We start from the raw sequence: 57671 nt of genomic DNA on the forward strand, positions 1-57671 counted from the left end.
TTTATGAGGGGGATGAAGATTTCCATGAACCCGAAGGAGAAGTCATTGACTTACTACCTGTAATAGAGGAAAATATTCTATTGGAGATTCCAATGCAAATATTTGCTGAGAATCCCGATAAAGAAGAAAGTGCTCCTCAATCCGGGAAAGATTGGCAAGTTATTTCAGAACTTGATAACCAAGAAAAAGTTGATCCTCGATTAGCTGGGTTAGCAAAGTATTTTGACAAAAAATGATGAATGTTATGCTTTTAAGGAGGTGGGAAGAATGGCTGTACCTTTTAGAAGAACTTCTAAAACTGCAAAGAGAAAGCGCCGTACACATTTCAAATTAGAAATTCCTGGCATGGTGGCTTGCCCTAACTGTGGTGAAATGAAATTATCACACCGTGTATGTAAAGAATGTGGAACATACAAAGGGAAAGAAATCGTAAACAAATAATGAACATCCAAGACCGTACTTATGAAGTACGGTCTTTTTATAAGTTTAAGAAAATATAAAGTTTATACAATGTTACTCCTAAATCCAGCTCCAGCGCCCAGCCAAGATGAAATGGCGACAATCTTTGTCATTTCATCCCACTCGAGGACAAACCTGTCATGAATAACAGGGAAAACCACCCTATTTTCAAGACAGAACATTTGATCTTCCTTTGGCTAAGCGGGGCGCACCGAGCCTTTTGTTATTCACACTATTTTGGAAGGGGATTATTCTTTGAGTAAAGTGCTGATTGAACGAACAGAGAAAGATATCATCTTATTCACGATTAATAGACCTGAAGTGAGAAATGCGATTGATTATGATGTGATGAAAGAGCTAGAAAAAACTATAGAGACTATTCAACAAGACCCTAATATAAAGGCTTTTGTCATTACAGGAAGCGGGAAAGACGCTTTTTGTTCAGGAGGAGATTTATCAATTTTCCATAAATTATATACAGAAGAGGAAGCCTTTAAGATGCTCTCAAGAATGGGAGGGATTTTATATAAGTTGCTAACATTGAAATGTCCAACGGTTGCTTTAATAAATGGATATGCAATAGGAGGAGGATGTGAGTTAGCGACTGCTTGTGATTACAGAATCGCTAGAAATGGAGTAAAAGTGGGTTTTGTTCAAGGTAAATTAGCGATTACGACAGGATGGGGCGGCGGCACAATGTTAGTCGAGAAGCTCTTACATCATCAAGCTTACAGGATGTTATTCTCAGCTAATACATATTCGGCACTAGAAGCAAAGGAAATAGGATTTATTCATGAGATACTATCAGATGAAAAATGGATGTATGAGGGCATGACTTTTACTGAAAAAATGATTGATAATTGTTCTGCTTCTGTATTATCAGCATATAAAGAGATTGCCATAACAAAATGGAAAAATTTTAATGTGTTGGAGAGAATGTTAGAAGAAGTTTCAAAATGCTCCTCTCTTTGGGCAAAAGAAGAACATCACGCTGCTGTTAAGGCATTTATTGAAAAAAGTAAGTGATAAAACATTAAAAAAAGTGAAATTTCATTTTCGAGTATAGCATTCTTATGTCTATCTTTTCTACTAGGTGCATATGTATGAAATAAAAAAGTGCTAGGAGGGAAAGATATGACGACAATTCGCCAAGATGCATGGACCCAAGATGAAGATTTATTATTAGCAGAGGTTGTCCTTAGATACATTCGTGAAGGTGGAACACAACTTTCTGCCTTTGAAGAAGTAGGACGAAAGTTATCTAGAACGTCCGCAGCGTGTGGTTTTCGATGGAATTCATATGTAAGAAAACAGTATAAACAAGGAATAGAATTAGCTAAAAAACAAAGAAAAGAATTAAAAAAGGAAGGCTCCTTTTCAAAATTAGCCAATCGAGAAATTTCTTTATCACAAGAACAAAATGGTGAACAACAAGGTGTAACTCTTACTTTATCTGATGTAATAGAGTATTTAAAAACCTATGAACAAACTGAAGATGAACAGGTAACATTAAAAGAGCAAAATGAACGTTTAAAAGCGAGGTTAGCTTCCCTCGAGGAGGAGAATAATAGACTGCAGAAAGAAAATAAAGAAGTTGAAAAACAACTAAGTGTTGTAAAAGAAGATTATAAGGCTCTCATTGGCATCATGGACAGAGCAAGGAAGATGATGATGCTACAGGATGAGGGAGGTCCTAATCAAGTGAAATTCCAAATGGAACGAAATGGTAATTTGGAAAGAATTGAGAAATAGGAAGCAAATGAAAAAGCTGAACTTACTGTTCAGCTTTTTCCCTGCCTATAAAGTACAAACACAAAAAGTTCTAATGTGATTGGCGTTTTAATTATGATCTTACTTGTTCTTTTACTCCTTCTGGGTACCACACAAGCGGGTTTTCACCTAAATCACGTTCCATATCATACGTCACAGGTTGGAATCCCATTTTACTCCAAAATTCTTGAGATTTTACACGTGGGTTTGTTTTTATCGGTAATTGAAACTCCTTTGCAAAATCCACAAGCGCCTTCCCAAACCCTTTTTGTTGATAATCTGATAAGACTTCAAGCTTCCAAAGCTCCAAATAATCCTGTCTGGGTTCGAAATATTTATCAAACTCCTTATCAAAACGATAAAGACTCATTCTTGCGACAAGCTTCTCGCCATAGTATATTCCGTAAAAAGGTGATTCACTATCGTTTTCCATAATATTTGCTTGAAGATCCTCTAGCATAGAAAGCTCTTGAAGACCATATTCCTTAAACCTTTTAAATTCCTCTAGCGTTTTATAGTTAATACGAAGCCTTTCTACTTTAAATGATGTCATCTAAACTCCCCCTAAGAACTTCTATAATTAAGAAATACTTACTATCTTTGATGTGGAATAAGAACGTATTACTAAGCCCTTTCCTACATTATAATATAAAAAAACGAAAAATTCTGCAAAAAAATCCGAAAGCGTTTACAATTAAAGAAGGAATTTTTATATAAACAAAGAATTTATAAAGGTAGGACTTTTTTAGGTATTAGAAATGGTACCTGTATAATAGCCTCCTAATAGTCCTATTCATATGTTAGTTGCAAACTTGACAGAGAGGAGCTTGCTACTTGAAGAAAATATTAATAGCAAACAGAGGAGAAATTGCCCTTAGAATTATTAGAACTTGCCAAAGACTAGGTATTGAAACAGTTGCTGTTTATTCAGAGGCCGATTCCCAGTTGCCATATGTGAGAGAAGCAACCACAAGTTATTGCATCGGTGAACCTCCTGTTCAAAAGTCTTATCTAAATGCAGATCTAATTCTAGATATTGCGGTAAAAGAAAAAGTAGACGGTATTCATCCAGGCTATGGATTTTTATCTGAAAATAGCATGTTTGCTAAGCAAGTCGAAGAAAAAGGAATAAAGTTCATTGGTCCTAGTTCCAACATCATATCACGTATGGGAGATAAAGTAGTAGCCCGTCAAACCATGAAAGAGGCTGGTGTACCAGTTGTACCTGGGAGTGATGGGGGATTAGGTAGCTTAGATGAAGTATGTGAAATAGCTAAGCTTATTGGATATCCAGTTATGCTCAAAGCAAGTGCTGGTGGTGGCGGAATCGGCATGCAACGATGTGATGATGAAGAATCATTGAAAAAGGCCTATCAGTCAACAAAAGGGAGAGCCAAAGCTTATTTTGGAAATGACGATGTATTTATAGAAAAGTTTATACCTAATGCACGTCATATAGAAATACAAATTTTTGGTGATTCTCATGGAAACATCGTACATATGTTTGAAAGAGATTGTTCAATCCAAAGACGGAATCAAAAAGTAATTGAAGAGTCCCCAAGTCCCTTTCTATCGGATTCAAAACGTCTTGATATGTGTCAAGCGGCAATCCTAGCTGCCAAAACAGTAGATTATGTGAATGCGGGCACAATAGAATTTGTTGTAGACGAAAAGGAGAATTTTTATTTCCTTGAAATGAATACAAGATTACAAGTTGAACATCCTGTAACGGAAATGATTACTGGACTTGACTTAGTAGAATGGCAAATACGAGTGGCAAAGGGTGAGACCTTACCTTTATCCCAAGAATCAATTCAGCAACAAGGGCATTCAATTGAATTTCGAATCTATGCTGAAGACCCTAATACATATATGCCTTCACCAGGGATAATTGAAAGGTTCTCCTATGAAGAACAAAAGGGAGTCCGAATTGATTTAGGGTATGTTGGAGGCTCAACAGTTACCCCATTTTATGACCCGATGATAGCAAAGGTAATCGTGCACGGTGATGATAGACAAGAGGCAATAAATCTAGCCACTAACTATTTTCAACATTTATTTTTAGAAGGGATTAAGCATAATGGACCATTATTCCAAGAAATCATAAGTAATGATTCATTTGTGGCCGGCAAGTATACAACCGCCTTTCTAGTGAAACATAAAGCATAAAAGATAAATCAAATACAACTGGAGGAATTTTCAATGAAAGAAATTACAGCTTCAATGGCAGGTACGGTGTTTAACATTTTAATTGAGCAAGGACAGAGCATTACGGATGGACAAGAAATCCTCATTTTGGAGTCTATGAAAATGGAAATCCCTGTTCAGAGTACATCTACAGGAGAAGTAGCTGAAATTAAAGTGAATATCGGTGATTTTGTGAATGAAGGAGATGTATTGATCGTATTAAAGTAAGCTAGCAAAGGAGAGGAAGATACAATGATTAAGACTGAGCAGCTAGAAACACAATTGGTTGAGAAGCGTAAAGAAATAGAAGCTGGAGGAGCACCAAAATATCATGAGAAACTAGCAGAACAGAATAAATTATTTGTTCGAGAAAGGCTGCAGTTGCTTTTTGATAATGGTGAATATACAGAAGATGGTATGTTTGCCAATAATATGGCAGATCAGCTACCTGCAGATGGGGTTGTAACAGCTATTGGGAAAATAAAAGGTAGAACTGTCTGTGTAATGGCAAACGATTCAACAGTTAAGGCTGGATCTTGGGGCTCAAGAACGGTTGAGAAAATTATCCGAATACAAGAGACAGCTGAGAAATTAAGAGTTCCTATGCTGTATTTAGTTGACTCTGCAGGTGCTAGAATTACGGATCAACTAGATATGTTCCCTAATAGACGTGGAGCAGGGAAAATATTTTACAATCAAGTTAAGTTATCAGGGATGATTCCACAAGTATGTTTATTATTTGGTCCCTCTGCAGCAGGCGGGGCCTATATACCGGCATTTTGTGACATTGTGATAATGGTCGATAAAAATGCTTCGATGTATTTGGGTTCACCGCGCATGGCTGAAAAGGTGATAGGTGAAAAAGTAACTCTTGAAGAAATGGGCGGTGCACGTATGCACTGTTCTGTGAGTGGCTGTGGAGATGTTCTGGCAGTAAATGAAGAAGAAGCGATCGCGATGGCTCGTGATTACCTAGAATATTTTCCGACAAACTTTAAAGAGAAGCCAAATGTAACCGAACCAATAAAACCAAAGGAAGGAAGAAATCTAACTGAGATTATTCCTGAGAATCAAAATGCACCATTTGATATGTACGAGTGTATTGATGCACTAATTGATAATGGAAGCTTTTTTGAAATTAAAAAGCTGTTTGCACCAGAAATTATTACCGGGCTTGCAAGAATTGATGGAAAACCGGTGGGTATTATTGCAAATCAGCCGAAAGTTAAAGGTGGAGTATTGTTTGTTGATTCTGCTGATAAGGCAGCTAAATTCATCACTCTTTGTGATGCATTCCATATTCCTTTACTCTTCCTTGCTGACGTTCCTGGATTTATGATTGGGACGAAGGTGGAGCGAGCGGGGATTATTAGACACGGGGCAAAATTAATTGCAGCAATGAGTTCTGCAACAGTCCCGAAAATATCTGTTATCGTAAGAAAAGCATATGGTGCAGGTTTATATGCTATGGCAGGTCCAGCGTTTGAACCAGATTGCTGCATAGCCTTGCCAACAGCTCAAATTGCAGTGATGGGTCCTGAGGCAGCTGTAAATGCAGTTTATTCAAATAAAATAAACGAAATACAAGATCCAAAAGAGCGGTTAGCTTTTGTCCAGGAGAAGCAACGTGAATATAAAGAATCGATTGATATTTATAAGCTTGCTTCAGAAATGATTATTGACGATATTGTAGCGGCTTCAGAACTACGTGATGTATTAATCAATCGATTTGAGCTTTACTCAACAAAAGAAATGATCTTTGGCGACCGCAAGCATCCAGTATACCCAGTATAAAAATCAAAAAAAGTGCCCATGATCAAATGATTATGGGCATTTTTACATGACTGTTACATACAAAAATATTCCTTTTTCTGATAGAATACTAGTAATAAACGTATTGGAGAGATACAAATGAACGTTGGAATAGTCGGTGGTGGGTCAATAGGACTGCTTTTTTGTGCTTATCTTTATGAGAAATGTGATAATCTTACGTTATATACAAGGACAATAGAGCAGGCAGATATGATCATGCAAAATGGACTTATCATGAAACGTGGCAATCTGAGTAATCATTATCCCATTCAATCTTGTAGTATTAAGGAAGGGGTAAAACAACACAACTTAGTTATTATTGCTGTGAAACAATATCACCTTGATCAAATCGAGGACATCATTCATTCCATTCCGATACAAACACCACTCATGTTTTTACAAAATGGGATGTCTCACCTTCCGTTGTTAAATAGACTGCCCCATGACCATATTTATTTAGGAATTGTTGAACATGGATCTCAAAGGATTGATCTTCATTCGGTCATGCATACTGGTAAGGGTCTCATAAAAATAAGCCACTATAAAGGAGATGAAAAAAATTTAGAAAGAATAACGAATCAGTTCTCTTCATCAAATTTTCCAATTGTTATCCAGAGAGACTGGCATGAAATGCTCCAATCAAAATTAGTGGTCAATGCGATGATCAACCCCCTAAGTGCCATTTTCAGGGTTGAAAATGGACAACTTATTGAAAATCCCCATTTTTATAAAACTCTTGAGTTACTATATCAAGAAATTATTAGGATTTTATCCCCAAAACAGCCATTAGTTTGGTGGAAATCAGTTATCGATATATGCCAAAAAACATCATCAAATCGATCTTCTATGTTAAGAGATATCGAGAATAAAAGGCAAACTGAGGTTGAGGGAATATTAGGATATCTATTACATCAATCCAAGTTAAAAAATGTGGATTCGCCATTGATTCATTTTTTATATACTGCAATAAAAGGATTAGAACAATAAAGGAGAGGACTCTTATGATATCCTTTTTCTCAAGTATTATTGCCATTCTTATAACTGTGCCGCTTATTGGTTTCATATTATTTTTTATTGTGCTACGAACGCTATTATCCAATAAAAAAAAGGCCTTTCAGTATTCAATTGATATCACTACACTACTATTAATGATCTCTGTGTACTATTTAGGTTTTGTTATTTTTAATATATCTCTTCTCTCCTCTATCATGATAATCGTCTTACTCATCGCCATTATCTTTCTATTTCTTCAACGTAAAATAAATGAAGAAATTCATTTTTCTAAGGTCTTAAAAGGAGTCTGGAGAAGTACTTTCTTACTTTTTTTTCTCATTCATATATGCTTACTAATTTATGGTCTTTCAGTTCGGATTTGGGAGATCTAAGATATATAGATGGAACCATTTATGTTAAGGAGCGTAGAAGGGGAAACTGTGAGGACAGACTTAAAAAACGAGTAATAACTGAACATTAATTTTCCATTTCAAATTTATCAAAGGTTACTTTTGTTTAGGCAGTATTTTTTTCTTTTTTTTTAACCAGTGCTATACTCAATGGGAGAATCATTTTCCATATCCAGAGAGGAAGGGCTTTCATGGAGATTCAAGATCAATCATTAGTGCTTTCTAATAAACTAACCTCCGACTACATATATAACGAACTTAACCTTCACGATTTTTTTCATTACTCTCCTTTTGAAATAGGGGATTATGAAAATAGAATGAAGGAATTGTCAGATTTACAATTTCCAAGAGAAGAACTGGTTCGGCACCTTATTTCATATAATCAAAAATTTAACCCGGATTCTAATACATTGACTAATATAAACAAGTTACTTCATCCAAAAAGTGCGGTTGTGATCGGTGGTCAGCAAGCTGGCTTATTAACGGGTCCCCTTTATACAATATATAAAATCATTACGATATTACAGCAAGCGCAAGAGTTAGAAGGAAAGCTTAATATACCCATCGTTCCTGTTTTTTGGATTGCTGGTGAGGATCATGACTTTGACGAAGTCAATCATATTTATTCATCATCACAAGAGCAGTTATCCAAAATCACAATTTCTCATAAGCATTTAGTTAAGAATTCGTTAAGTCATATTGAAGTAGACAAACGGGTTTGTGAATCTTGGTTAGATGAAGTATTTACAACATTTGGTGAGACTATTTTCACGAAGGAATTAATTAAGAGTGTAAAGGATTGCTTACATAAGTCTTTGACATATGTAGACTTCTTTGGACATCTGATTCATCTTCTGTTTAACAACTCTGGAATTGTCTTAATTGACTCTGGAAATCCTTCATTGAGAAAGGTAGAGCATAACTTTCTACAGGAGATGGTGCTCAAGAATGAGCAAATTGATCGGTCGTTAAAAAATCAACAGCAATTCATTGAAAAAATGGGATACAAAACAATCATTCAGACTGATCATGACTCAGCTCATTTGTTCTATCATTTAGATGGTAAGCGAGTTTTACTTGAAAGATCCCAAACTGGTGATAATATTTATTTTCGAGGGAAAAATAATGAATGTATCTTTTCAAAAGATGAGTTACTTCATAAGCTTGAACACGAACCAGAACGATTTAGTAATAACGTTGTCACAAGACCAGTAATGCAAGATTTTTTATTCCCGACTATCTCTTTCATCGCTGGACCAGGAGAAGTTGCTTATTGGGCTGAAGTGAAAGAGGTGTTTGAGGTATTCTCAAGAAAAATGCCACCTGTTTTTCCGCGATTAATGGCAACTCTCGTAGAAAGATCAATCGTGGGCGATCTGCATGATATCGGGATATCCATTGAACAAGTGATGAAACAAGGAGTTACGCAAGAGAGAAATCAGTATATTAGCAGTTTGGAGAATGTTGAAATTAAAAGAGAAGTATCTTTGATTAGGGAGACTCTTGAAAAACATTATGCATCCTTAAAATCTATTTCAGAACACATTCATGCAAGTATGAATCAAATTGTCATAAAGAATGAGCAAATCCATTATAAACAATTAGACTTCTTAGAGCATGAGTTCTTGAAACAATCTAAACAAAGAGAAGAGTATACAATTAGAAAGTACGACCGTGTCCAAAATGCATTACTTCCTAAAAATCAGCCACAGGAAAGACTTTGGAACATTTTTTATTTTATGAACAAATATGGTCCAGATTTTGTAGCACGGCTTTTGCTGTCAACTGGGTCTAATCAACCTTTTACACACAAAATTATTTATATTTAAATAGACAAAACAGCCTAAATAAAAAAAAGGCTGTTTTTTTATTGGGGATTTTGGTGAAATATTTACATTTAGCGAGAATATTCACGATGAAAATTTTCTGAAAAACGAAATAACCTATTGCAGGATAATCAAATATAAGCGAAAATAGTACATATAAGTGGTGATTAGTGGGGAAAAGTGGTGCATTAGGGGTAGAAAGTGGGGCAAGTGAACATGTTTATGGGTGAGTACCATCACAACATAGATACGAAAGGTCGAATCATCGTACCTTCAAAATTTAGAGATGGCCTTGGCTCTACTTTTATCCTTACGAGAGGTTTAGACAAGTGTTTATTTGGTTATCCACTTTCAGAGTGGAAAACTTTAGAGGAAAAGCTTAAGGCACTCCCACTAACAAAAAAAGATGCTCGTGCATTTACAAGATTTTTCTTTGCTGGTGCAATCGAATGTGAAGTGGACAAGCAGGGAAGAATAAATATATCCGCTCCGCTATTGCAATATGCTGGACTTGAAAAAGAGTGTGTCGTAATTGGCGTATCGAACAGAGTAGAAATATGGAGCAAGGATAATTGGGATGGTTTCTTTTCTGAATCTGAAGATTCATTTGGAGAAATAGCTGAAAATTTAATTGGATTCGATATTTAGTCTCTTAGGAATCTAAAGACAAAGAGGTGCTTCAATGTTTGATCATATAACAGTGCTATTAGATGAAGCAGTAGACGGGTTAAGTATTAAACCGGATGGTATTTATGTGGATTGTACACTTGGTGGAGCTGGTCATAGCCTTGAGATAGTCAAGAAGCTCACAAAAGGTGGAAAGCTTTATGCATTTGATCAAGATAGCTTGGCAATTGAACATGCTAAAGAAAAGTTAAAGGGTTATGAAAATCAAGTTATACTAATTAAAAGTAATTTTAGATACTTGAAAGAAAAACTTGCGGAACATGGTGTTACACAGGTGGACGGAATCGTTTTTGATTTAGGTGTATCATCCCCACAACTTGATATACCCGAAAGAGGATTTAGTTACCATCATGATGCTCCATTGGATATGAGAATGGATCAAGAGTCAGACGTTTCAGCGTATGATGTTGTTAATAACTGGCCGTATGAAAAATTAGTTAGAATTTTCTTCCATTATGGTGAAGAAAAGTTTTCTAAACAAATCGCAAGAAAAATTGAAATGCATCGTGAGAAGAAGCCGATTGAAACAACATCGGAATTAGTAGAAATAATAAAGGAAGGGATTCCTGCTCCGGCAAGGAGAACGGGTGGGCATCCTGCAAAAAGGGTATTCCAGGCAATAAGAATTGCTGTAAATGATGAACTTCAAGTATTTGAGGATACATTAGAGGATGCAATTGCAATTACTCGGCAAGGTGGGAGAATTAGTGTAATAACCTTCCATTCTTTAGAAGATAGAATTTGTAAAACGATTTTCAAAGAACATTCTAGTACTCCAAACTTACCACCAGGTATACCGATGATACCAGAAGAATATCAACCAATCTTAAAATTAATTACAAGAAAACCCATTCTTCCTTCAAATGAAGAACTTACAGAAAATAACCGTGCGAGATCAGCAAAATTAAGAATTGCAGAAAAAATAAAATAACTGTACTAAAAGGGAGAGAGAGCATTGAGTAACTTAGCCTATCAAATACAACAAAGGCAGCATCAGCAACAACATGAAGAGCATCAAACTCGAAAAAACAAGCCTAATATAAAGAAAAAAGCACAAGTTACTTTTGGGGAAAAGCTATTATTCCTTCTTTTTATTGGGATGGTACTAATTGGAAGTATCGTTGTTGTAACAAATAGTGCTAAAATATACGTTGTGAATCGAGAAATAAGTGCACTACAGGTATCGATCGACTCACAATCAAAAGTGAACTCAGATCTTGAACAGCAGGTTATGGAATTAAGTACATATGAACGGATTTGGGCTAAAGCTCATGAGCTAGGTCTACTATTGAATGAAAATAATGTAAAAGTCGTCCAAGATTAATTAAGTAGTGAGTGTGGTCTAAAATGCATGTAAAAAATAAGAATATTAATAAAGGAGCAGCATTTTTCTCAATTGTTTTTGGCTTGCTCTTTTTTCTTTTATTCGCTCGCTTTTTATTTATTCAGGTTACAGGTGTGGTTGATGGACAAGAGCTTCCTGTGTTAGCAGAACAGAAATATTCTAAATCTAAAATTATTGAGGCAAGTAGAGGTAGTATTTTAGATCGAAATGGGATTCCCATTGCACAAGACACCCCAGCATATACAGTGATTGCTATACTAGATGAGAGTAAAACCAAAAACATAAGTGAACCGAATCATGTTGTAGACCCGGCTCAAACAGCAAGTAAACTGTCTCCCATCATAAACATGAGTGTCGAACGTCTTCAAGAATTGCTAACTAGAGACAAAGATCAAGTTGAGTTAGGTCCAGGTGGTCGAGGAATTAGTTATAAACAAATGAAAGAAATCCAGGACATGGAACTACCAGGGATTACGTTTATTAGAGATACTAAGAGGTATTATCCTAACGGAAAATTTGCCACACATGTTATTGGCTTTGCCCAAAAAGATGAATCAGGTAAAGTGATTGGAAGACAAGGACTTGAAAGTACGTTAGATGAATTACTTCAAGAAGAAGATGGCGTAATGAATTACAAATCAGATGGGTATGGGATTAAGCTTCCATTTCAAAATGAAGAGATAATCCCTCCGCAAAATGGCCAAAATGTGTTTTTAACGATAGATCATAAAATACAAGCGTTTTTAGAAGATGCAATGAACCGTGTTGAAACGGATTACTCTCCTGAGAACATTATTGGGATTGTGGCTGATCCCAAAACTGGTGCAATCTTGGCGATGAGTTCGAGGCCTAGTTATGATCCTAATAACATTCCTCCTGATTCCTATATGCTAAATGATGCCATCTCTTTACGTTTCGAACCAGGTTCAACGATGAAGATATTTACTCTTGCTGCAGCAATCGAAGAAGGAGTGTTTGATCCAAACGAGGAATATCAGTCTGGTTCTTACACAGTTGGTCCAAATAGAGTGAGAGACCATAATAATGGTCAAGGATGGGGTAAGATAACATACTTAGAAGGGTTTCAGCGCTCATCAAACGTCGCGATGGCAAAGCTTGTCAATGAGAAAATGAATGCAGATGATCGGCTATTAAACTATCTACAAGCATTTGGATTTAATCAACCAACCGGAATTGATTTACCAGGAGAGGTCAATGGTAAATTACTTTACCGTTATCCAATCGAGAAGGTAACGACAGCATTTGGACAGGGAACCTCTGTTACACCAATTCAACAAATACAAGCAGCCACCGCTATTGTAAATGGTGGAAAAATGTTAAGACCTTATATTGTCAATAAAATTGTCGATCCTGTAACGAATGAAATAATTAAAGAACAAAAACCGGAAATAGTCGGAACGCCCATTTCTGAGCAAACTGCAAAGCAAGTAATGGATATATTGGAAAGTGCGGTTTCCTCTGAAAATGGTACTGGAAAACCATATCGAATAGAAGGATACCAGGTAGCAGGGAAAACAGGTACTGCGCAAATCCCGGACCCAGTTGATGGGTATATGCGTGGGCATGGAAACAATATCTTTTCATTTTTAGGGTTTGCACCAAAGGATGACCCAAAGCTACTTGTGTATATAGCAGTAAAAAAACCAAAGCTTACAATCCATCAATCTGGTTCACAGCCGGTTTCAGCTATCTTTAACAGCGTCGTTAAAAATAGTTTGCACTATTTAAATATTAAACCAACGACTATTAGTGATGAGAAAGAGGCTAAGGTGGAGAAGTCTAGAGGTATTGAACTGGATTCTGTAGTAGGTAAACAAGCTGACCGCGTAGCTGAAGAACTAAAATCGAAAGGAATAGATGTATTCGTTCTTGGCTCTGGAGAAGAAATTTTCGAACAAATTCCATTTCCATCAAGTGTTATGATGCCGGGAGAAAAGGTTCTACTTAGAACAGAAGGTCCGTATTTGGCACCAAATCTGTCTGGCTGGTCTTTAAGAGATGTACTTAAACTTACAGAGATTTTAGATTTAAAGCCTAATTTTATGGGTAATGGCTTTGTGCATAAACAAAATATTAGTCCTGAATCTCCAATTAAACAGGGAGATTACCTTGTTATAGAATTTATAGAACCCAATCCAACTATCAATAGATATAAAGAAGGAGAATCAGACTTAGAAGATACGAAGGACGATGAAGGAATGGAAGTTGAAAGTGCTACCGAAGTTGAAAAGCCTCTAGATTAGGGGGCTTTCTTTTTCTGCGGTAGTAAGGGACGTAGCATTCCAATTGTTCTATTCATACCGGTACAAGCATATGATGAAACGAGCCTAGAAGGATTGTACAATATCATTTTGTACTTCTCTACAAAAGGGAGGATATCATATGCGTGTATCAAATGTTACCGTTCGGAGAAGATTGATTATTGTCTTAACTGTTGGGGTACTTCTCTTTGCCATTATTGATATAAGACTTGGGATAGTTCAGTTTGTACTAGGAGATATGCTAACGGAACGGGCGAAGGATTCTTGGAGCAGAAATATTCCGTTTGAACCAGAACGAGGTGAAATTCTAGATCGAAATGGAATACCATTAGCTACTAATATAAGTGCCCCAACCGTTTTTGTCATGCCTAGGCAGATTAAGAATCCCGCCGAAGCAGCTGAAAAACTGGCGGCTGCTTTAAATATATCGAAGGAAAAAGCTTATGGTTATGTTTCCCAGAAAAGTTTCCTTGTTCGTATAAATGAAGGGCGAAAAATATCTCATGAAAAGGCTAGAGAAATCCAAAACCTGCGTTTAGATGGGGTATATATAGCAGAGGATTCAAAAAGACACTACCCTTATGGTAGCTATTTATCACATGTATTAGGATTTGCTGGAATAGACAACCAAGGATTAATGGGTCTTGAATTGTATTATGATGACCAATTAAGTGGAGATAAAGGGAGTATCAAGCCTTACTTAACGGCAAAAAGTCAACCTATGCCTAATTTATCGGCTGATTATGCGCCTCCAGTAGATGGCTTAAATCTAAAGCTAACGATTGATTCAAAAGTACAAACCATTATTGACCGTGAACTTGATATTGCTGAAGCAAAGTATAATCCAGATGGCATCATTGCGATTGCGATGGATCCTAATACTGGTGAAATTCTTGGGATGGATAGTCGACCGAACTTTGACCCAGCAAACTTTAGGGATGTACCACAAGAAGTTTATAATCGTAATCTACCCGTATGGAGTACATACGAACCTGGATCAACGTTTAAGATTATCACGCTTGCAGCAGCTTTAGAAGAAAAAGAGGTAGATTTACAAAAGGAAAGCTTTAACGATAGTGGAGCGGTAAAAGTGGCGGGAGCGACCTTACACTGCTGGAAACGAGGTGGGCATGGCCATCAATCATTTTTAGAGGTCGTGCAAAACTCATGTAACCCAGGATTTGTGGAGCTAGGTGAGAGATTAGGGAAAGAGAGATTATTTAAATATATTAAGGACTTTGGCTTTGGACAAAAAACAGGTATCGATTTACAAGGTGAAGGAAAAGGGATTTTATTTAATATGGATCGAGTTGGTCCAGTTGAACAAGCAACGACAGCCTTTGGTCAAGGTGTTTCAGTGACACCGATTCAGCAAGTTGCAGCTGTATCGGCAGCCGTTAATGGTGGTTATTTATATACACCATATGTAGCAAAAGAATTCATTGATCCAGTAACAGGTAAGGTAGTTAGTCGAAATACTCCACAGTTAAAAAGAAGGGTCATATCAGAAGAAACATCAAAGCAAGTTCGTTATGCGCTAGAAAGTGTAGTTGCACAAGGAACTGGTAAAAATGCTTTTGTGGAAGGATATCGTGTTGGAGGAAAGACAGGTACAGCTCAAAAAGTTAAAGATGGCAGGTATATGGAAAACAACCACATTGTATCTTTTATAGGCTTTGCACCTGCTGATGATCCAGAAATTGTGATTTATGTTGCTGTTGATAATCCTAAAGGGACCGTTCAGTTTGGTGGCGTCGTTGTTGCGCCAATTGTAGGGAATATCATGGAAGATAGCTTACGAGCACTTGGGGTTAAACCACGAAAAGAACAAATCGAAAAGGAATATAAATGGCCAGATCCAATTTTAGTAGAGGTTCCAAATGTCCTTGGACTGACAAAACAAGAATTACGAAATCAGCTCTATACCCTACAACTAGATATTAGTGGAGAAGGAGATTCTGTCATTCAACAAGCTCCTGCTCCTGGAGTAAAAGTAGAAGAAGGCTCCACCATTCGAGTTTACCTCGGGAACTCAGAAAAAACAAAGAAAGACTAAGCCTTGGATCTATTCCTTGGCTTTCTTTTAGCTTACTTGGAAGTTTCAAGTTCATTCATGTAAAATAAAGAATAAATGTTTTTTTAGGAGGATTTTAATGCTATTACATACTTTGCTTTCATATATACAAACACCTATTACGTTACCAACAGAAAATCCTCTTATTACTACTATCGAAATGGATTCGAGAGAAGTAAAGAATGGTAGTCTATTTATTTGTATAAAAGGGTATACGGTAGATGGACATGATTTTGCGAATCAGGCACTAGAAAAAGGTGCTGTTGCAGTTATTTCTGAAAAGCCTTTAAAATTGTCAGTTCCAGTTATTGTTGTTAAAGATACGAAACGTGTGATGGCAATTTTATCTGACGCTTTCTTTGGGCAACCTACTCAGAAATTGCAATTGATCGGAGTTACGGGGACGAATGGAAAAACCTCTACAACCCATATTTTAGAGAAAATGATAGCAGCACATGGTAAAAAAACAGGATTGATTGGAACTTTACATATAAAAATAGGAAATGAGAAGTTTGAGGTGAAGAATACAACCCCAGAATCTCTCACTCTTCAAAAAACATTTGCAAAGATGGTTAAGGAAAAGGTGGATACAGCCATCATGGAGGTATCATCACATGCTCTAGATTTAGGAAGGGTACATGGCTGTGATTATGATATCGCGGTGTTTACAAATTTAACACAAGACCATCTAGATTACCATGGAAGTATGGAAGAATACAAACGAGCAAAAGGCCTTCTATTTGCTCAGCTAGGTAATAAATTTGACCATACGAGACCCAAATTTGCAATTATAAACGCAGATGACTTAGCGGCAGCAGATTATATAAAAAGTACAGCGGCACACGTTATTACGTATGGAATCAAAAGTCCAAGTGACATTTATGCATCAAATATACAAATGAAAAACCAAGGAACGAGTTTTGATGTAAGCATTTTTGGTAAAAGCTATCGAGTTCGAATGAATTTAGTCGGGTTGTTTAGTGTATATAATGTTTTGGCAGCAATGGGCGCAGCTTTGGCAGCTCATATTCCTGTCCAAAAAATTCTTGATGCAATCAAAGAAATAACAGGGGTACAAGGTAGATTTGAATTGGTGCAAGGTGGACAAGATTTTGCAGTTGTCGTTGATTATGCACATACACCTGATAGCTTAGAAAATGCAATTAGAACAATAAAAGAATTTGTGAAAGGTAAAGTATTTGTCGTCGTCGGCTGTGGAGGGGATCGAGATAGAACGAAACGACCGCTAATGGCAAAAATTGCAACTGATTTAGCAGATTATTCTATTTTCACATCAGATAATCCAAGGTCAGAAGATCCTCTAACCATTTTAAAGGATATGGAAGAAGGGGTCTCTCGTCATACCTACAAAACAATCGTTGATCGTGAATCAGCCATTCGATATGCAGTGGGGCATGCGAAGAAAGATGATGCTGTTCTGATAGCAGGTAAAGGACATGAAACTTATCAAATCATAGGCGCGCAAGTTTTTGATTTTGACGATCGTGAAGTTGCAAAAAAGGTAATAAAGGAGAGATTGAGTGAATGTTAACCTTGGCTAATCTGCAAAAGGTTTGCACAGACCAAAGAGGAATCCAATTTGGTGATATTGAAATCCATACTGTTTTTACAAATGAAGAATCCAAGGTTAATAAAGGATTGTTTGTTCCGTTATTTAATGGTGAAGAAGTCCATGAGGATTTGAAAGAGGCAATAAATAACGGTGCTATTACTGCTTTATGGTGGAAGGATGTTTCAATCCCAAAGTTCTTACCAAATGATTTTCCATTATTTTTAGTGGAACATCCTTTAGATTCCCTGGAAATGGTCGTAAAAGAGTACTTTGATACGAAAGATTTGAAGGGAAATGGGGGATTGGATACGAATCTTATCTTTTCAATATCAAATAAACATATTCAAAAAAAAGATTCATATGCTAATGCTGTAAAAGAAGAATTAGAAAAACTACGTGATTTTGTTCATAAATCATGTTCTATGACACTTATAATAAAGGAAGGAGGGGAATATGAATGCTAGAACAAGTGATATTATTTACGATAATGATGGGGTTTCTTGTGACAGTCTTATTATCCCCTATATTTATCCCCTTTCTTCGTCGTTTAAAGTTTGGTCAAAGTATAAGAGCAGAAGGACCTAAGTCTCATCAAAAGAAATCCGGTACACCAACAATGGGTGGGATTGTCATTTTAATTTCTGTTGTTCTTACGACTCTTGTAATGACCGGAAAATTTTCGAATCCAACAGTCGAAACATTTTTACTCCTTTTTGTCACAATCGGTTACGGGTTACTAGGCTTTTTGGATGATTTCATAAAAGTCGTAATGAAACGAAATTTAGGTTTAACCTCTAAACAGAAATTAGTAGGTCAAATCATCATTGCTATCATCTTCTTCATTATCTTTATTCAATATGAATTTTCAACAATCGTGTCCATTCCAGGCACTGAATATTCTTTTGATTTAGGGTGGTTCTACTTTATATTCCTCCTATTTATGTTAGTGGGAGGTTCTAATGCAGTAAACATAACAGATGGACTAGATGGTCTATTAGCGGGAACAGCAGCAATTTCTTTTGGTGGCTTTGCGGTGCTTGCATGGAATCAATCTCAATACGATGTAGCGATTTTCTCGGTTGCCATTGTTGGAGCAGTATTAGGTTTTCTAGTATTCAATGCACATCCAGCGAAAGTGTTTATGGGAGATACCGGTTCTTTAGCCCTTGGTGGTGCGATTGCAACAGTTGCCATCCTAACTAAATTAGAGATTTTACTCGTCGTTATTGGTGGAGTTTTTGTATTAGAAACATTATCTGTTATTATTCAAGTTATTTCATATAAAACAACCGGCAAGAGAGTATTTAAAATGAGTCCGCTTCACCATCACTATGAATTAGTAGGTTGGTCAGAATGGAGAGTCGTTGTTACCTTTTGGACGGTCGGGCTTTTATTTGCAGTGATAGGAATCTATATTGAGGTGTGGATGTAAATTGAAGAATGTTAAACTATACGAAAATAAACAGGTTTTAGTTTTAGGCTTAGCTAAAAGCGGATATGCCGCAGCTAAGCTTCTTTACAGCTTAGGAGCAAATGTCGTTGTCAATGACATGAAACCGTTAGAAGAAAATGAAACTGCTCAAAGCCTTCAAAAACTTGGAATTGAAGTCATTTGTGGAGAGCATCCATTAACCCTTGTCCATGACTCTTTATTTATGATTGTAAAAAATCCAGGAATTCCGTACACAAATCCGATCCTTCAAAAAGCAGTGCAGATGAAGATTCCGATTATCACAGAAATTGAATTAGCTTATCAAATATCAGATGCTCCATTTATAGGTATAACAGGGTCAAATGGGAAAACAACGACAACCACTTTAATTTATGAAATGTTAGATATGGGGCATAAAAAACCTTTGATTGCAGGGAATATCGGAACGGTTGCATGTGAAGTGGCTCAAATGGCAAAAGAGGAAAATTATATTGTTACCGAACTCTCCTCCTTTCAGTTAATGGGAGTTTCAAGCTTTAGGCCAAAGATCTCAATTTTTTTAAACTTGTTTGAAGCTCATCTCGATTATCATGGAACGAAAAAAGAGTATGGATTAGCTAAAGCAAACATTTTCATGCAACAAACAGAAAATGAATATGCCATTATTAATGCCGAGGATAAAGACGTTGTTGATTTATCAAAACAAAGTTCAGCAACAAAAGTATATTTTTCTACAAAACAAAAGCTGGTAAATGGAGCTAGTATAATCGATGGTTACTTATGTTACTTTGGTGAAAAGATCATTCATACGAAGGACATTGTATTACCAGGTGAGCACAACCTTGAAAATATTTTGGCTGCTATTTGTGCAGCCAAACTTGTTCATACAGATAATGAAGCAATTCGAACAGTATTAACAACCTTTACTGGTGTTAGACATAGACTTCAATATGTAGGGAATATAAATGACCGACTTTTTTATAATGATTCGAAAGCGACAAATATTCTCGCCACAACTGCGGCTTTAAATGCATTTTCAGGTCCGATTGTTTTATTAGCCGGAGGACTAGATCGGGGTAATGGATTCGAAGAGTTAAAGCCATATTTAACAAATGTCACGGCATTAGTTACATTTGGTCAAACTGCTGAAAAATTGATAGCTACCGCGAAAGAAGTAGGGATTAAAACGATTGAACATGTCGATAATGTTGAACATGCGGTACCTGTCGCTTATCGTCTCTCAAACCCGGGTGATGTGATTTTACTATCTCCTGCATGTGCAAGTTGGGATCAATATAAAACATTTGAGGTTAGAGGAGACATTTTTATGGATGCCGTGCATAAACTGAAGTAAGAGCTTGGGCTTGGCCGTTTATTAATGATTGTCAGTATCAGAAAATGTACCTAGCCAGCCTTAGGACGAATGTTCGTTTTTGTTGAAAAAGGACAACTTTTCTCAATTCGAGATACATTCCTAAGGCAAATAGGGTCAATTCTGCTTTGAGCTCTTAATTCACGAAATTGAGGTGTTCAACATTGCCGACAAAGAAATCCACACCTGATTTTTTATTAGTCCTTATTACTTTATTATTACTAGCAGTTGGCATGATAATGGTCTATAGTGCTAGTGCAGCATGGGCTACCTATAAATTTGAAGATTCCTTTTTCTTTGCCAAAAGACAACTACTGTTTGCTGGATTAGGTGTCATTGCTATGTTCTTTATTATGAACGTGGACTACTGGACATGGAGAACGTGGGCTAAAATCATTCTAATCACTTGCTTTATCATGTTAATTTTAGTTTTGATTCCAGGTATAGGCCTTGTAAGAGGTGGAGCACGAAGTTGGATAGGAGTTGGAGCCTTTTCAATTCAACCATCAGAGTTTATGAAGCTAGCAATGATAGCATTTTTAGCAAAATACTTATCTGAAAATCAAAAGAAAATAACAAGCCTGCGTCAAGGACTTGTTCCTTCGTTATCGCTCGTATTTCTAGCATTTGGTATGATCATGCTACAACCAGATTTAGGGACAGGAACTGTAATGGTCGGAACTTGTATGGTTATGATTTTTGTTGCTGGAGGACGGATTAGTCATTTTGTCGGTTTAGGTCTTATTGGTGTAGCTGGATTCGTTGGCCTAATCTTATCAGCTCCATATCGGATAAAGCGAATAACTTCATTTCTTGATCCTTGGCAAGACCCTTTAGGAAGCGGATTTCAAATTATTCAATCGTTATATGCGATTGGGCCGGGTGGACTTCTAGGCCTTGGATTAGGAAAAAGTCGTCAGAAATTTTTTTACCTGCCTGAACCACAGACAGATTTCATTTTTGCTATTTTAGCCGAGGAATTAGGATTTATTGGTGGTTCCCTTATTATACTTTTGTTTGCACTTCTTTTATGGAGGGGTGTTAGAATTGCTTTAGGAGCACCGGACTTGTTTGGTAGTTTCTTAGCTATAGGTATTATATCAATGATCGCTATTCAAGTTATTATCAACATTGGTGTAGTAATAGGCTTAATGCCGGTTACAGGGATCACACTTCCATTCTTAAGCTATGGGGGTTCATCGTTAACGTTAATGCTAATGGCAGTTGGAGTACTATTAAATATTAGCCGGTATGCCCGATATTAAAGGAATCTTACATAAATGATTGGACGATGTAAACCCTGTTAACACAGGGTTTACTCTATTTTGAGATATTGATTTGTATTTCATTTTGGGTTATCTGTAAGTGTTTAAGTGTGGTAAAGTAAAACTACAATAATTCCAAGCTGTTAAATCGCATAGGTTGTAAAAGAACCTGTTATATAATGTACATTCGCCTACTACGTGCATAGTATACTAATAAGGGTGTAGGGCGAATCTGTTTAGGAGGTCATTATGGAAAAGTTAGCAAACAGACTTCGTGAATTACAAGTTGGAAAGGTTCTACAGAATGAACGGTTATCAAATCATACAACAATGAAAATAGGTGGACCAGCGGATATCTTTGTTGAACCCGATTCTATTAAAGGATTGGAAAAAACAATGGAGGTAATTCGGGATGCTGGTGTAAAGTGGAGAGCTATCGGTAGAGGCTCAAACCTTTTAGTTTCAGACGAAGGAATTGACGGAGTTGTCATAAAGATGGGGGACGGATTAGATTCCCTAGAAATCGATGGAACGATTATTAAGGTTGGTGGAGGGTATCCTATCGTAAAATTGGCAACGATATTATCTAGAAAAGGATTATCTGGTCTAGAGTTTGCTGCAGGTATTCCAGGGTCTATTGGTGGTGCCGTTTATATGAATGCAGGTGCCCATCGTTCTGATATGTCTGAAATTGTTAAAGAGGCCTATGTGTTGTTTGAGGATGGTTCGACTGAATGGTTATCAAAAGATCAGCTTCATTTTTCTTATAGAACATCTATACTACAAAAAGAACGACCTGGAATTTGTGTAGAGGCTATCTTACAATTAAAAGAGGGAAGTCCTGAGGAAATTAAGGCAGCATTACAAAAAAATAAGGACTATAGACGTAATACTCAGCCTTGGAATTTCCCATGTGCAGGTAGTATATTTCGAAATCCACTTCCAAACTATGCTGGCCAATTAATTGAAGAGGCAGGATTAAAAGGCCATCAAATTGGAGGAGCACAAGTATCTGAGATGCATGCCAATTTTATTGTTAATAAAGGACATGCAACGGCAAAAGATGTTCATTCATTAATAGCTCATATTCAAGAGCAAATCAAACATAAATATAATATTGATCTTCACACAGAAGTTGAAATTGTTGGGAGAAAATAATCACATAATTATAGAGTAATATGCTATAATTTAGAAACAATGCTTCGTGTATTTTATATAAACGGTATGCAACATTGCCGTTTATATTTTTTTGATAAAAGGAACGTTTATTCGATTTGCATTGTGTGATTAATCTCCCCTATTATTAAGTATTAAAACAACCCAAACATAAGAAAAACGATGCAATTAACCCATCCATAGGGTATGGTTTTAGTGAAATTGTCTAAAGATATCAAAATTTATTTACTTTCATATTTACTAGTAGAATCTATTTAGGTGGTAATAATGATGAATAGGAGTAAAGTTGTTACGCTTGAGGATCGAATTCCAAAGCTTAAAACGCAACGTAGACAGAAAGCCAATCGTCGATTAATTCTATATGTCTCTATGTTTTTTCTTTTAATTATTGGCATTTTATATTTTCAATCTCCTTTAAGTCATGTTAAAACAATTGAAGTTATTGGCAATCGCCACATTTCAAGTGAAGAAATTATTAATTTAAGTGGTATATCAAGTGAGACGAGCTTTTGGAATATACAAAAACATAAAATAATTAGCCATATTAAAAAGAAAAATGTGCAAATTAAAGACGTTTCAATAACAAAAGAGTTTCCAAATAAAATCGTCATCTCTGTTACTGAACTTATCAGAGTAGGCTATTGCATACAGGACGGACACTATGATCCAATATTAGAGGATGGTACGATTCTTTCATCGAGTGAAGGATCTACCGTTCCATCGGATGCACCGATCCTGATGAATTGGAAATCAGGTGCAGAATTGCAAGAAATGGCCTTTGAGCTTTCGTTATTATCAAAAGAAATATCAGGCTTAATCTCTGAAATTCACCATACACCATCTGACACGGACGATTTACATATCACGTTGTTTATGAATGACGGACGAGAAGTAAGTTCAACAATACGGGATTTTGCAAAAAAAATGAGTGCATACCCATCAATTGCTAGTCAGTTAGATAAGGATTTAAAAGGGATTATTCATTTAGAAGTTGCCTATTATTTTGAAGCTTACGAGACAGAAGCAGCAGAACAAACTGAAATGGAAGAAGTGAAAGAAAATGAAAGTGAAGGGTAAGCATGTAATCCTTTCATTTGTATGTATTGTGCTAGGATTTATGATTTCCTTTTCCTATCAGTTTACGAAAAGTGAAAATGCAAATGGTAATGTAACTGACCGACAATGGGAAAGGGAATATGAATATCGAAATATTTTAATTGCGCAAGAAGAGAAAAACAGAAACCTTCAGCAGGAACTCTTCGAAGTACAAGAGCAGGTACGGAAAGTCGAGGAAAGTTTAGGAACTCAGGAGCAAGTACTTTTTAATTTAGTAGAAGATGTTGAAAAGCTTAGAATGTATGTGGGAGAGGTTCGTGTCCAAGGTAAAGGTATCGAAGTTACGTTGGAGGACGCATCTTACATTCCTTCAGAAGCAAATATTAACAATTACATTGTTCATGAAAGTCATATACATAAGGTTATTAATGAATTGCTTATTTCTGGTGCTGATGCTATTGCAATTAATGGCCAACGTATTTTTCATGATTCATTTATCCTTTGTATTGGACCTGTCATAAGTGTAGATGGTACCCAATACCCTGCCCCTTTTACTATAAGTGCAATTGGTGATCCAGATATTTTAAATGCTGCATTAAATATGACAGGGGGAGTCGTGGACCACCTAGTTAGTGAAAATATTAATGTGAAAGTAGAGAAAAAACAAACACTGGCATTGGAAGCCGTTCTAAGTAAAGGAAATGAATAATTGAAGGTGGTTTTTTGTGGGTTCTAAGAACATTTATATTTTTACTTCTATTGCAGTCCTTATCGGTTTCATGTTGGCAATTCAATTTTCAACAACAAAGGAACCTTTTGTACGTGATACAAGGGATGCTTGGGAATTAAGAGAAGCAATTAAAAAAGAGCTAGAAGTACAGACTGAACTAATAAAGGAAATAAGGAAATATGAACAAGCATTAACGAAGTATGAGTCTGAGCGACAACAAAGCAAGGAGTTAGCATTAAAAGAGACTCTTCAAGAATTAAAAGAGGAAGCTGGTCTGACTGATGTTTCTGGAGAAGGGATTATTATTACAATAAAGGATATTTTTGAGGAGCCAATGCTAGGACAGGTCTCTCCGACAGTATCTGCAGAATTGTTAAGAAGATTAATCAATGAATTAAATATAAATGGTGCAGATGAGATTTCTATTCATGGACAAAGGATTACCAACACAACACCAATTCGAGAGGTAAATCGGTTTACGACCGTTAACAATGTAAGGCTCCCAAGTGTTCCTATTGAAGTAAGAGTTATATCAAAAAATGCAGAAAAACTATATAATCGAATGATTGTATCAGAGTCTATAGAATTTGAATTTGAACTAGAGCGGTTGAAACTTGATATATCGGCTCCGACAAGCCAAGTAACTATTCCGGCCTACGATGAAACAATCCGCATTAAATTTATGGAACCTGTTAAAAGCGAGAAGGGGGGATCTTAATTATGTGGCTTCCACTCGTAGGGTTAATTATTGGCGTCATATTAGGCTTACTTTCTGAAATTAGAATTCCAGATGAGTATTCCAATTATTTATCAATTGCAGTACTTGCTTCACTAGACACATTGTTTGGAGGCATAAGAGCACATTTGCAAAACTTATATGATGAAAAAGTGTTTGTATCGGGTTTCTTTTTTAATATTGTATTGGCAGCAAGTTTAGCTTTTCTTGGTGTACATATTGGTGTAGACTTGTATTTGGCTGCTGTTTTTGCATTTGGTGTGAGACTTTTCCAAAACATAGCAGTCATTAGGCGGATACTTATTTCTAAATGGTCCGTATCTCGAGAAAAAATAGAAAAAAATTGAATTATTATAGAGGGAAAATCTAGTGTATGTTGAATATTTTCCTTATGTGATAAATTTATTATTAGAATGTAAAAAAATTGTTGTTCTTTAACGATATAGGGAGCAGGAGATTAAGGGGAGGTGCCATAGAATGAACAGCAATGAAATTTTCGTAAGTCTTGACATCGGTACATCCAATGTGAAAGTTATTATAGGGGAAATGCTACATGATAGCTTAAACATTATTGGTGTAGGGAATGTAAAATCCGAAGGATTACGTAAAGGTACGATTGTTGATATAGATGAAACGGTTCATTCTATTAAACGAGCAGTAGAGCAGGCAGAACGAATGGTAGGAATTGCAATTAACAGGGTAGTAGTTGGTGTCTCAGGAAATCATGTTCATCTGCAACCTTGTCATGGAGTAGTAGCAGTTTCTAGTGAGAATAGAGAAATTACAAACGAAGATATTATTCGTGTAAAAGAAGCTGCTCAAGTTGTATCAATTCCCCCTGAAAGAGAGATAATTGATGTCATTCCCGTTCAATACATTGTAGATGGGTTGGATGAAATCAATGACCCAAGAGGTATGATTGGTGTTCGTCTTGAAATGGAAGGAATGATCATTACAGGTTCAAAAACAATCTTACATAATCTATTACGCTGTGTAGAACGTGCTGGATTAGAAATAACTGATATATGTTTACAGCCTTTGGCATCAGCATCTATTGCTCTTTCAAAAGATGAGAAAAATCTAGGTGTTGCCCTTGTAGATATTGGGGGCGGATGTACAAATATCTCAATTTTTGATCATGGCGTTCTTCAAGCTACCACTGTTGTTCCAGTTGGTGGTGAACACATTACGAAAGATTTATCAATTGGACTTAGAACTTCGACAGAAGACGCTGAAAAAATCAAAGTAAAATATGGACATGCATTCTACGATTTAGCATCAGATGAGGAAGTGTTCAGTGTCCCAACTATTGGTAGTGATCAACATCAACAATACAGCCAATTAGAAATTTCTGATATTATTGAAGCAAGACTAGAAGAAATACTCGAGCTTGTTCAACAAGAAATTAGAAAACTTGGTGTCAAGGAACTTCCAGGGGGCTTTGTTTTAACTGGTGGCGTTGTCACAATGCCGGGTGTATTAGAATTATCACAACTAGTTTTTAATAATAATGTTAGAATAGCATTACCTGACTATATTGGTGTTCGTGAACCACAATATACAACTGGTGTAGGATTAATCCACTTTGCACATAAAAATGCAAAACTACAAGGTAGAAAGATCGGAGCTTCTGTATCGGTTGATCCTATGGAAAAAAGAGTACCAAAGAATCAACCTGTTAAAAAAGCTAAATCACAAGATGACAACATACAAAATAAAGTGAAGAAATTCTTTGGCTACTTCTTTGAGTAACGGAATTTGGTAAAATAGGAGGATCTACAATGTTGGAGTTCGATACAAATTTAGATCAATTAGCTACAATAAAAGTAATAGGTGTTGGTGGCGGTGGAAACAACGCGGTTAATAGAATGATCGAGCATGGTGTACAAGGTGTTGATTTTATTGCAGTTAATACAGATGCTCAAGCACTTAACTTATCAAAAGCAGAAGTGAAAATGCAAATCGGTGGTAAACTAACAAGAGGTTTAGGGGCAGGGGCGAATCCTGAAGTCGGAAAAAAGGCTGCAGAAGAGAGTCGTGAGCAACTTGAAGAGGTTTTGAAAGGTGCAGACATGGTATTTGTAACTGCCGGAATGGGAGGGGGCACTGGAACAGGTGCTGCTCCTGTAATTGCTCAAATAGCAAGAGACTTAGGTGCTTTAACAGTTGGTGTTGTTACAAGACCATTTACATTTGAAGGTAGAAAACGTTCTGGACAAGCAGCTGGTGGTATCAGTGCAATGAAAGAAGCAGTTGACACATTAATTGTCATTCCTAATGATCGTCTTCTTGAAATTGTTGATAAAAATACTCCGATGTTAGAGGCTTTCCGTGAAGCCGATAATGTACTAAGACAAGGGGTACAAGGTATTTCGGATTTAATTGCTGTCCCAGGGTTAATTAACTTAGACTTTGCGGATGTAAAAACCATTATGTCAAATAAAGGTTCTGCCTTAATGGGAATAGGAGTATCCACTGGTGAAAATCGTGCTGCTGAGGCTGCAAAGAGAGCAATTTCAAGCCCATTATTAGAAACTTCTATTGATGGAGCACAAGGTGTACTAATGAATATTACAGGTGGTTCGAACCTAAGCTTATATGAAGTCCAAGAAGCTGCGGACATTGTTGCATCAGCTTCAGATCATGATGTAAATATGATATTTGGATCTGTAATAAACGATAATTTGAAGGATGAAATTGTGGTTACAGTTATCGCGACAGGGTTTGATGACAATGTTTCTGAACCAAAACCAAGACCTTCACTGCAAGGAACAAAACAATCTGCAAATCCTTCATTAAAACGTGAAATAAAGCGTGAAGACACAGCTACAAACCATAGTCATCAACAAGCAGAAGACACGCTTGATATACCGACATTTTTGCGAAATAGAAATCGTCGTAGATAGAAAGAAAAATCAGTAGAGAAAACTCTACTGATTTTTTTTTGTAAGCTAAGAAAGTATAAGTTTCTCGTGTTAGTTTATACAAAGTTACTGTTAAATCTAGCTTCAGCGCCCAGCCAAGATGAAATAGCGACGATCTTTGCCATTTCATCCTACTCGAGGTCAAAAACATGTCATGAATAAAAGGGAAAACCACCCTTTTTTTCATGCCAGAACATTTGTTCTGCTTTAGGTGAACGGGGCGCACTGAGACGTTTGTTCCAAATATAGGAAAGTATAAGTGCTTTTATACTATCCTATTACTTTTGCATTCATAATCTAGTCCCGTCGCCAAGTCATATGATTGCGCAATTTTTGTTCGAACGTAACACAATTAATATACTCGTATAAGCTTAAAAGCGGATTTTGACAAAAAAGGAATAAATCTCCCAAAATTTCTACTTCATTGTCGGCATAAACTGACAGACTTCCAACTAGAATGTACTATATACTAGTTTTTACAAGGAGTAGGAATATTATTTCTATTCATAGTTTACCAGTAAAGGGTGTTTTAGTTTGACAGTATACTTAGATGCGATCTGGTTATTAAACCTCTGTATTGACGCATCGCTGCTACTCTTGACAGCTGTTATTCTTAAGCGACAAGTATCAAAATGGCGTTTATTTTTAAGTGCATTTATCGGTTCGACGGTCGTATTATTTATAGTGACTCCTTACTTTACAATCGTAAATCACCCTAGTATGAAACTAATGTATTCAATCATCATGATCTTAACAGCATTTGGATTCAAACGTTTCCGATATTTTATGCAAGCGTTGTTAACGTTCTATTTTTCTACATTCTTATTGGGAGGAGGTATGGTAGGCGTTCACTTTTTCTTAAACTCCGAATTTGAGGTGCTAAATGGAGTGATGGCAACAAAAAGCTCTGGGCTTGGCAGCCCTATTAGCTGGGGGTTTGTGTTAATTGGTTTCCCTATATTATGGTATTTTTCTAAAAGTAGAATAGAAGATATTGAGATTAGACAAGTTCATATTGATCAACTAGTTGATGTCTCTGTTAGCATAGAAACAAGTACTATATCTTTGAAAGGACTGGTTGATACAGGTAATCAGTTGTATGATCCTATTACAAAAACACCTGTCATGATTTTAGATATAAATCGAGCAAAGGGATTTCTACCAGTTGAAATTATTGAAAAATCAGACAACTTAGACTCTATGACAACGGTACAAACAAATCATCCTTGGGAATCTCGTCTTCGAATCATTCCATATAGAGGTGTTGGACAAAATCATGAATTTTTAATTGCCCTTAAGCCAGATATGGTTCAGATAAGAAAGGGTCATGAGGTAATTGATATTCATAAGGTCCTTATCGGATTAAGTCAAATATCCCTTTCATCTGACGATGAATTCGACTGTATTATACATCCTAAAATGCTTTTGCAATCATCTATACAATCTGCATAAGGAGGAGACATTATAATGAAACATTGGAAAATCAGGGTAACGGTTTGGTGGTATAAACTTCTAATTAAACTTGGATTAAAAACAGATGAGATATTTTACATTGGTGGGAGCGAAGCTTTACCGCCTCCTTTAACAAAAGAGGAAGAAGAAATATTATTACGAAAACTCCCAAATGGTGATAAGGCTACTAGATCTATTCTAATTGAGAGAAATTTACGACTTGTTGTATACATTGCCAGAAAATTTGAAAATACAGGAATTAATATTGAAGACCTCATCAGCATTGGAACCATTGGTCTTATTAAGGCAGTCAATACCTTTAACCCTGAAAAGAAAATTAAATTAGCTACATATGCTTCTAGATGTATTGAGAATGAGATATTAATGTACTTACGTCGAAACAATAAGATTCGTTCTGAGGTTTCTTTTGATGAACCGTTAAATATTGATTGGGATGGAAATGAACTTCTTTTATCAGATGTACTAGGAACTGAAGATGATATCATTACCAAGGATTTAGAAGCAAATGTTGAGAAGAAACTATTGATTAAAGCTCTTCATCAGTTAAATGACCGGGAGAAGCAAATAATGGAGCTTAGATTTGGATTAATTGGAGGAGAAGAGAAGACGCAAAAAGACGTTGCGGATATGCTAGGTATCTCACAGTCATATATCTCTCGTCTAGAGAAGCGAATCATTAAGCGGTTAAGAAAAGAATTTAATAAAATGGTCTGAGATAAAAAAATAAGAAAAAATTTTTATGGGACAAAGAGTGAGTATTCTCAAGCACTGAACTCACCTTTATTTTAACAGGAGCATCATGCTCCTTTTTTCTATGTGCATAAATTTCCCTTCAAAGGAGATACTTTACTTTGTACAGCAACTCCTGTTAGGAGGGAAAGAATTGACTAGAAATAAAGTAGAGATATGTGGTGTAGACACTTCTAAACTTCCAGTACTTAAGAATGATGAGATGAGAAAGCTTTTCACAGAAATGCAAAACGGCGATATTTCAGCAAGAGAGAAATTAGTAAACGGGAACTTGCGTCTTGTTCTAAGCGTCATCCAACGATTCAATAATAGAGGAGAATATGTTGATGATTTATTTCAAGTCGGTTGTATCGGATTGATGAAATCGATTGATAATTTTGACTTAAGTCAAAATGTTAAGTTCTCAACATATGCTGTACCGATGATTATTGGAGAAATTCGAAGGTACCTAAGGGATAATAATCCAATTCGGGTTTCCAGATCTTTAAGAGATATCGCATATAAGGCGTTGCAGGTTCGGGAACGCCTAATGAGTCAAGCATCTAGAGAACCAACCGCAGAAGAAATTGCTAAGGAATTAGACGTACCACATGAAGAAATTGTATTTGCATTGGATGCAATCCAAGACCCTGTATCATTATTTGAACCAATTTATAATGATGGTGGAGACCCGATTTTTGTCATGGACCAATTAAGTGATGATAAAAACAAGGATATTCAATGGATTGAAGAAATAGCTTTAAAAGAAGGAATGAGACGATTAAACGAACGTGAAAAACTGATTCTTCGTAAAAGATTTTTCCAAGGGAAAACTCAAATGGAAGTTGCTGAAGAGATTGGAATTTCACAGGCACAAGTTTCTAGGCTAGAAAAAGCAGCGATTAAACAAATGAATAAAAATATTCAATCATAAGAACTGTCAATTAGAGGCAGTTCTTTTTATTTGTACAAGTTTCTACCTATAGTACTTAATATAGTCTTCGTTGTTGTCTAGATTTTCTAAGAATGAATACGTTCACTCTTATCATATAGATGTAATATATAGATTATGAATATCTTATATCGGGTATGAGATGGATCTTTGAAAGGGTGAAGGTAAAATGGTCAGAATTTCAGAATTTCAAATAAAGGATGTTGTAAATGTAGCTGATGGGAGAAAGCTTGGGAATATTGGTGATTTAGAAATTAATACAACAACAGGTAAAATAGACTCTATCATTATTTCAACAGGTGGAAAAATGTTTGGTATCTTTGGTAAAGATGAAGAGGTCGTCATTCCATGGAGAAACATCGTAAAGATTGGAACAGATGTTATCCTTGTTCGTTTTTACCAATCGACCGAAGAGTATCAAGAAGGTCAAAAACAAATATACTAAATGAATTTCCCCAATAATAGACATTTATGATAAAATAGTGTCGAAGGGATATAATCCCTTATATGGATATTATTTTTGCTGATGTTCAGGCAGCTAAAGGAGCTATCATATGAATATCAAAGAACCCTTTCAACCTATTACACCTGAAGTACTTACAATTGATCAATGGCAACAGCTAAACTCTTTATTAGTTGCTGGATTTACAACTAAAATAGGTGGATTTAGTGAAAGGCCCTTTACTGGTCTTAATTTGGGCCTACATGTCCATGATAAGATTGATCATGTTCATCAAAATAGAAGAAGAATAGGAGAGATTCTTGATTTTCCTCTATCTACTTGGGTATGTGCAGACCAAGTACATGATGCTAAAATAGTAAAAGTAGAATCAAAGGATATAGGTAAAGGTGTGTATGATTACGAAAACAGCATCGAAAGTACTGATGGATTTTACACATTAGAAAGAGGCTGTTTATTAACCTCCTGTTATGCTGATTGTGTACCGTTATTTTTCTTTGCACCAAAACACAATGTAATCGGTTTAGCGCATGCTGGTTGGAAAGGCACCGTAAAAAAAATAGCCGAAAATATGATTAAGACCTTGCAGAAAAATGAACATATTGATTCTACAGACATTTTAGTAGCTATAGGTCCTTCCATTCAAAATTGTTGTTATACTGTTGATGACATTGTGATTCAAGCAGTTCGAAATATGGGGCTAGGTGGAGAACATTATTATTATCAAACGTCCCCAGGTCAATACCAATTAAATTTAGCAAGACTAAATAAAGACGTACTACTAAAATCTGGTGTTATAGAAGAAAATATACTCACCACATCCTATTGTACTTCTTGTGCCGAACAATTATTTTTTTCACATCGTCGCGATAAAGGAACAACTGGTAGGATGATGAGTTTTATTGGGATAAGGGAGGCTTGATGTTAGCTTGTCTGTTCAAGAAAAATTTGCTGAAATTCAAAAAAGAATAGTCGATGCTTGTAGGAAGGCTAATAGGAGCCCCGATGAAATAAATGTGATTGCAGTTACAAAGTATGTCAGCTTGGAAACGGCGAAGGAAGCAATTCAAGCTGGAATTTCTCATATTGGGGAAAATCGTGAAGAAGGCTTTCTTTCAAAATATAATGAAATTGATGCAAACGTGACGTGGCATTTTATTGGAACGCTTCAAAGTAAAAAAGTGAAGAATATCATTCATAAAATTGATTACTTGCATTCTTTAGATCGTCTTTCCCTTGCAGAAGAAATCCAAAAACGATCAGAACATATCGTGAATTGTTTTGTTCAGGTAAATACTTCTGGAGAAGATTCAAAGCACGGTCTGCCTGATAAAGACTTAATACCATTTATTAATACCATCCAAAATTACGATCGAATTCGAGTTGTCGGTTTGATGACAATGGCACCCTTTACAGAGGATGAAGTCATTCTAAGAAATTGCTTTAAAAGGCTGAAAGAATTGCAGAAAAGTGTACAAGCACTACAAATCATAAATGTCCCTTGCACTGAATTATCAATGGGAATGTCCAATGATTTTGACATTGCCATTGAAGAAGGCTCGACGTTTATACGTATTGGAACTTCTCTTGTAGGTAAGGAATTTTAGGAGGAAAAAGCAATGAGCATGAAAACTAAATTTAAAAGTTTTTTCGCATTAGATGATGAATATGATTATAATGAAGAACATAATCATGATAGACTAGAGGTAGAGGACCTACCTATATCTCGTTCAGCCAAACATCAACCAACAAAGCAAAATATTGTCAATTTACAAAGTGTACCAAAATCATCTGCAAAAATGGTATTATTTGAACCAAGTACATACTCAGAAGCTCAGGATATAGCAGATCATTTAAAGAATCGTCGTTCTGTTGTAATTAATTTACAAAGGATATCACATGACCAAGCGATGAGAATTGTTGACTTTCTAAGTGGAACTGTTTATGCAATAGGTGGAGATATTCAAAAAATTGGAAGTAATATCTTCTTATGTACTCCAGATAACGTTGATGTTGCAGGAAGTATATCAGACTATGTGCCTGAAGAAGACTATTCTGAGAAGAGGTGGTAAACAGCGTGAGTATGGTATTAAATATACTTTTGCAAATTATTCAAATTTATTCTTATGCACTAATTATCTACATTCTCCTTTCCTGGTTTCCAAATGCACGTGAATCAGGTTTTGGACAGCTATTAGCTAAAATTTGTGAACCGTACTTAGAGCCATTTAGAAAAATCATTCCACCACTTGGAATGATTGATATTTCACCAATTGTTGCGATTTTTTTATTGAATTTTGCAAGTCGAGGATTAATCTCTCTATTTGATATGCTTGGCTTAATTTAAACGGAAATGGGGATCTTATAGGTCCTCTTTTTATTTGTTAAATTCTAGGGTAATAAGAATCGTTAACACAATATAATTAGGAGCAAATCGATGAATATATATCAACACTTTCGGGTAGAAGAACACTCCTTTATTGATCATGTAATGGAATGGAAGGATGGGGTAATCGCTCAATATAGTCCGAAGTTAACTGACTTTCTTGATCCTAGAGAGCAACAAATATTGAGTAGTGTAATAGGCCAGGACTCAGAAGTTAACTATGTATGCTTTGGTGGAAGTGAGTATGTGGAAAGAAAACGTGCTCTTATTTTTCCAAGCTTTTATGAACCGAGAGAAGAAGATTTCCAAATAGCACTCTATGCAATAAACTACCCACAAAAATTTGTAAAAATAGAGCACCCACAAGTGCTAGGATCCTTAATGGGTATTGGGCTTAAGCGAGGGAAGTTTGGAGACATTTTGATTAAAGATGGAATTGTTCAAGTAGTAATAGCAAGTGAAGTAGCAAACTTTGTCTTGATGAATCTCGAGTCAATTGGAAAAAGTAAGGTATCACTTGAACCTCTGCAGCTAAAAGAAATCATCCAGGTTCAGGAACAGTGGATCGAGGAAATATGTACGGTATCATCATTAAGGCTCGATGTTATTGTTGCTGAAGCGTTTAATCTTTCGAGAACAAAGTCATTGCCATATATTCAGGGTGGTCACACAAAAGTAAATTGGAAACATGTTGAAGAAATCTCATTTGAATGTAAAGAAGGAGATATGATATCAGTACGAGGAAATGGAAGGGTCAAAATTTTACAAATCGAAGGTAAAACAAAACGAGATAAATGGAAATTATTGATTGGTAGAATTAAATGACAAATATTTTCGTTTTTTAGCAGGAATCGATACCATTTTGTCGAAATAAGATTATAATTGTAATATAGACTTTCGTGGAGGTGGCAGGCGTGCCTTTAACACCATTAGATATCCATAATAAAGAATTTTCAAAAGGATTTCGGGGATATGATGAGGATGAAGTTAACGAGTTTCTAGACCAAGTCATAAAAGATTATGAGTTGGTGATTCGTGAGAAAAAAGAATTAGAAGAGCGAGTAACAGAGTTGAAAGAAAAGTTAGGTCATTTTTCAAATATCGAAGATACATTGAATAAATCCATCCTTATTGCTCAAGAGACAGCTGAAGAAGTAAAGAGAAATGCTTCAAAGGAAGCCAAGCTTATTGTTAAAGAAGCTGAAAAAAACGCAGATCGTATTATTAACGAATCTTTATCTAAGGCTAGAAAAATTACAATTGAAATTGATGAGCTTAAGAAGCAATCCAAGGTATTTCGCAATCGTTTCCGTATGCTGATTCAGGCTCAACTAGATATGCTCGAGAACGATGATTGGGATCACTTAATGGAATTAAACAAAGAAATTAAAACACGTGATGTAGAGTTAGATCACGATTAACTCTTGACGAATATCGTTTTATTACATATAATACTTTCACAACAGCCGAATGAAAATTAAGCGATGATAGGGACAGTAATTCTTTTCAATTTCATGTTTTAGCGAGTCGAGGATGGTGTGAGCTCGATACAGGTCGAGAAGAGTGAAGATCACCCTGGAGTTCCATACTGAAACAAAAGTAGGTAGTGGCGAATCATTCACGTTACGAATGCTAAAGTGGACTAATATGTAAGGTTGAAAATAGTCTATAAGGGTGGTACCGCGAGACCTTCTCGTCCCTTTTGGGAGAGAAGGTCTTTTTTTTGTTTTTTCTTTTAGCAATGGCTATATTTGGATATGATGAAAATGAAAAACGATGGAGGAGCAAAACATGGAATATAAAGATACGTTATTAATGCCTCAAACTGATTTCCCGATGAGAGGGAATTTGCCAAACCGTGAGCCAGAAATTCAAGAAAACTGGACAGAAATGAATATCTATGAAAAAGTTCAAGAACGTACGAAGGATAGGCCACTATTTGTATTACATGATGGACCACCGTATGCAAACGGTGATATACATATGGGTCACGCATTAAATAAAATCCTAAAGGATTTTATTGTGCGTTATAAATCAATGAGTGGCTATTGTGCTCCTTATGTACCAGGTTGGGATACACACGGTCTTCCAATTGAAACAGCTTTAACGAAAAATAAAAAGATAAACCGAAAAGAAATGTCTGTAGCTGAATTTAGAAAGCTTTGTGAAGAATATGCCTATGAACAAATTGACCGTCAAAGAGAACAATTTTTACGTTTAGGAGTACGAGGAGACTGGTACAATCCATATATTACGCTAAAACCAGAATATGAGGCTCAGCAAATAAAGGTTTTTGGCGAAATGGCGAAAAAGGGATATATCTATAAAGGATTAAAGCCTGTCTATTGGTCACCATCAAGTGAATCTGCTCTTGCTGAAGCAGAAATAGAATATCAAGATAAACGTTCTCCGTCTATTTATGTTTCATTCGATGTAAAAGACGGTAAAGGTGTATTAAATGGCGGTGAAAAAATTATTATCTGGACAACAACGCCATGGACCATTCCAGCGAACTTAGGAATTTCCTTGCATCCAGATTTAGATTATAGTGTCGTTCTTGTAGATAATGTTAAGTATGTTATTGCTTCAGGTCTATATGAGGAAGTAACGAAAGTGTTAGAATGGAATAATCCTTCGGTTGTTAAAACGGTGAAGGGAATTGAACTAGAACATGTTGTAGCTCAGCACCCATTGTATGATCGTGATTCACTTGTAATGGTTGGTGAGCACGTAACGACAGAATCTGGTACTGGGTGTGTTCATACAGCTCCTGGACACGGAGAAGACGACTTTTTAGTTGGTCAAAAGTACGGACTAGATGTACTTTGCCCGGTTGATGAAAAAGGATATATGACTTCTGAAGCAGAGGGTTTTGAAGGTCTATTCTATGACGAAGCGAATAAACCTATTACTGAAAAACTACAAGAGGTAGGAGCGCTTTTAAAGCTTACATTTATCACGCACTCCTATCCACATGATTGGCGTACTAAAAAGCCAACCATTTTCAGGGCAACAGCCCAATGGTTTGCTTCGATTGAAAACATTCGCGAAGAATTGCTACAAGCTATTCAGGAGACTAAATGGGTTCCAGCTTGGGGAGAAACAAGATTATTTAATATGGTTAGAGACCGAGGAGACTGGTGTATTTCCCGCCAAAGAGCATGGGGAGTTCCGATTCCAGTATTTTATGGTGAAACCGGCGAACCAATCATTACAGATGAAACGATCAATCATGTATCATCATTATTTAGAGAGCACGGCTCAAATATTTGGTTTGAGAGAGAAGCTAAGGATTTACTACCTGAAGGCTTTACACACGAATCTAGTCCAAATCATACATTTACAAAAGAAGTGGATATTATGGATGTCTGGTTTGATTCTGGTTCTTCTCACCAATCCGTTCTTGAAGAACGTGATGATCTGCAGCGTCCAGCGGATTTATATTTAGAAGGCTCTGACCAGTATAGAGGGTGGTTTAATTCATCGTTATCAACTGGTGTAGCAGTAACAGGGAAAGCACCTTACAAAGGTGTCTTAAGTCATGGGTTTGCTCTTGATGGTGATGGTAGGAAAATGAGTAAATCTCTTGGAAATGTGGTTGTTCCAAATAAAGTGATGAGTCAGCTAGGAGCAGATATTCTTCGTCTTTGGGTAGCTTCTGTTGATTACCAATCAGATGTAAGGGTGTCTGATGCAATATTGAAGCAAGTAGCAGAAGTGTACCGCAAAATTAGAAATACCTTCCGTTTCCTGCTTGGTAATCTGTTTGATTATGATCATGATAAGAACAAGGTGTCATATGAAAATCTACGTGAGGTAGATCAATACATGCTCGTTAAGCTTAATAAGCTAATCGATAAAGTAAAAAAATCGTATGAAACGTATGAATTTGCAGCTATTTACCATGCAGTACACAATTTCTGTACGATTGAATTAAGCTCGTTCTATCTAGACTTTGCAAAAGACATTCTTTATATTGAGGCAGCTGATCATCCAGATCGTCGTTCTATTCAAACGGTTTTATACGAATCATTAGTCACGTTAACGAAGCTTGTAACGCCTGTCCTGCCTCATACAGCAGATGAAGTGTGGACATATATTCCGGGAGTTACAGAGGAAAGCGTTCAGCTTGTTGACATGCCTGAAGCAAAATATCCAGAAAATGCAAAAGAAATTGAAGCAAAATGGGATGCATTTATGTCCTTACGTGATGATGTGTTAAAAGCATTAGAGCTAGCAAGAAATGAAAAGGTCATTGGAAAATCACTGACGGCAAGTATAACCTTATATGCAACGGAAAAAACCGCATTGTTACTTCAATCCATTAATGAAGATTTAAAACAGTTATTTATTGTATCAAATGTTAAAGTTATTTCTTCAGAGGAAGCACCAGAAAATGCACATAAATTCGAGGGACTTTCCATTGTAGTTCAATCGGCAGAAGGAGAAACGTGTGAACGTTGTTGGGTAGTAACAACAGATGTTGGGGCAATTGCAGAACACCCTACACTTTGTAGTCGATGTGCAACGGTTATAAACAAGAGCTATGCCCAATAAGTAATGATAGGCTAAGTCAGATTAACACTCTGCTTAGCCTTTTTTGATTATTAAGAAAGTAATAAAGTTTTCAGCAAGAGAATCGGCTAGGGACTTTAAAAACCAGCTCCAGCATCCAACCACTCGGCGCCAAATAACCCTTAATGTGGAAAAGTACCCTTTTCCATTTAGGAACAAATGCTTTGCCATAGGCTAAACGAGGCGCTTGCGCATTTGTTCCTACAACGTAACAATCGATAACCGCCAAAAAAGAAACCTCGCTCTACGTACTATATCATGAAAGGAAAAACTTGTAGCTTCTATTTTAGATAGTGCTGGTTAAACTAAAGTTAACCTATTTAGACTGACCATAGAAGAGGAGGCGTTTCCATGGCTTACACAAATATGTATGCAGAACTGTATACAGAGCTTTTCATGATGAAACAAGAACTCGAAAGTCGTTTAAGCAAGGAAATCAAACATTTAAATCAAGAATTTTCAGCAGAGCTACTGTTCAGACACTCACAAGACGAAAAGAAAATTCTCATTCAAAAGCACATTAAGGATGACTTAAAAGATGTTGAACGTGCTTTAGCCAAAATGGAGTTTGGATTATATGGAATCTGTGAGGAAACAGGCCAAAGAATTCCGATCGAAAAGTTAAAAAATTTGCCGACAGCTAGAAGTATCCATGATTTTAACTATCATGAATTAGTGAGAATATAGAATAAATAATAGACGCCTGCTTTGCATGCGTCTTCTTAATGTGGAATGAACAAGGCTTTCATTGTCTGTTTTATCTTGTATATGATAAAATCAGGAAGTAACTTTGTTAAAAGAAGCGGGGGAGCTGAATGTGTTTTATTATTTGTTAGCGTTTGTCATTATTATATTGGATCAAATTTCAAAATGGCTAGTTGTCAAATATATGGAGCTTGGAGAAAGTATCACGATCATCCCTAATTTATTATATCTTACCTCCCATCGAAATAGAGGGGCTGCATGGGGTATATTGCAAGGACAGATGTGGTTTTTTTACATAATTACAGTCATCGTCATCATTGGGATTATTGTATTCATACAACGGTTAAAATCTACAGAGAAATTAATGGGTACAGCACTAGGTTTAATGCTCGGAGGTGCAATTGGAAATTTTATAGACCGTTTATTTCGTAAGGAAGTAGTAGATTTTATTAATACATACATTTTCACTTATGACTTCCCTATTTTCAACATAGCAGATTCAGCACTAGTTATAGGTGTAGGACTCTTTTTTATCCATACAATTATGGAAGGAAAGAAAGAAAAGGAGATAAAGCATGGAGCAGGTAACATTCACAATTAACGAAGATCAACATCTCGAACGTATTGATAAGCTTTTATCAGCGATGGATGAGGACTGGTCGAGATCACAAGTACAACAATGGATAAAAGACAATTTTGTCAAAGTGAACGGAGAACCAATTAAAGGTAATTATAAATGTAAAACCGGAGATGAAATAGTACTTACAATTCCAGATCCGGAACCTTTAGATATTGAAGCAGAGCAGATGAATCTAGATATTTATTATGAGGATGGAGACGTCCTTGTTGTCAATAAGCCAAGAGGCATGGTCGTACATCCTGCGCCAGGTCATGTTACTGGAACGTTAGTAAATGGATTAATGGCACATTGTAAGGATTTATCGGGTATTAATGGGGTAATGAGGCCTGGAATTGTCCATAGAATAGACAAAGACACATCTGGATTACTAATGGTTGCAAAGAATGACAAGGCACACGAGTCATTAGTCAATCAATTAGTTGAGAAAACAGTAACAAGACGATATAAAGCGATTGTTCACGGAGTCATTCCACACGATAAAGGTACAATAGATGCTCCGATTGGGCGAGACGAGAAGGATCGACAAAGTATGACTGTTACCGAGAAAAACAGTAAAGATGCCGTCACACACTTTCAAGTGATTGAACGATATAAGGATTTTACTTTTGTTGAATGTCAGCTAGAAACTGGTAGAACGCATCAAATACGTGTTCATATGAAATACATTGGCTATCCTCTGGCAGGAGATCCTAAATATGGACCAAAGAAAACGATAGATTTAAACGGACAAGCCTTACATGCTGGGATTCTCGGTTTTGATCATCCTCGTACTGGCGATTACTTAGAATTTGAAGCACCCCTTCCAAAAGAATTTGAAGACGTTTTAGATTGGCTTAGAAAAAGAAGTTGACAAAATTCGAGTCTACTGACATAATGACATTAATAATATATGACCCTTTAACACAGTCCCGAGAGGCTGAGAAGGAACCGGAGTAGTCGTATAGGGATATTTCTATCCTTTTTACGGTACAAGTGTATCCTCTCACCAGTCGGTGAGAGGATTTTTACTTCTTCCAAGGGTAATAAAAGTGAGGTGTGAAAATGTCACCACAAAAGGCCATTGTACTTGACGAACAAGCTATTCGCCGTGCACTTACAAGAATTGCTCATGAAATCATTGAAAAAAATAAAGGCATTGAGAATTGTATCATCGTCGGTATAAAAACGAGAGGGATCTTTATCGCTAAAAGATTAGCAGAAAAAATCGAACAAATCGAGGGGAACAAAATTCCTGTTGGTGAAGTTGATATTACCTTGTACCGAGATGATTTAACAAAGAAAACAGATGACCAAGAACCGCTGTTCAAAGGATCAGATGTACCGGTTGACGTTACAAATCAAAAAGTAATTCTAGTAGATGATGTGTTATTTACCGGTAGAACGGTACGGGCTGCTATGGATGCTTTAATGGATATGGGCAGGCCAGCCCATATACAGCTCGCAGTTCTTGTGGATCGTGGCCATAGAGAGCTGCCAATCCGTGCTGATTATGTTGGAAAAAACATACCTACTTCAAGCTCCGAAAAAATTATGGTTGAATTAATTGAAGTAGATCAAGTTGAACAAGTAACAATACACGATAAATAAAGTTTATCCCTTTTAATTTAGTCCTGTGAGGCTAGCAAAGGGTAGAGTGAAACTTACGCATTCTGTGAGTATATTCTGCCTCTTTGCAATGATGCAAAGAGGTTTTCTTGTATAAAAATAAAGTAGATGAGAAGAAATAAAGATATTACGAGATGTAGGGGGAGCAGTATGAAATCAAAAAACCAAAATATCGTTTTAGATATACATGAAAAACCAAAAGCTATGAACTGGATCTCACTAAGCTTTCAGCACTTGTTTGCCATGTTTGGTGCTACAGTATTAGTCCCAATTTTAACAGGATTAAGTCCAGCAGTCGCACTTATTTCAAGTGGTCTAGGTACGTTAGCATTCTTACTGATCACAAAAGGGCAAGTACCGGCGTATCTAGGGTCATCATTCGCGTTTATTACTCCGATTATCGCTGCTCAAACATTAGGTGGGCCAGAAGCGGCGATGCTTGGAAGCTTCTTAGCCGGTATTGTATATGCAATTGTTGCACTAATTATTAAAGGGGCAGGATATCAATGGTTAATGCGCCTCTTACCACCAGTAGTTGTTGGACCAGTCATCATTGTCATCGGACTTGGTCTTGCAGGTGTTGCAGTTAACATGGCAATGCTTAAAGACACAACTGACCCTCAAACGTATAGCTTGCTACATTTATCAGCTGGGTTGGTTACATTAGCATTAGTCATTATATTCTCAGTTTTCTTAAAGAAAGGGTTCCTAAGCTTAATTCCAGTCCTCCTCGGTATTACTGGAGGATATATCTACTCACTGTTCGTAGGATTAGTTGATTTTACGGGTGTTAGAGAAGCAAAATGGATTCAAATGCCTGACTTTGTTACCTTTTACACGGGAGTAAATTTCTCATGGGATATCGTACTTCTAATGGTACCAGTCGCTGTTGTAACTTTATCAGAGCACATCGGACATCAAATGGTGTTAAGTGAAGTTGTTAAGAAAGACTTAATCAAGCGTCCAGGATTACACCGATCAATCATGGGGGACGGAGTAGCTACAATAATTGCTTCATTAATCGGTGGACCTCCAAACACAACATATGGTGAAAATATTGGAGTATTAGCGATCACAAAAGTATTTAGTGTGTTTGTTATTGCAGGTGCTGCAGTCTTCGCAATAGCGTTTGGTTTTATTGGGAAAGTTAGTGCGTTTATCGCTTCTATCCCAACTCCAGTAATGGGGGGAGTATCCATACTTCTGTTTGGAATCATTGCTTCTTCTGGCTTAAGAATGATGGTTGATTCAAAAGTGGATCTGGGCCAAAATCGTAATTTAATTATTGTATCTGTCATCCTTGTTATTGGGATTGGGGAAGCAATCATCAAAGTATCAGAGAACTTCGAGCTTCACGGTATGGCACTGGCTGCAATCTTAGGAATTTTACTAAATGTAATTTTACCAGGAAGAAAAGAAGCATCGGGCGATTTGACTGATGTGGAAGACCATATAAGTAAATAATCACCTTTTAAAAAAGTCCAGAGAGGCTTTCAAGGGTGTATCAGGGGAAACGATGGTTCTCTCCTGATTTCTTACACCCTTTTCTTATAAGAAAAGGGTGTTTTTTATCAAATTGAAGTATATGAATAAAATGTTCTCGGTACTGATAGTAAAATGTCTTTTACAATTTTCAAAGCAGATGCCACACAATAGCCAAATGGTTCAATAAAATAAGGAATTGGTTATTACCAGTTATCTAATAAAATCTTGGGGGATTCACAATGAAGCATTTATTAAAAATGAGTGACTTATCGGTTTCAGAAATTCAAGAAATTTTGGATCAGGCACAGAGGTTTGAACAAGGTGAAGATTGGAAAGTTGAAACAGATAAGTTTGTTGCCAATTTGTTTTTTGAACCGAGTACAAGAACTCGCTTTAGTTTTGAAGTAGCAGAGAAGCGACTTGGCCTTAAAGTCATAAACTTTGAAACAGAAAACTCAAGTGTTCAAAAGGGTGAAACTCTTTACGATACAGTGAAAACTCTTGAAGCAATTGGCATGGATGCACTTGTGATCAGACATACAGAAGATCACTATTTTGAAAAGTTAATTCCTCATATTAAAATTCCAATCCTAAATGCTGGAGACGGATGTGGCCATCATCCAACTCAGTCTCTCCTTGATTTGTATACGATACAACAGGAGTTTGGTAGATTCGAAGATTTAAAGATTGTCATCGTAGGTGATATTAGACATAGTCGTGTGGCGAGATCTAATGCTGAAGTATTAAACCGATTAGGAGCACAAGTTATTTTTTCGGGTCCAAGAGAATGGCATGATGAACAAAATGCGAATGGAATTTATATGGAGATGGATGAAGCCGTGAAAGTAGCAGATGTTGTTATGCTACTACGTATCCAGCATGAAAGGCATGCTGAAAAGATGGGTTTAACGATGAATGATTACCATACTCTATATGGTTTAACTACGATTAGAGAAAGTCAAATGAAAAATAGGAGTATCATTATGCACCCTGCTCCAGTGAATCGAGATGTTGAAATAGCAGATTGTTTAGTTGAATGTGATCGCTCGAGAATCTTTAAGCAAATGAAGAATGGCGTATTTGTTAGAATGGCCGTTTTAAGACGAGGTCTTTTGAATAAAGGGGGAAAATAAAATGGGAACAATGATTCTGAAAAATGGAACAAGATTAAATGAAGCCGGTGAATTCGAACGAGTTGAAGTGAAGATTACAGATGATAAAGTAGTAGAAATTGCTTCCGTCCTAGCAGTAGCAGGAGAAGAAGAGGTCATTGATATAAAGGGTAATCTCATTGTTCCAGGACTTGTAGATCTGCATGTACATCTGCGTGAGCCGGGTGGAGAACATAAAGAAACAATCGCAACAGGTACACTCGCGGCTGCAAAGGGTGGATTTACAACAATTGCTGCAATGCCAAATACTCGACCAGTTCCTGATACAAAAGAACAAATGGAGTGGTTACAAACTAGGATTAAAGATACTGCAAAGGTTAATGTGTTACCTTATGCATCGATATCGATTCGACAGCTAGGTGAAACAATAACTGATTTTGAAGGACTTAAAGCAGCAGGGGCGTTTGCCTTTACTGATGATGGTGTAGGTGTTCAATCAGCAGGAGTAATGCTTGAGGCAATGAAGCGTGCTGCAGGGCTTGGGATGTCTATCGTAGCTCACTGTGAGGATAACACACTTATTAATAAAGGGTCTGTTCATGAAGGGGAATTTTCGAAAAAACATGGTATAAATGGTATTCCATCGGTTTGTGAAGCCGTTCATATCGCGCGTGATGTACTGCTTGCAGAAGCTGCAAACTGTCATTACCATGTATGTCACATTAGTACGAAAGAGTCTGTTCGAGTTGTTAGAGACGCTAAAAAGGCAGGGATTAAAGTAACAGCAGAGGTAACACCACATCATCTATTGTTATGTGAAGACGATATTCCTGGCTTGGATCCAAACTTTAAAATGAACCCGCCACTTAGAGGGAAAGAGGATCAAAAAGCACTTATCGAAGGTTTATTAGACGGAACCATTGATTTTATAGCAACAGATCATGCTCCACATACAGATCAGGAAAAAAGAGAAGGTATGCACCTTTCACCATTTGGAATTGTTGGGCTAGAAACGGCATTTCCCCTACTCTATACACACTTTGTAGAAAAAGGATACATTTCCTTAAAGCAGTTAGTTGACTTCTTAACTGTCAAACCAGCAGAAGCGTTTACGTTACCATATGGAACTTTAGAAGTTGGTAAGCGTGCTGATTTAACTGTTATAAACCTTATAGACGAAGAGGAAATAAATCCTTCTACGTTTTTATCAAAAGGGAAAAACACACCGTTTACAGGCTGGAAGTGTAAAGGTTGGCCGGAGTTAACCATCGCAAGCGGGACTATTGTATGGGAAAAGGAGAGAGCGACAGTATGAAAAGACAACTAATTCTAGAAGATGGAACAGTATTTATCGGCGAAGGTTTTGGAAGTACAGAGCAAACCATTGGGGAAGTCGTATTTAATACGGGTATGACAGGATATCAAGAAATTTTGTCCGATCCATCGTACTGTGGTCAAATCGTAACACTGACGTACCCTCTAATCGGTAACTATGGAATCAACCGTGACGATTTTGAATCTATCATACCAGCAATCTCTGGATTTATTGTAAAAGAAATTTGTGATATCCCTTCTAATTGGAGAAGTCAGTTTACATTAGATGAGTATTTTAAATCAAAAAATATTCCCGGTCTAGCGGGAATTGATACGAGAAAGCTTACAAGAATAATACGTCAGTATGGGACATTAAAGGGTGCCATTTGCGGAATGGATGTTGATGTAAAGCAAGTTGTACAAAAGTTAAAAAATGAAGTGTTACCAACAAATCAGGTTGAGCAAGTTTCAACAACGAATCCGTATCCAAGTCCTGGAAGAGGGGATCGAGTTGTTCTTGTAGATTACGGGATGAAGCATGGAATTCTTCGAGAGCTAAATGAACGTAATTGTGATGTTGTAGTTGTACCGTATAATACAACGGCTGAGGAAATTCTGCAGCTTAATCCTGATGGGATTATGCTTAGTAACGGACCGGGAGATCCGAAGGATGTACCCGAGGCGATTGAGATGATACATGGTGTTTTAGGTAAAGTACCATTATTCGGAATTTGTTTAGGACACCAATTATTTGCTCTTGCGTGCGGAGCGAATACAGAAAAAATGAAGTTTGGTCACCGTGGGTCCAACCATCCTGTAAAGCATTTACAAACTGGAAAAGTGGCCATTACATCTCAGAATCATGGATATACAGTAGACGAAGCTTCATTGGAAAACACCCGTTTAGACATTACACATGTAGCATTAAACGATGGAACTGTAGAAGGATTACGTCATCTTGATTATCCTGCCTTTACCGTTCAATATCACCCAGAAGCTTCACCAGGACCAGAAGATGCAAACGAATTATTTGATGAGTTTTTATCGATGATTGAACGTTGTAAAAAGGAAGGGGTAATGTAGTATGCCGAAAAGACAAGATTTTGAAACGATATTAGTAATTGGTTCTGGCCCAATCGTAATTGGTCAAGCAGCAGAATTTGACTATGCTGGAACTCAGGCTTGCCAAGCGTTAAAAGAAGAAGGATACAAGGTCATTCTCGTAAATTCAAATCCGGCGACAATTATGACAGATACTGAAATTGCAGATAAGGTTTATATCGAGCCATTAACGGTGGAATTTTTAAGTAAAATTATTCGTAAAGAACGACCAGATGCTCTCTTACCTACATTAGGTGGTCAAACGGGATTAAACATGGCTGTTGCCCTTTCGAAATCAGGAGTTCTGGATGAATGTAATGTAGAAATTTTAGGTACTAAATTATCAGCTATCGAACAGGCGGAGGACAGAGACCTTTTCCGTCAATTAATGAATGAATTAGGTCAACCCGTACCTGAAAGTGAAATCATTCATTCTTTACAAGAAGCGTACGATTTTGTTGAATTTGTTGGCTACCCAGTGATTGTTCGCCCTGCCTATACACTTGGTGGAACAGGTGGAGGAATATGTGAGAATGAAGAGGACTTAATTGAAATTGTAACAGGTGGACTGAAAAGCAGCCCAGTAAATCAATGTCTATTAGAAAAAAGTATTGCAGGATTCAAGGAGATTGAGTATGAAGTAATGCGTGATAGTGGTGATCATGCGATTGTAGTGTGTAACATGGAGAACATTGATCCAGTAGGGGTTCACACAGGTGATTCCATTGTCGTTGCACCAAGTCAAACGTTAAGTGACCGTGAATATCAGCTATTACGAAACGCTTCGTTAAAGATTATTCGTGCCTTGAAAATTGAAGGAGGGTGTAACGTTCAATTAGCGCTAGACCCTGATAGCTTTAACTACTATATTATCGAGGTAAATCCTCGTGTAAGTCGCTCATCTGCATTAGCTTCAAAAGCAACTGGATATCCAATAGCTAAACTTGCTGCAAAAATTGCAGTTGGTTTAACGTTAGATGAAATGATCAATCCAGTAACAGGCAAGACGTATGCTTGTTTTGAACCTGCACTTGACTACATCGTGACAAAAATTCCTAGATGGCCATTTGATAAATTTGAGTCTGCTAATCGTAAGCTAGGTACTCAAATGAAGGCAACAGGTGAAGTAATGGCAATTGGAAGAACGTTTGAGGAATCCATTCTAAAGGCCATTCGCTCGCTTGAGGCAAGTGTCTATCACTTAAGCGTGGAAGCAATGGAAAGCTTACCAGATGAAGAAATACAAAAACGTATTACGAAAGCAGATGATGAGCGATTATTCATCGTGGCAGAAGCGTTAAGAAGAGGAATAACAATTGAACAAATTTTTGAATGGAGCAGGATTGATCGATTCTTCCTACACAAATTCTCGAACATTATTCAAATGGATAAAGAGGTAATAGAAAACCCTGCTAACCTTGAGGTGCTTACAAAAGCAAAGAAAATGGGTTTTTCAGACATTGCGGTCAGTAAACTATGGGGAGTGAGTGAATCTCTAGTTTATGAGTTACGAAAAGAAAATGGCCTTCTGCCCGTCTATAAAATGGTTGATACATGCGCAGCTGAATTTGAGTCATCAACTCCATATTTTTATGGGACGTATGAAGACGAAAACGAATCCATCATGACAGAAAAGGAAAGTGTTCTTGTACTTGGTTCTGGCCCGATCCGCATTGGACAGGGAATCGAGTTTGATTATGCAACAGTACATTCAGTATGGGCAATCAAAGAAGCTGGATATGAAGCCATTATAATAAATAATAACCCTGAAACAGTTTCAACAGACTTCAGTACATCTGACAAGCTTTACTTTGAGCCTTTAACTGTGGAAGATGTCATGCACGTAATTGAAGTAGAGAAGCCTAGGGGTGTTATCGTTCAATTTGGAGGTCAAACAGCGATTAACCTTGCAGCAGGTCTTTCAGAGAGAGGGGTACGAATATTAGGAACCTCACTTGAAAATTTAGACCGTGCAGAAAATAGAGATAAATTCGAGCATGCTCTTTCTACACTAGGCATTCCACAACCAGAAGGGAAGACAGCAACATCTGTTGAGGAAGCAGTAGTAGTAGCAGAAAGAATCGGTTATCCCGTTCTAGTCCGTCCATCCTATGTTCTTGGTGGTCGTGCGATGGAGATTGTGTACCAGCAAGAAGAGTTACTGCATTATATGAAAAATGCAGTCAAGATTAATCCGGATCATCCAGTATTAATTGATCGCTATTTAACAGGAAAAGAAATTGAAGTGGATGCTATTTCAGATGGAGAAACGGTGTACATCCCTGGAATCATGGAGCATATAGAACGTGCTGGAGTCCACTCTGGTGATTCTATTGCCGTGTACCCTCCACAAAGTATATCTGAAGAGATTAAACAACAAATTATCGACTATACAATATCACTTGCAAAAGGCTTAAACATCATTGGATTATTAAACATTCAGTTTGTTATCTCTGACAATAGTGTTTATGTATTAGAGGTAAATCCAAGATCTAGTCGTACAGTACCTTTCTTAAGTAAAATTACGGGAGTTCCAATGGCAAACCTTGCGACAAAAGCTATCTTAGGTATTTCATTAAAGAGTTTAGGCTTTGAAACAGGGTATCATCCTGAGAGCGAAGGTGTTTACGTAAAAGTACCAGTATTCTCTTTTGCAAAACTAAGAAGAGTGGACATTACGTTAGGGCCAGAAATGAAATCAACAGGGGAAGTTATGGGGAAAGATGTAACCCTTGAAAAGGCGTTATATAAGGGACTAGTTGCTTCGGGAATCTCCATTCCAACTTACGGATCTGTTTTGTTTACAGTTGCAGATAAGGATAAAGAAGAAGCACTTGCCATTGCTAAACGATTTAATGGAATTGGTTACAACATTTTAGCAACAGAAGGAACAGCAGAATACTTACGTAAAGAATGTATTCCTGTAACCGTTGTAAATAAAATTGGAGCTGAAAAACCTAACCTACTTGATGTCATAAGGAAAGGTGAAGCTCAGTTCGTTATTAATACGTTAACAAAAGGAAAACAGCCTGCACGTGATGGATTCCGTATTCGCCGTGAATCAGTTGAAAACAATGTCGCATGTTTAACTTCATTAGACACTGCTTATGCGATTTTAGGTGTATTAGAATCAATGACCTTTAGCTCACAGTCAATGGAACAAATTAAACGTCCTCAAAAGGTGGTCTTAGTATGATTCGCGCGGAGTGGATGACGATTGTGAATCAAAAAGAGATTGCAAAAAATATTCATGAGATTACGTTAACAGGAAATCTTGTCGAGGAAATGAATGAGCCTGGTCAGTTTGTTCATATTAAGGTTGCTAGTAGTGTTGACCCATTGCTAAGAAGACCGATAAGTATTTGTCATATTAATAAGGATAATCATGAATTTACAATGCTTTATCGAAGTGATGGTAAGGGTACTACGATACTCTCTGAAAAAGTGATAGGCGAAAAAGTGAACGTTTTAGGTCCTTTAGGAAATGGATTTCCTGTTGATGCTACACAAGAAGGTGAGAGAGCATTGCTCGTTGGGGGAGGAATTGGTGTTCCCCCTTTATATGAGCTATCTCGTCAGCTTGTAAAACGAGGTATTAACGTTATTCATGTGTTAGGTTTTCAATCAAAAGAAAATACCTTCTATAAGTCACAATTTGAACAACTGGGTGAAACTTACATTTCGACGGTTGATGGTACGTGTGGCACAAAGGGATTTGTTACGGACGTTATTGAAAAATTCCAATTAGAATTCGATACATTATACGCGTGTGGACCAAATGTAATGCTTAAAGCATTAGAAGATCGTTACAAAAGCAAGAGAGCCTATCTATCACTTGAGGAGAGAATGGGTTGTGGAATAGGTGCTTGCTTTGCTTGTGTATGTCATTTACAGAGTGATCCAACCGGCTATTCGTATAAAAAGGTTTGTACGGACGGACCTGTATTCCCTATTGGAGAGGTGGTACTATGAGCCGATTATCCATTGAACTACCAGGACTATCACTGAAAAATCCAATCATGCCAGCATCGGGTTGCTTTGGATTCGGGAAGGAATATGCGAAGCTTTACGACTTAAATGTATTAGGCGCTATCATGATTAAAGCAACAACTGCTGAGCCGAGATTTGGAAATGCTACACCGCGTGTCGCTGAAACATCAGCGGGAATGTTAAATGCCATTGGCTTGCAAAACCCAGGTCTAGAAAAAGTTATATCTGATGAACTTACTTGGTTGGAGAAATTCAATACGCCGATTATTGCAAATGTTGCAGGTTCGCAAACAGAGGATTATGTGGAAGTTGCAAAAGAAATTTCAAAGGCACGAAATGTCCATGCATTAGAGCTTAATATATCCTGTCCTAACGTTAAAACAGGTGGAATTGCATTTGGTACGATACCTGAAATTGCAGCAGAGTTAACGAGGAAAGTGAAGGAAGTGTCTGAAGTTCCAGTCTATGTGAAGCTTTCACCTAATGTTTCGAATATAGTGGAGATGGCTAAGGCAGTGGAATCAGCTGGTGCAGATGGATTAACGATGATTAATACTTTAGTAGGGATGCGCTTAGATTTAAAAACGGGAAAGCCTATTTTAGCAAATCGAACTGGTGGTTTATCAGGACCAGCAATTAAACCAGTTGCCATCCGAATGATATATGAAGTAAGTCAGCATGTTAACATACCAATCATTGGCATGGGCGGAATCCAAAATGCCGAGGATGTCATTGAATATCTTTATGCAGGTGCTAGCGCTGTTGCTGTAGGTACTCAAAATTTTGTAGACCCGTTTGTTTGTCCAACGATTATTAATGACTTACCTGAACTGCTAGATTCTCTAGGGTATGAGCACCTATCAGAGTGCATAGGAAGGAGCTGGGACAAACGATGCAACATCCCATTATCATCGCATTAGATTATCAATCCCTTGATGATGTTAAAGCATTCTTATCTCCCTTTAAAGAAGAAAAGGTATTTGTAAAAGTAGGAATGGAACTGTTTTATAAAGAGGGTCCAACTATTGTTCATTATCTTAAAGAAGAAGGACACCGAATCTTTTTGGATTTAAAGCTACATGATATCCCGAACACAGTAAAACAAGCGATGAAGAGTTTAGCGTCACTACAAGTAGATTTAGTAAATGTTCATGCAGCAGGTGGAAAACAAATGATGGAAGCCGCTTTGGAAGGCTTAGAGGCAGGAACGAAAAGAGGCAGTAGACCATCACTAATTGCGGTCACACAGTTAACAAGTACAAATGAGAAAATCCTACATGAAGAACTTCTAATCAATCAAAGCTTATCATCTACCGTTCAGTCCTATGCAAAGCTTACAGAAGTAGCTGGTCTTGATGGAGTTGTATGTTCCGTCCATGAAGTACCAATGCTTAAAAAAGTATGCAAAGATACATTTTTAACTGTAACCCCTGGCATAAGGTTAGTAGAGGATTCGAAAGATGATCAAGCAAGAATTGCTACGCCTGATGAGGCGAAGAAGGCTGGCGCTAGCATGATTGTTGTTGGAAGAAGTATTACAAAATCTAGCAATCCTTTAGAAAAGTATAAGAAAATGAAAGATTTATGGGAGGGTATTACAATATGAAATTAACTATTGCTAAGCATTTACTAGAAATAGGAGCAGTATCGTTACAACCTAATGACCCGTTTACATGGTCATCTGGTATTAAATCTCCCATTTATTGTGATAATCGTTTAACGATGTCGTATCCAAATGTTCGAAAGGATATTGCTAAAGGACTACAGGAGCTAATTCATGAGCATTTTAACGATGTTGAAATGATTGCCGGTACTGCTACAGGTGGAATTGCTCCAGCGGCTTGGGTGAGTGAACTTATGGAGTTGCCAATGTGTTATGTACGAGGCAGTGCGAAAAGTCATGGGAAAGCAAAACAAGTAGAAGGAGCTGTTACACCTGGGCAAAAAGTTGTCGTTATTGAGGATCTTATCTCAACAGGTGGTAGCTCGTTAACAACGGTTAAAGCACTTCGTGAAGAGGGCTGTGAAGTACTAGGAATCGTCTCAATCTTTACTTACGAACTGAACGCAGCTAAAGAAGGGCTAGAAGAAATGGATGTGAAAGCATATTCATTAACAACCTTTCGCTCATTGGTAGAGGTTGCCGCAAGTGAAGGAATCATAACAAATGAAGACCTAGACAAGCTTGATAAGTGGAGACAAAATCCGAAAGATGAATCTTGGTTAGCGGTACAAGAATAGGATCTTTATAAAAAATAAAGGGTAGATGCTACCCTTTATTTTGCTTGTTGAAAAACCTTCTAAAAAGATTTTTTAGTATGTCCAGCTCTGTTAATGAACATTTCACACGTCAAACCACGTTAAAATGTCGAATAACTCCTGTTAATGAACATTTCACACGTCAAACCGCGTTAAAATGTCGAATAACTCCTGTTAATGAACATTTCATACTTCAAACCGCGTTAAAATGTCGAATAACTCCTGTTAATGAACATTTCATACGTCAAACCGCGTTAAAATGTCGAATAACTCCTGTTAATGAACATTTCATACGTAATCCACGTTAAAATGTCTATATAATTCCTGTTAATGGAGACATTCTGTTCAAAAGTCCTTAGAAACCAAAGAGATAAAAGACTGTGGAGAACTTTCTCCACAGCCTGGATAAAGGGTAGATGCTACCCTTTATTTTTTTTTAGTTTTACAACTAAATCTTCATTTGGCGTTACATAAACGGTTTGCTGTGAATCATATATAACAAATCCAGGCTTTGAACCACTCGGTTTTTTCACATGTTTAATCTTCGTATAGTCAACGGGTACGGAACTTGAATTTCTAGCTTTACTGTAGTAAGCGGCCAGATTAGCAGCTTCTAGGATTGTATCATGATCAGGTTCAGAGCTTTTGATGACAACATGAGAACCCGGAATGTCTTTTGTATGAAGCCACACTTCATCTCGATGAGCAAGCTTGTTCGTTAAGTATTCGTTTTGTTTATTATTTTTCCCAACAAGAATTAATGTTCCGGTAGAAGATACATACTCTTCAAGAATGGGTTTTTGGTTTTTGTTTTTCTTTGGACCTTTCACTTGCCTTGCTTTTAAATAACCTTCTTCCGTCAACTCTTCCCTAATTTCCTGAATATCACGAGGGGAGGCTGTTTCCATTTGTTGAAGCAAAGATTCGAAATAGGTGACTTCCTCTTTAGCTTTCTCAATTTGTTCAAGGACGATAGATACTGAATTTTTTGCTTTTACGTACTTTTGGAAGTACATTTGAGCATTTTCAGAAGGCGTCTTTAAAGGATTCAGCGGGATGGTTAGCATTTCGTTATTTTCGTTATAGTAATTCATTACTTCAATTTCTTTGAGTCCCTTTTTCATTAAATACATATTGGCTGTTAGTAGCTCGCCGAAAAGCTGAAATTGTTCTGCTTTTTCTGCATCCTTCAATGTCTTTTCTAGCTTAATGATTTTCTTTTCATTCTTTTCTTTTTCATTACGAATAAATCTTTCAAGGTCATGCCCTTGTTGTTTAACCCGATCACGCTCAGCTTTTCCATAGTAAAAGCGATCAAGCATTTCGCTTATGGATGAAAATGTTTTGGTTACACCCTTTATGTGCTGTAATGGAAGTGCATAAAAATACTCCTTAGTGTCCCCTGCGATAATAACTGGATTGAATTGAAGATGCTTTGCTTGATCCATCATCTGCAAAAACACTTGAGCGAGTTTATTTTTTGAACCAATGCCAGCTTGATGCACGACTTCATTCGCAATTAGCGGGGATAAACCGCTAAACGATTCAACAATTTGCTTGGAGAGTTTTCCAGCATTAAAGTCGAGTTTTCGTAAGAACAATTCTTCATCTACTTCAAATGGACTCAGTTTTCCTTGTGACGGTGGAGTCACATATTCATAGCCAGGTAGGAGTGTCCGATGTCGATTTAGTGCAGGAGATATGTGCTTAATACTATCTAGAATTATATTTTTTTCTTTATCAATTAAAATGACATTACTGTGCTTACCCATGATCTCAATAATGAGCTGCTTTACAGTCTCGTCACCAAGTTCATTGCGTCCCCTTGTTTCAATCGTTATTATTCGCTCCATTTCTAGCTGCTGGATGGATGTAATTACACTTCCCTCAAGGTGCTTTCTTAATAACATACAAAACATTGGTGGCTCTGCTGGATTGTCATACTGCTCATTCGTAATATGTACTCTTGAATAAGAAGGATTAGCAGATATTAAAAGTTTTTGATTAAATCCATTAGCGCGAATATGAAGCAACAATTCTTGTTTATAAGGTTGATATATTTTGGATATCCGTCCGGATAAGAGCTTATTATTTAATTCTTCGGTAATTGCCTTCGTAACGATTCCATCAAATGACATGATATACATCCTCTCTCGAGTAACAAACATCGTGTTTCCTTTGTCTAGCCCAACGACGAATTTTGTTCATTTTATATGTTCTAAGTTTTTTATAAGTACTGTATTTTAGAGCTAATCCGGGTGCCCCCGCTCTTCGACTATCCAGCTCCAGCACCCAGCCAAGATGAAATGGCGACGATTTTTGCCATTTCATCCTACTTGAGGTCAAAATAACCCGTAATGAATACAAGTGAAAAGTCGCCCTTTTCTTCATTACAGAACATTTGCTCTTCCTTAGGCTAAACGGGGTGCTTGCGCCTATTTTTTCTTTAGAACATTTGCTTGTCAGGGCTAATCCGGGCTCCACCGCTTTTCTTAAATAGTATAGCATTTTTTACTACTTGTCTGAATATGATTTCCTTAAAGAGAGGACAAACAGAGACAAGATTTTCTTAGAAAAGGTGTGAGAAGGCTAAGATGAAATGGTATGAGCTTAGAGCGGAGGATGTCAAGGAAAAGGTCAATACTGACTTTAAACATGGACTATCAAAGGACCAAGTAAGCGAACGATTAGCACAATTTGGGTATAACGAACTTCAAGAAGCCGAAAAACCGAACATGTTTTTGCTTTTTCTGGAGCAATTTAAGGACTTTATGGTATTAGTTTTACTAGCCGCAACGCTAGTATCAGGATTATTAGGAGAATATATTGATGCGACTGCTATTATTGCGATAGTTATCATTAATGGATTTTTAGGGTTCTTCCAAGAAAGAAAAGCTGAAAAATCACTCGAAGCTCTTAAAGAACTTTCAGCGCCGCAAGTAATGGTCTTACGTGATTCCAACTGGATAAAGGTTTCCTCCAAGGAGCTTGTAGTAGGGGATGTTGTTAAGTTCTCAAGTGGAGACCGGATTAGTGCTGATGTTCGTCTCATTCAAACCAATAGCTTAGAAATTGAAGAGTCAGCCTTAACAGGCGAATCCCTACCAGTTCAAAAGAAAGTTGAGCCCATTATGGGCGATAAAGTAGGAATTGGCGATCAGGAGAATATGGCTTTCATGGGTACAATGGTGACAAGAGGATCAGGTGTTGGTGTAGTTGTTGGAACTGGAATGAAAACGGCTATGGGGCAAATTGCAGATCTTCTTCAATCAGCAGAAACAATGGTTACCCCTCTGCAAAGAAAGCTAGAACAATTAGGGAAAATACTCATTACTGTTGCTTTATTACTAACTTTTTTAGTTGTTTTATTAGGAGTCATTCAAGGCCATGACCTATATAGTATGTTTTTGGCTGGTGTTTCCCTAGCAGTTGCTGCAATTCCAGAAGGTCTGCCTGCCATTGTTACAGTAGCTTTATCACTTGGTGTTCAAAGGATGATTAAAAATAACGCGATTGTTAGAAAGCTACCAGCTGTTGAAACACTTGGATGTGCCTCTGTAATTTGTTCGGATAAGACAGGTACGATGACACAAAACAAAATGACAGTCACGCACCTATGGTCTGGTGGAAAGACTTGGAACGTAACGGGTACAGGATATAATCCTGTAGGTGGTTTCTTTGCTGGAAATCAAGAAATTCATCCATCAAATGTAAAGTCGATTGGCCAGCTTTTAACCTTTGGTTTACTTTGCAATAACGCTACAATAAACAAGAAAAAAAAGGAGTATGTTCTTGACGGAGATCCTACCGAAGGGGCACTAGTAGTCTCGGCTTGGAAGGCAGATATTACAAGGGACTTACTTAACAATCAGTTTATTATTGAAAAAGAATTCCCTTTTGATTCAAGTCGCAAAATGATGTCGGTGATCGTAAGAGATTCAAATGGAAAGCGATTTGTCGTCACTAAGGGAGCACCAGATGTTCTGATTAAAAACAGCGAGTCTATATTATGGGATGAGAAGCAACAATTTTTATCAGATCGTTTGAAAGGGGAAGTCGAAAAAGCGATTGAGAATTTAGGTGGTCAAGCTTTACGTACGATTGCAGTTGCTTTTAAGCCATTAGGTCCAACTCAATCAGTCTACAATGAAATTGAGGCAGAAACGAATCTTATCTTTATAGGCCTGCAAGGTATGATAGATCCGCCAAGGGACGAGGTTAAGCAAGCTGTACAAGAGTGTAAGGAAGCAGGGATTCGTACAGTAATGATTACAGGTGACCATATTGTAACTGCCACTGCAATTGCAAGGCAGCTAGGAATCCTGCCGGAAGGCGGTAAAGTTGTTCAAGGAACAGAGCTCTCCGATATGACAGTAGAAGAGCTCGAAGAGATCGTAGAAGATGTGTATGTTTTCGCACGAGTATCACCAGAACATAAATTGAAAATCGTAAAAGCTCTTCAAAAGAACGGGCATATTGTCGCCATGACTGGGGATGGTGTAAACGATGCACCTGCCATAAAAGCATCTGATATTGGTATTGCGATGGGGATTACAGGGACGGATGTAGCTAAGGAAGCTTCTTCACTAGTCCTATTAGATGATAACTTTGCGACGATAAAAGCAGCAATTAAAGAAGGAAGAAATATATATGAAAATATAAGAAAGTTTATCAGATATCTGTTAGCATCCAATGTTGGAGAAATATTAGTTATGCTATTTGCCATGCTATTAGCTCTCCCGCTCCCTTTAGTCCCTATTCAAATACTATGGGTTA

The 57671-nt window shown here is 37.0% G+C and carries 54 protein-coding genes and 1 other annotated feature (2 of these 55 running past the window's edge); of the genes, 52 read left to right on the plus strand and 2 right to left on the minus strand.

Features of this window, described 5'->3' with window-relative positions; genetic code table 11:
- The 4 genes from ACFSCX_RS03920 to ACFSCX_RS03935 all read left to right on the plus strand — a co-directional run.
- On the plus strand, positions 1–236 hold the 3' end of the coding sequence (locus ACFSCX_RS03920; protein WP_377926808.1) for a YceD family protein. It extends 274 nt beyond the left edge of the window; 236 of the gene's 510 nt are visible here — the last part of the coding sequence; the start codon falls outside the window, past its left edge; the stop codon is at positions 234–236.
- A 31-nt stretch (positions 237–267) separates the two neighbouring features.
- On the plus strand, positions 268–441 hold the full coding sequence (gene rpmF, locus ACFSCX_RS03925) for a 50S ribosomal protein L32 (protein ID WP_377926809.1): 174 nt from the start codon (positions 268–270) through the stop codon (positions 439–441).
- 282 nt (positions 442–723) lie between these two features.
- Positions 724–1485 carry an enoyl-CoA hydratase/isomerase family protein gene (locus ACFSCX_RS03930; protein WP_377927068.1) on the plus strand — a complete coding sequence of 254 codons (762 nt, stop codon included), beginning with the start codon at positions 724–726 and terminating at the stop codon, positions 1483–1485.
- 108 nt (positions 1486–1593) lie between these two features.
- Positions 1594–2211 carry an RsfA family transcriptional regulator gene (locus ACFSCX_RS03935; RefSeq protein ID WP_377926810.1) on the plus strand — a complete coding sequence of 206 codons (618 nt, stop codon included), beginning with the start codon at positions 1594–1596 and terminating at the stop codon, positions 2209–2211.
- 91 nt (positions 2212–2302) lie between these two features.
- Here ACFSCX_RS03935 and ACFSCX_RS03940 read toward each other — a convergent pair whose 3' ends face one another.
- Positions 2303–2782 (minus strand): N-acetyltransferase, encoded by a 480-nt coding sequence (locus tag ACFSCX_RS03940; protein WP_377926811.1) that lies wholly within the window; start codon positions 2780–2782, stop codon positions 2303–2305.
- Positions 2783–3063: 281 nt separating this feature from the next.
- On the opposite strand from ACFSCX_RS03940, the gene ACFSCX_RS03945 reads away from it, so the two are divergent.
- The 47 genes from ACFSCX_RS03945 (at position 3064) to pyrE (ending at position 52877) form a co-directional block, all read left to right on the plus strand.
- A complete protein-coding gene (locus ACFSCX_RS03945; RefSeq protein ID WP_377926812.1) occupies positions 3064–4398 on the plus strand; it encodes an acetyl-CoA carboxylase biotin carboxylase subunit in 1335 nt (444 codons plus the stop codon).
- A 33-nt stretch (positions 4399–4431) separates the two neighbouring features.
- Positions 4432–4644, plus strand: a complete 213-nt coding sequence (locus tag ACFSCX_RS03950; RefSeq protein ID WP_377926813.1) for an acetyl-CoA carboxylase biotin carboxyl carrier protein subunit — start codon at positions 4432–4434, stop codon at positions 4642–4644.
- 24 nt (positions 4645–4668) lie between these two features.
- Positions 4669–6210, plus strand: a complete 1542-nt coding sequence (locus ACFSCX_RS03955) for an acyl-CoA carboxylase subunit beta (RefSeq protein ID WP_377926814.1) — start codon at positions 4669–4671, stop codon at positions 6208–6210.
- A gap of 117 nt (positions 6211–6327) precedes the next feature.
- Complete coding sequence (locus ACFSCX_RS03960; protein ID WP_377926815.1) at positions 6328–7215, plus strand: 2-dehydropantoate 2-reductase; 888 nt, start codon at positions 6328–6330, stop codon at positions 7213–7215.
- Between the two features lie 14 nt (positions 7216–7229).
- Positions 7230–7613, plus strand: coding sequence for a DUF3397 domain-containing protein (locus ACFSCX_RS03965; protein ID WP_377926816.1), 384 nt, complete (start codon positions 7230–7232; stop codon positions 7611–7613).
- Positions 7614–7822: 209 nt separating this feature from the next.
- Positions 7823–9460, plus strand: coding sequence for a bacillithiol biosynthesis cysteine-adding enzyme BshC (gene bshC / locus ACFSCX_RS03970; protein WP_377926817.1), 1638 nt, complete (start codon positions 7823–7825; stop codon positions 9458–9460).
- Positions 9461–9673: 213 nt separating this feature from the next.
- Complete coding sequence (mraZ, locus tag ACFSCX_RS03975) at positions 9674–10105, plus strand: division/cell wall cluster transcriptional repressor MraZ (protein WP_377927069.1); 432 nt, start codon at positions 9674–9676, stop codon at positions 10103–10105.
- A 34-nt stretch (positions 10106–10139) separates the two neighbouring features.
- Entirely contained in the window at positions 10140–11075 is a 936-nt protein-coding gene (gene rsmH / locus ACFSCX_RS03980) for a 16S rRNA (cytosine(1402)-N(4))-methyltransferase RsmH (RefSeq protein WP_377926818.1), read from the plus strand.
- A gap of 24 nt (positions 11076–11099) precedes the next feature.
- Positions 11100–11468 (plus strand): cell division protein FtsL, encoded by a 369-nt coding sequence (gene ftsL / locus ACFSCX_RS03985; protein ID WP_377926819.1) that lies wholly within the window; start codon positions 11100–11102, stop codon positions 11466–11468.
- 23 nt (positions 11469–11491) lie between these two features.
- Positions 11492–13753 carry a penicillin-binding protein gene (locus ACFSCX_RS03990; protein ID WP_377926820.1) on the plus strand — a complete coding sequence of 754 codons (2262 nt, stop codon included), beginning with the start codon at positions 11492–11494 and terminating at the stop codon, positions 13751–13753.
- A 139-nt stretch (positions 13754–13892) separates the two neighbouring features.
- Positions 13893–15827 (plus strand): stage V sporulation protein D, encoded by a 1935-nt coding sequence (locus ACFSCX_RS03995; RefSeq protein WP_377926821.1) that lies wholly within the window; start codon positions 13893–13895, stop codon positions 15825–15827.
- Positions 15828–15924: 97 nt separating this feature from the next.
- The gene (locus ACFSCX_RS04000; RefSeq protein WP_377926822.1) at positions 15925–17397 is read left to right on the plus strand and encodes a UDP-N-acetylmuramoyl-L-alanyl-D-glutamate--2,6-diaminopimelate ligase; all 1473 of its coding nucleotides are present in this window, start codon (positions 15925–15927) and stop codon (positions 17395–17397) included.
- Entirely contained in the window at positions 17391–17882 is a 492-nt protein-coding gene (locus ACFSCX_RS04005; RefSeq protein ID WP_377926823.1) for a hypothetical protein, read from the plus strand. The genes ACFSCX_RS04000 and ACFSCX_RS04005 overlap by 7 nt, the downstream gene beginning before the upstream one ends.
- Positions 17876–18850, plus strand: a complete 975-nt coding sequence (mraY, locus tag ACFSCX_RS04010) for a phospho-N-acetylmuramoyl-pentapeptide-transferase (RefSeq protein ID WP_377926824.1) — start codon at positions 17876–17878, stop codon at positions 18848–18850. The genes ACFSCX_RS04005 and mraY overlap by 7 nt, the downstream gene beginning before the upstream one ends.
- Position 18851: 1 nt before the next feature.
- The gene (gene murD / locus ACFSCX_RS04015) at positions 18852–20204 is read left to right on the plus strand and encodes a UDP-N-acetylmuramoyl-L-alanine--D-glutamate ligase (RefSeq protein ID WP_377926825.1); all 1353 of its coding nucleotides are present in this window, start codon (positions 18852–18854) and stop codon (positions 20202–20204) included.
- A 182-nt stretch (positions 20205–20386) separates the two neighbouring features.
- The gene (gene spoVE / locus ACFSCX_RS04020) at positions 20387–21487 is read left to right on the plus strand and encodes a stage V sporulation protein E (RefSeq protein WP_377926827.1); all 1101 of its coding nucleotides are present in this window, start codon (positions 20387–20389) and stop codon (positions 21485–21487) included.
- A gap of 249 nt (positions 21488–21736) precedes the next feature.
- On the plus strand, positions 21737–22645 hold the full coding sequence (gene murB, locus ACFSCX_RS04025) for a UDP-N-acetylmuramate dehydrogenase (RefSeq protein WP_377926828.1): 909 nt from the start codon (positions 21737–21739) through the stop codon (positions 22643–22645).
- A 288-nt stretch (positions 22646–22933) separates the two neighbouring features.
- Positions 22934–23740, plus strand: coding sequence for a cell division protein FtsQ/DivIB (locus tag ACFSCX_RS04030; protein WP_377926829.1), 807 nt, complete (start codon positions 22934–22936; stop codon positions 23738–23740).
- A complete protein-coding gene (locus tag ACFSCX_RS04035; protein ID WP_377926830.1) occupies positions 23724–24428 on the plus strand; it encodes a DUF881 domain-containing protein in 705 nt (234 codons plus the stop codon). The genes ACFSCX_RS04030 and ACFSCX_RS04035 overlap by 17 nt, the downstream gene beginning before the upstream one ends.
- Positions 24429–24444: 16 nt before the next feature.
- Entirely contained in the window at positions 24445–25167 is a 723-nt protein-coding gene (locus tag ACFSCX_RS04040; protein WP_377926831.1) for a DUF881 domain-containing protein, read from the plus strand.
- Positions 25168–25169: 2 nt separating this feature from the next.
- Positions 25170–25532 carry a small basic family protein gene (locus ACFSCX_RS04045; protein WP_377926832.1) on the plus strand — a complete coding sequence of 121 codons (363 nt, stop codon included), beginning with the start codon at positions 25170–25172 and terminating at the stop codon, positions 25530–25532.
- Between the two features lie 130 nt (positions 25533–25662).
- Entirely contained in the window at positions 25663–26937 is a 1275-nt protein-coding gene (gene ftsA, locus ACFSCX_RS04050) for a cell division protein FtsA (RefSeq protein WP_377926833.1), read from the plus strand.
- A 29-nt stretch (positions 26938–26966) separates the two neighbouring features.
- Entirely contained in the window at positions 26967–28091 is a 1125-nt protein-coding gene (gene ftsZ / locus ACFSCX_RS04055; RefSeq protein WP_377926834.1) for a cell division protein FtsZ, read from the plus strand.
- Positions 28092–28643: 552 nt separating this feature from the next.
- The gene (gene spoIIGA, locus ACFSCX_RS04060; RefSeq protein ID WP_377926835.1) at positions 28644–29561 is read left to right on the plus strand and encodes a sigma-E processing peptidase SpoIIGA; all 918 of its coding nucleotides are present in this window, start codon (positions 28644–28646) and stop codon (positions 29559–29561) included.
- A 15-nt stretch (positions 29562–29576) separates the two neighbouring features.
- Positions 29577–30296, plus strand: coding sequence for an RNA polymerase sporulation sigma factor SigE (gene sigE, locus ACFSCX_RS04065; RefSeq protein WP_377926836.1), 720 nt, complete (start codon positions 29577–29579; stop codon positions 30294–30296).
- Between the two features lie 169 nt (positions 30297–30465).
- Entirely contained in the window at positions 30466–31245 is a 780-nt protein-coding gene (sigG, locus tag ACFSCX_RS04070) for an RNA polymerase sporulation sigma factor SigG (protein ID WP_377926837.1), read from the plus strand.
- A gap of 187 nt (positions 31246–31432) precedes the next feature.
- Positions 31433–31708 carry a YlmC/YmxH family sporulation protein gene (locus ACFSCX_RS04075; protein ID WP_377926838.1) on the plus strand — a complete coding sequence of 92 codons (276 nt, stop codon included), beginning with the start codon at positions 31433–31435 and terminating at the stop codon, positions 31706–31708.
- 115 nt (positions 31709–31823) lie between these two features.
- On the plus strand, positions 31824–32645 hold the full coding sequence (gene pgeF, locus ACFSCX_RS04080) for a peptidoglycan editing factor PgeF (RefSeq protein ID WP_377927070.1): 822 nt from the start codon (positions 31824–31826) through the stop codon (positions 32643–32645).
- A 7-nt stretch (positions 32646–32652) separates the two neighbouring features.
- Positions 32653–33330, plus strand: a complete 678-nt coding sequence (locus ACFSCX_RS04085) for a YggS family pyridoxal phosphate-dependent enzyme (protein WP_377926839.1) — start codon at positions 32653–32655, stop codon at positions 33328–33330.
- 12 nt (positions 33331–33342) lie between these two features.
- Positions 33343–33795 carry a cell division protein SepF gene (locus ACFSCX_RS04090; protein ID WP_377926840.1) on the plus strand — a complete coding sequence of 151 codons (453 nt, stop codon included), beginning with the start codon at positions 33343–33345 and terminating at the stop codon, positions 33793–33795.
- A gap of 11 nt (positions 33796–33806) precedes the next feature.
- The gene (locus ACFSCX_RS04095; protein WP_377927072.1) at positions 33807–34070 is read left to right on the plus strand and encodes a YggT family protein; all 264 of its coding nucleotides are present in this window, start codon (positions 33807–33809) and stop codon (positions 34068–34070) included.
- Between the two features lie 90 nt (positions 34071–34160).
- A complete protein-coding gene (locus tag ACFSCX_RS04100; protein ID WP_377926841.1) occupies positions 34161–34934 on the plus strand; it encodes a YlmH family RNA-binding protein in 774 nt (257 codons plus the stop codon).
- An 89-nt stretch (positions 34935–35023) separates the two neighbouring features.
- Positions 35024–35530 carry a DivIVA domain-containing protein gene (locus tag ACFSCX_RS04105; protein WP_377926842.1) on the plus strand — a complete coding sequence of 169 codons (507 nt, stop codon included), beginning with the start codon at positions 35024–35026 and terminating at the stop codon, positions 35528–35530.
- A 54-nt stretch (positions 35531–35584) separates the two neighbouring features.
- Positions 35585–35813 (plus strand) — a binding site (T-box leader).
- An 87-nt stretch (positions 35814–35900) separates the two neighbouring features.
- Positions 35901–38666 (plus strand): isoleucine--tRNA ligase, encoded by a 2766-nt coding sequence (gene ileS, locus ACFSCX_RS04110; protein WP_377926843.1) that lies wholly within the window; start codon positions 35901–35903, stop codon positions 38664–38666.
- Between the two features lie 369 nt (positions 38667–39035).
- On the plus strand, positions 39036–39371 hold the full coding sequence (locus ACFSCX_RS04115) for a TraR/DksA C4-type zinc finger protein (RefSeq protein WP_377926844.1): 336 nt from the start codon (positions 39036–39038) through the stop codon (positions 39369–39371).
- Between the two features lie 130 nt (positions 39372–39501).
- On the plus strand, positions 39502–39990 hold the full coding sequence (gene lspA, locus ACFSCX_RS04120) for a signal peptidase II (protein WP_377926845.1): 489 nt from the start codon (positions 39502–39504) through the stop codon (positions 39988–39990).
- Positions 39965–40879 carry an RluA family pseudouridine synthase gene (locus tag ACFSCX_RS04125; protein WP_377926846.1) on the plus strand — a complete coding sequence of 305 codons (915 nt, stop codon included), beginning with the start codon at positions 39965–39967 and terminating at the stop codon, positions 40877–40879. The genes lspA and ACFSCX_RS04125 overlap by 26 nt, the downstream gene beginning before the upstream one ends.
- Before the next feature lie 191 nt (positions 40880–41070).
- Positions 41071–41616: a bifunctional pyr operon transcriptional regulator/uracil phosphoribosyltransferase PyrR gene (gene pyrR, locus ACFSCX_RS04130; RefSeq protein WP_377926847.1), complete on the plus strand. Its 546-nt coding sequence runs from the start codon at positions 41071–41073 to the stop codon at positions 41614–41616.
- Between the two features lie 168 nt (positions 41617–41784).
- Positions 41785–43098, plus strand: a complete 1314-nt coding sequence (locus ACFSCX_RS04135; RefSeq protein ID WP_377926849.1) for a solute carrier family 23 protein — start codon at positions 41785–41787, stop codon at positions 43096–43098.
- Positions 43099–43358: 260 nt separating this feature from the next.
- On the plus strand, positions 43359–44252 hold the full coding sequence (locus ACFSCX_RS04140) for an aspartate carbamoyltransferase catalytic subunit (RefSeq protein WP_377926850.1): 894 nt from the start codon (positions 43359–43361) through the stop codon (positions 44250–44252).
- A gap of 1 nt (position 44253) precedes the next feature.
- Positions 44254–45546, plus strand: a complete 1293-nt coding sequence (locus ACFSCX_RS04145; protein WP_377926851.1) for a dihydroorotase — start codon at positions 44254–44256, stop codon at positions 45544–45546.
- Positions 45543–46628 (plus strand): carbamoyl phosphate synthase small subunit, encoded by a 1086-nt coding sequence (locus ACFSCX_RS04150; RefSeq protein ID WP_377926852.1) that lies wholly within the window; start codon positions 45543–45545, stop codon positions 46626–46628. Before ACFSCX_RS04145 ends, ACFSCX_RS04150 begins: the two co-directional genes overlap by 4 nt.
- A gap of 1 nt (position 46629) precedes the next feature.
- Complete coding sequence (gene carB, locus ACFSCX_RS04155) at positions 46630–49842, plus strand: carbamoyl-phosphate synthase large subunit (RefSeq protein ID WP_377926853.1); 3213 nt, start codon at positions 46630–46632, stop codon at positions 49840–49842.
- Positions 49839–50618, plus strand: a complete 780-nt coding sequence (locus ACFSCX_RS04160) for a dihydroorotate dehydrogenase electron transfer subunit (protein ID WP_377926854.1) — start codon at positions 49839–49841, stop codon at positions 50616–50618. The genes carB and ACFSCX_RS04160 overlap by 4 nt, the downstream gene beginning before the upstream one ends.
- Entirely contained in the window at positions 50615–51556 is a 942-nt protein-coding gene (locus ACFSCX_RS04165; protein ID WP_377926855.1) for a dihydroorotate dehydrogenase, read from the plus strand. Before ACFSCX_RS04160 ends, ACFSCX_RS04165 begins: the two co-directional genes overlap by 4 nt.
- Complete coding sequence (gene pyrF, locus ACFSCX_RS04170; protein ID WP_377926856.1) at positions 51529–52242, plus strand: orotidine-5'-phosphate decarboxylase; 714 nt, start codon at positions 51529–51531, stop codon at positions 52240–52242. The genes ACFSCX_RS04165 and pyrF overlap by 28 nt, the downstream gene beginning before the upstream one ends.
- The gene (gene pyrE, locus ACFSCX_RS04175) at positions 52239–52877 is read left to right on the plus strand and encodes an orotate phosphoribosyltransferase (protein WP_377926857.1); all 639 of its coding nucleotides are present in this window, start codon (positions 52239–52241) and stop codon (positions 52875–52877) included. Before pyrF ends, pyrE begins: the two co-directional genes overlap by 4 nt.
- A 437-nt stretch (positions 52878–53314) precedes the next feature.
- Here pyrE and ACFSCX_RS04180 read toward each other — a convergent pair whose 3' ends face one another.
- On the minus strand, positions 53315–55033 hold the full coding sequence (locus tag ACFSCX_RS04180; protein ID WP_377926858.1) for an Rqc2 family fibronectin-binding protein: 1719 nt from the start codon (positions 55031–55033) through the stop codon (positions 53315–53317).
- A gap of 456 nt (positions 55034–55489) precedes the next feature.
- Between ACFSCX_RS04180 and ACFSCX_RS04185 the strand changes: the two genes are divergently transcribed.
- On the plus strand, positions 55490–57671 hold the 5' portion of the coding sequence (locus ACFSCX_RS04185; protein WP_377926859.1) for a calcium-translocating P-type ATPase, SERCA-type. The gene runs 497 nt beyond the window's last position; only the first 2182 of its 2679 coding nucleotides appear in the window; it begins with the start codon at positions 55490–55492; its stop codon lies beyond the right edge, outside the window.

It is taken from the genome of Bacillus salitolerans, assembly GCF_042680805.1.
GTDB classification, from domain to species: Bacteria; Bacillota; Bacilli; order Bacillales; family SA4; genus Bacillus_CJ; species Bacillus_CJ salitolerans.

What these genes read in the sequence shown, in the direction of transcription:
- ftsA (WP_377926833.1), top strand. Translation starts at nt 25,663, where the DNA reads ATGAACAGCAATGAAATTTTCGTAAGTCTTGACATCGGTACATCCAAT.
- ACFSCX_RS04135 (WP_377926849.1), top strand. Translation starts at nt 41,785, where the DNA reads ATGAAATCAAAAAACCAAAATATCGTTTTAGATATACATGAAAAACCA.
- ACFSCX_RS04140 (WP_377926850.1), top strand. Translation starts at nt 43,359, where the DNA reads ATGAAGCATTTATTAAAAATGAGTGACTTATCGGTTTCAGAAATTCAA.
- ACFSCX_RS04150 (WP_377926852.1), top strand. Translation starts at nt 45,543, where the DNA reads ATGAAAAGACAACTAATTCTAGAAGATGGAACAGTATTTATCGGCGAA.
- ACFSCX_RS03965 (WP_377926816.1), top strand. Translation starts at nt 7,230, where the DNA reads ATGATATCCTTTTTCTCAAGTATTATTGCCATTCTTATAACTGTGCCG.
- ACFSCX_RS04005 (WP_377926823.1), top strand. Translation starts at nt 17,391, where the DNA reads ATGTTAACCTTGGCTAATCTGCAAAAGGTTTGCACAGACCAAAGAGGA.
- ACFSCX_RS04145 (WP_377926851.1), top strand. Translation starts at nt 44,254, where the DNA reads ATGGGAACAATGATTCTGAAAAATGGAACAAGATTAAATGAAGCCGGT.
- ACFSCX_RS04160 (WP_377926854.1), top strand. Translation starts at nt 49,839, where the DNA reads ATGATTCGCGCGGAGTGGATGACGATTGTGAATCAAAAAGAGATTGCA.
- ACFSCX_RS04090 (WP_377926840.1), top strand. Translation starts at nt 33,343, where the DNA reads ATGAGCATGAAAACTAAATTTAAAAGTTTTTTCGCATTAGATGATGAA.
- rpmF (WP_377926809.1), top strand. Translation starts at nt 268, where the DNA reads ATGGCTGTACCTTTTAGAAGAACTTCTAAAACTGCAAAGAGAAAGCGC.
- ftsZ (WP_377926834.1), top strand. Translation starts at nt 26,967, where the DNA reads ATGTTGGAGTTCGATACAAATTTAGATCAATTAGCTACAATAAAAGTA.
- ACFSCX_RS03940 (WP_377926811.1), bottom strand. Translation starts at nt 2,782, where the DNA reads ATGACATCATTTAAAGTAGAAAGGCTTCGTATTAACTATAAAACGCTA.
- ileS (WP_377926843.1), top strand. Translation starts at nt 35,901, where the DNA reads ATGGAATATAAAGATACGTTATTAATGCCTCAAACTGATTTCCCGATG.
- pyrR (WP_377926847.1), top strand. Translation starts at nt 41,071, where the DNA reads ATGTCACCACAAAAGGCCATTGTACTTGACGAACAAGCTATTCGCCGT.
- mraY (WP_377926824.1), top strand. Translation starts at nt 17,876, where the DNA reads ATGCTAGAACAAGTGATATTATTTACGATAATGATGGGGTTTCTTGTG.
- ACFSCX_RS04180 (WP_377926858.1), bottom strand. Translation starts at nt 55,033, where the DNA reads ATGTCATTTGATGGAATCGTTACGAAGGCAATTACCGAAGAATTAAAT.
- sigE (WP_377926836.1), top strand. Translation starts at nt 29,577, where the DNA reads ATGAAACATTGGAAAATCAGGGTAACGGTTTGGTGGTATAAACTTCTA.
- ACFSCX_RS04045 (WP_377926832.1), top strand. Translation starts at nt 25,170, where the DNA reads ATGTGGCTTCCACTCGTAGGGTTAATTATTGGCGTCATATTAGGCTTA.
- ACFSCX_RS04095 (WP_377927072.1), top strand. Translation starts at nt 33,807, where the DNA reads ATGGTATTAAATATACTTTTGCAAATTATTCAAATTTATTCTTATGCA.
- ACFSCX_RS04075 (WP_377926838.1), top strand. Translation starts at nt 31,433, where the DNA reads ATGGTCAGAATTTCAGAATTTCAAATAAAGGATGTTGTAAATGTAGCT.
- ACFSCX_RS03935 (WP_377926810.1), top strand. Translation starts at nt 1,594, where the DNA reads ATGACGACAATTCGCCAAGATGCATGGACCCAAGATGAAGATTTATTA.
- ACFSCX_RS04100 (WP_377926841.1), top strand. Translation starts at nt 34,161, where the DNA reads ATGAATATATATCAACACTTTCGGGTAGAAGAACACTCCTTTATTGAT.
- ACFSCX_RS04115 (WP_377926844.1), top strand. Translation starts at nt 39,036, where the DNA reads ATGGCTTACACAAATATGTATGCAGAACTGTATACAGAGCTTTTCATG.
- ACFSCX_RS04035 (WP_377926830.1), top strand. Translation starts at nt 23,724, where the DNA reads ATGAAAGTGAAGGGTAAGCATGTAATCCTTTCATTTGTATGTATTGTG.
- ACFSCX_RS04165 (WP_377926855.1), top strand. Translation starts at nt 50,615, where the DNA reads ATGAGCCGATTATCCATTGAACTACCAGGACTATCACTGAAAAATCCA.
- pyrE (WP_377926857.1), top strand. Translation starts at nt 52,239, where the DNA reads ATGAAATTAACTATTGCTAAGCATTTACTAGAAATAGGAGCAGTATCG.
- ACFSCX_RS03950 (WP_377926813.1), top strand. Translation starts at nt 4,432, where the DNA reads ATGAAAGAAATTACAGCTTCAATGGCAGGTACGGTGTTTAACATTTTA.
- carB (WP_377926853.1), top strand. Translation starts at nt 46,630, where the DNA reads ATGCCGAAAAGACAAGATTTTGAAACGATATTAGTAATTGGTTCTGGC.
- pyrF (WP_377926856.1), top strand. Translation starts at nt 51,529, where the DNA reads ATGCAACATCCCATTATCATCGCATTAGATTATCAATCCCTTGATGAT.
- bshC (WP_377926817.1), top strand. Translation starts at nt 7,823, where the DNA reads ATGGAGATTCAAGATCAATCATTAGTGCTTTCTAATAAACTAACCTCC.
- ACFSCX_RS04000 (WP_377926822.1), top strand. Translation starts at nt 15,925, where the DNA reads ATGCTATTACATACTTTGCTTTCATATATACAAACACCTATTACGTTA.
- ACFSCX_RS03960 (WP_377926815.1), top strand. Translation starts at nt 6,328, where the DNA reads ATGAACGTTGGAATAGTCGGTGGTGGGTCAATAGGACTGCTTTTTTGT.
- ACFSCX_RS03990 (WP_377926820.1), top strand. Translation starts at nt 11,492, where the DNA reads ATGCATGTAAAAAATAAGAATATTAATAAAGGAGCAGCATTTTTCTCA.
- ACFSCX_RS03995 (WP_377926821.1), top strand. Translation starts at nt 13,893, where the DNA reads ATGCGTGTATCAAATGTTACCGTTCGGAGAAGATTGATTATTGTCTTA.
- murB (WP_377926828.1), top strand. Translation starts at nt 21,737, where the DNA reads ATGGAAAAGTTAGCAAACAGACTTCGTGAATTACAAGTTGGAAAGGTT.
- mraZ (WP_377927069.1), top strand. Translation starts at nt 9,674, where the DNA reads ATGTTTATGGGTGAGTACCATCACAACATAGATACGAAAGGTCGAATC.
- rsmH (WP_377926818.1), top strand. Translation starts at nt 10,140, where the DNA reads ATGTTTGATCATATAACAGTGCTATTAGATGAAGCAGTAGACGGGTTA.
- ACFSCX_RS04030 (WP_377926829.1), top strand. Translation starts at nt 22,934, where the DNA reads ATGAATAGGAGTAAAGTTGTTACGCTTGAGGATCGAATTCCAAAGCTT.
- ACFSCX_RS04125 (WP_377926846.1), top strand. Translation starts at nt 39,965, where the DNA reads ATGGAGCAGGTAACATTCACAATTAACGAAGATCAACATCTCGAACGT.
- ACFSCX_RS03955 (WP_377926814.1), top strand. Translation starts at nt 4,669, where the DNA reads ATGATTAAGACTGAGCAGCTAGAAACACAATTGGTTGAGAAGCGTAAA.